Source organism: Corynebacterium sp. HMSC055A01 (assembly GCF_001809405.1).
Taxonomy (GTDB): Bacteria; Actinomycetota; Actinomycetes; order Mycobacteriales; family Mycobacteriaceae; genus Corynebacterium; species Corynebacterium hesseae.
Genome location: NZ_KV797536.1, coordinates 1 through 57,671, shown reverse-complemented (window position 1 = coordinate 57,671; position 57,671 = coordinate 1). Strand labels below are relative to the sequence as shown.

Annotated in this window: 49 protein-coding genes and 1 tRNA gene (1 of these 50 running past the window's edge); 21 read left to right on the top strand and 29 right to left on the bottom strand. The window is 60.6% G+C overall.

Translation table 11 applies throughout. The annotated features are described in order from the left end of the window. On the top strand, positions 1-2,325 hold the 3' portion of the coding sequence (locus tag HMPREF2604_RS02365) for a multifunctional oxoglutarate decarboxylase/oxoglutarate dehydrogenase thiamine pyrophosphate-binding subunit/dihydrolipoyllysine-residue succinyltransferase subunit (protein WP_070562915.1). The gene continues 1,398 nt to the left of window position 1, outside the view; only the last 2,325 of its 3,723 coding nucleotides appear in the window; its start codon lies off the left edge, out of view; it ends in the stop codon at positions 2,323-2,325. A gap of 491 nt (positions 2,326-2,816) precedes the next feature. Here HMPREF2604_RS02365 and HMPREF2604_RS02360 read toward each other — a convergent pair whose 3' ends face one another. Beyond that, the gene (locus tag HMPREF2604_RS02360; RefSeq protein WP_083299154.1) at positions 2,817-8,147 is read right to left on the bottom strand and encodes a G5 domain-containing protein; all 5,331 of its coding nucleotides are present in this window, start codon (positions 8,145-8,147) and stop codon (positions 2,817-2,819) included. Between the two features lie 348 nt (positions 8,148-8,495). Further along, positions 8,496-9,272, bottom strand: a complete 777-nt coding sequence (locus HMPREF2604_RS02355) for a hypothetical protein (protein ID WP_070562912.1) — start codon at positions 9,270-9,272, stop codon at positions 8,496-8,498. A 162-nt stretch (positions 9,273-9,434) separates the two neighbouring features. Between HMPREF2604_RS02355 and HMPREF2604_RS02350 the strand changes: the two genes are divergently transcribed. Continuing rightward, positions 9,435-10,574: an Mrp/NBP35 family ATP-binding protein gene (locus tag HMPREF2604_RS02350; protein WP_210384655.1), complete on the top strand. Its 1,140-nt coding sequence runs from the start codon at positions 9,435-9,437 to the stop codon at positions 10,572-10,574. A 7-nt stretch (positions 10,575-10,581) separates the two neighbouring features. Here HMPREF2604_RS02350 and HMPREF2604_RS02345 read toward each other — a convergent pair whose 3' ends face one another. The 3 genes from HMPREF2604_RS02345 to sigE form a co-directional block, all read right to left on the bottom strand. Then, complete coding sequence (locus HMPREF2604_RS02345; RefSeq protein ID WP_070562909.1) at positions 10,582-11,154, bottom strand: twin-arginine translocase TatA/TatE family subunit; 573 nt, start codon at positions 11,152-11,154, stop codon at positions 10,582-10,584. A gap of 70 nt (positions 11,155-11,224) precedes the next feature. Further along, positions 11,225-11,692: an anti-sigma factor family protein gene (locus HMPREF2604_RS02340; RefSeq protein WP_070562905.1), complete on the bottom strand. Its 468-nt coding sequence runs from the start codon at positions 11,690-11,692 to the stop codon at positions 11,225-11,227. 84 nt (positions 11,693-11,776) lie between these two features. Next, positions 11,777-12,442 carry an RNA polymerase sigma factor SigE gene (gene sigE, locus HMPREF2604_RS02335; RefSeq protein WP_070563082.1) on the bottom strand — a complete coding sequence of 222 codons (666 nt, stop codon included), beginning with the start codon at positions 12,440-12,442 and terminating at the stop codon, positions 11,777-11,779. A gap of 164 nt (positions 12,443-12,606) precedes the next feature. On the opposite strand from sigE, the gene HMPREF2604_RS02330 reads away from it, so the two are divergent. Beyond that, the gene (locus tag HMPREF2604_RS02330; protein WP_070562902.1) at positions 12,607-13,254 is read left to right on the top strand and encodes an O-methyltransferase; all 648 of its coding nucleotides are present in this window, start codon (positions 12,607-12,609) and stop codon (positions 13,252-13,254) included. 85 nt (positions 13,255-13,339) lie between these two features. Here HMPREF2604_RS02330 and glgC read toward each other — a convergent pair whose 3' ends face one another. Then, the gene (glgC, locus tag HMPREF2604_RS02325; protein WP_070562089.1) at positions 13,340-14,557 is read right to left on the bottom strand and encodes a glucose-1-phosphate adenylyltransferase; all 1,218 of its coding nucleotides are present in this window, start codon (positions 14,555-14,557) and stop codon (positions 13,340-13,342) included. A 154-nt stretch (positions 14,558-14,711) separates the two neighbouring features. Here glgC and glgA point away from each other — a divergent pair, with 154 nt between their 5' ends. Together glgA and HMPREF2604_RS02315 are read left to right on the top strand one after the other, a co-directional pair. Beyond that, the gene (gene glgA / locus HMPREF2604_RS02320) at positions 14,712-15,866 is read left to right on the top strand and encodes a glycogen synthase (protein ID WP_070562091.1); all 1,155 of its coding nucleotides are present in this window, start codon (positions 14,712-14,714) and stop codon (positions 15,864-15,866) included. A gap of 11 nt (positions 15,867-15,877) precedes the next feature. Next, positions 15,878-17,335, top strand: coding sequence for a GH32 C-terminal domain-containing protein (locus HMPREF2604_RS02315; RefSeq protein ID WP_070524938.1), 1,458 nt, complete (start codon positions 15,878-15,880; stop codon positions 17,333-17,335). A 510-nt stretch (positions 17,336-17,845) separates the two neighbouring features. Here the strand turns inward: HMPREF2604_RS02315 and HMPREF2604_RS02310 are convergent. The 7 genes from HMPREF2604_RS02310 to dapE all read right to left on the bottom strand — a co-directional run bounded on the left by HMPREF2604_RS02310 (position 17,846) and on the right by dapE (position 22,747). Then, positions 17,846-18,730, bottom strand: a complete 885-nt coding sequence (locus HMPREF2604_RS02310; RefSeq protein WP_070562898.1) for a methyltransferase domain-containing protein — start codon at positions 18,728-18,730, stop codon at positions 17,846-17,848. Positions 18,731-18,740: 10 nt separating this feature from the next. After that, positions 18,741-18,908: a DUF3117 domain-containing protein gene (locus HMPREF2604_RS02305; RefSeq protein ID WP_010187237.1), complete on the bottom strand. Its 168-nt coding sequence runs from the start codon at positions 18,906-18,908 to the stop codon at positions 18,741-18,743. A gap of 89 nt (positions 18,909-18,997) precedes the next feature. Further along, complete coding sequence (locus tag HMPREF2604_RS02300; RefSeq protein WP_070562895.1) at positions 18,998-19,297, bottom strand: DivIVA domain-containing protein; 300 nt, start codon at positions 19,295-19,297, stop codon at positions 18,998-19,000. Between the two features lie 3 nt (positions 19,298-19,300). Then, positions 19,301-20,038, bottom strand: coding sequence for a glucosyl-3-phosphoglycerate synthase (locus HMPREF2604_RS02295; RefSeq protein ID WP_070562891.1), 738 nt, complete (start codon positions 20,036-20,038; stop codon positions 19,301-19,303). Positions 20,039-20,041: 3 nt separating this feature from the next. Further along, positions 20,042-20,854 (bottom strand): dihydropteroate synthase, encoded by an 813-nt coding sequence (gene folP / locus HMPREF2604_RS02290; RefSeq protein WP_209167975.1) that lies wholly within the window; start codon positions 20,852-20,854, stop codon positions 20,042-20,044. A 26-nt stretch (positions 20,855-20,880) separates the two neighbouring features. Then, a complete protein-coding gene (locus HMPREF2604_RS02285) occupies positions 20,881-21,651 on the bottom strand; it encodes an LOG family protein (RefSeq protein ID WP_070562885.1) in 771 nt (256 codons plus the stop codon). Positions 21,652-21,658: 7 nt separating this feature from the next. Next, complete coding sequence (dapE, locus tag HMPREF2604_RS02280; RefSeq protein ID WP_070562882.1) at positions 21,659-22,747, bottom strand: succinyl-diaminopimelate desuccinylase; 1,089 nt, start codon at positions 22,745-22,747, stop codon at positions 21,659-21,661. A 91-nt stretch (positions 22,748-22,838) separates the two neighbouring features. On the opposite strand from dapE, the gene HMPREF2604_RS02275 reads away from it, so the two are divergent. From HMPREF2604_RS02275 to HMPREF2604_RS02250, 6 genes are all read left to right on the top strand, one after another. Then, complete coding sequence (locus tag HMPREF2604_RS02275) at positions 22,839-24,197, top strand: amino acid permease (protein ID WP_070562879.1); 1,359 nt, start codon at positions 22,839-22,841, stop codon at positions 24,195-24,197. A gap of 18 nt (positions 24,198-24,215) precedes the next feature. After that, the gene (gene dapD / locus HMPREF2604_RS02270) at positions 24,216-25,187 is read left to right on the top strand and encodes a 2,3,4,5-tetrahydropyridine-2,6-dicarboxylate N-succinyltransferase (RefSeq protein ID WP_070562876.1); all 972 of its coding nucleotides are present in this window, start codon (positions 24,216-24,218) and stop codon (positions 25,185-25,187) included. Positions 25,188-25,313: 126 nt separating this feature from the next. Beyond that, positions 25,314-26,744, top strand: a complete 1,431-nt coding sequence (locus HMPREF2604_RS02265) for an amino acid permease (RefSeq protein ID WP_070562873.1) — start codon at positions 25,314-25,316, stop codon at positions 26,742-26,744. Between the two features lie 581 nt (positions 26,745-27,325). Then, positions 27,326-28,171: a type IV toxin-antitoxin system AbiEi family antitoxin domain-containing protein gene (locus HMPREF2604_RS02260; protein ID WP_070562871.1), complete on the top strand. Its 846-nt coding sequence runs from the start codon at positions 27,326-27,328 to the stop codon at positions 28,169-28,171. Between the two features lie 69 nt (positions 28,172-28,240). After that, positions 28,241-28,450: a helix-turn-helix transcriptional regulator gene (locus HMPREF2604_RS14185; protein WP_070562868.1), complete on the top strand. Its 210-nt coding sequence runs from the start codon at positions 28,241-28,243 to the stop codon at positions 28,448-28,450. Continuing rightward, a complete protein-coding gene (locus HMPREF2604_RS02250) occupies positions 28,443-28,925 on the top strand; it encodes a hypothetical protein (RefSeq protein WP_070562865.1) in 483 nt (160 codons plus the stop codon). Before HMPREF2604_RS14185 ends, HMPREF2604_RS02250 begins: the two co-directional genes overlap by 8 nt. Before the next feature lie 417 nt (positions 28,926-29,342). On the opposite strand, the gene HMPREF2604_RS02245 is transcribed toward HMPREF2604_RS02250, so the two are convergent. The 8 genes from HMPREF2604_RS02245 to typA form a co-directional block, all read right to left on the bottom strand. Beyond that, entirely contained in the window at positions 29,343-29,906 is a 564-nt protein-coding gene (locus HMPREF2604_RS02245; RefSeq protein ID WP_070562861.1) for a GtrA family protein, read from the bottom strand. Between the two features lie 107 nt (positions 29,907-30,013). Beyond that, positions 30,014-30,820 (bottom strand): pseudouridine synthase, encoded by an 807-nt coding sequence (locus HMPREF2604_RS02240; protein WP_070562857.1) that lies wholly within the window; start codon positions 30,818-30,820, stop codon positions 30,014-30,016. After that, the gene (gene dapC / locus HMPREF2604_RS02235; protein ID WP_070562854.1) at positions 30,821-31,906 is read right to left on the bottom strand and encodes a succinyldiaminopimelate transaminase; all 1,086 of its coding nucleotides are present in this window, start codon (positions 31,904-31,906) and stop codon (positions 30,821-30,823) included. A 3-nt stretch (positions 31,907-31,909) separates the two neighbouring features. Then, complete coding sequence (fdxA, locus tag HMPREF2604_RS02230; RefSeq protein WP_070524905.1) at positions 31,910-32,233, bottom strand: ferredoxin; 324 nt, start codon at positions 32,231-32,233, stop codon at positions 31,910-31,912. Between the two features lie 50 nt (positions 32,234-32,283). Next, positions 32,284-32,676: a hypothetical protein gene (locus HMPREF2604_RS02225; RefSeq protein WP_070562118.1), complete on the bottom strand. Its 393-nt coding sequence runs from the start codon at positions 32,674-32,676 to the stop codon at positions 32,284-32,286. Then, positions 32,673-33,539, bottom strand: coding sequence for a PIG-L family deacetylase (locus tag HMPREF2604_RS02220; protein WP_070562850.1), 867 nt, complete (start codon positions 33,537-33,539; stop codon positions 32,673-32,675). The genes HMPREF2604_RS02225 and HMPREF2604_RS02220 overlap by 4 nt, the downstream gene beginning before the upstream one ends. Continuing rightward, complete coding sequence (locus HMPREF2604_RS02215; protein WP_070562847.1) at positions 33,532-35,133, bottom strand: ABC transporter family substrate-binding protein; 1,602 nt, start codon at positions 35,131-35,133, stop codon at positions 33,532-33,534. Before HMPREF2604_RS02215 ends, HMPREF2604_RS02220 begins: the two co-directional genes overlap by 8 nt. 102 nt (positions 35,134-35,235) lie before the next feature. Next, the gene (typA, locus tag HMPREF2604_RS02210; protein ID WP_070524897.1) at positions 35,236-37,146 is read right to left on the bottom strand and encodes a translational GTPase TypA; all 1,911 of its coding nucleotides are present in this window, start codon (positions 37,144-37,146) and stop codon (positions 35,236-35,238) included. Between the two features lie 272 nt (positions 37,147-37,418). Between typA and HMPREF2604_RS02205 the strand changes: the two genes are divergently transcribed. The 3 genes from HMPREF2604_RS02205 to HMPREF2604_RS02195 are packed head-to-tail and all read left to right on the top strand — an operon-like array spanning position 37,419 to position 39,637. Beyond that, positions 37,419-38,138: an Rv1157c family protein gene (locus HMPREF2604_RS02205; protein WP_070562844.1), complete on the top strand. Its 720-nt coding sequence runs from the start codon at positions 37,419-37,421 to the stop codon at positions 38,136-38,138. Beyond that, positions 38,138-38,674 carry a ribonuclease FAU-1 family protein gene (locus HMPREF2604_RS02200; RefSeq protein WP_070562841.1) on the top strand — a complete coding sequence of 179 codons (537 nt, stop codon included), beginning with the start codon at positions 38,138-38,140 and terminating at the stop codon, positions 38,672-38,674. Before HMPREF2604_RS02205 ends, HMPREF2604_RS02200 begins: the two co-directional genes overlap by 1 nt. Positions 38,675-38,716: 42 nt before the next feature. Continuing rightward, the gene (locus HMPREF2604_RS02195; RefSeq protein WP_070562837.1) at positions 38,717-39,637 is read left to right on the top strand and encodes a DUF808 domain-containing protein; all 921 of its coding nucleotides are present in this window, start codon (positions 38,717-38,719) and stop codon (positions 39,635-39,637) included. Here the strand turns inward: HMPREF2604_RS02195 and zupT are convergent. After that, positions 39,630-40,427 carry a zinc transporter ZupT gene (gene zupT / locus HMPREF2604_RS02190; RefSeq protein ID WP_070524888.1) on the bottom strand — a complete coding sequence of 266 codons (798 nt, stop codon included), beginning with the start codon at positions 40,425-40,427 and terminating at the stop codon, positions 39,630-39,632. The two genes, HMPREF2604_RS02195 and zupT, sit on opposite strands and share 8 nt — an antisense overlap. 9 nt (positions 40,428-40,436) lie before the next feature. Further along, positions 40,437-40,625, bottom strand: a complete 189-nt coding sequence (locus tag HMPREF2604_RS13845; protein ID WP_141746412.1) for a hypothetical protein — start codon at positions 40,623-40,625, stop codon at positions 40,437-40,439. A gap of 49 nt (positions 40,626-40,674) precedes the next feature. Between HMPREF2604_RS13845 and HMPREF2604_RS02185 the strand changes: the two genes are divergently transcribed. The 4 genes from HMPREF2604_RS02185 (at position 40,675) to HMPREF2604_RS02175 (ending at position 45,092) form a co-directional block, all read left to right on the top strand. Continuing rightward, on the top strand, positions 40,675-41,712 hold the full coding sequence (locus HMPREF2604_RS02185; RefSeq protein ID WP_070562834.1) for a substrate-binding periplasmic protein: 1,038 nt from the start codon (positions 40,675-40,677) through the stop codon (positions 41,710-41,712). 10 nt (positions 41,713-41,722) lie between these two features. Beyond that, positions 41,723-43,018, top strand: coding sequence for a hypothetical protein (locus HMPREF2604_RS02180; RefSeq protein ID WP_141746411.1), 1,296 nt, complete (start codon positions 41,723-41,725; stop codon positions 43,016-43,018). A gap of 397 nt (positions 43,019-43,415) precedes the next feature. Then, on the top strand, positions 43,416-44,195 hold the full coding sequence (locus HMPREF2604_RS13840) for an MFS transporter (RefSeq protein WP_141746410.1): 780 nt from the start codon (positions 43,416-43,418) through the stop codon (positions 44,193-44,195). Positions 44,196-44,249: 54 nt separating this feature from the next. After that, entirely contained in the window at positions 44,250-45,092 is an 843-nt protein-coding gene (locus HMPREF2604_RS02175; RefSeq protein WP_070562828.1) for a hypothetical protein, read from the top strand. A 71-nt stretch (positions 45,093-45,163) separates the two neighbouring features. Here HMPREF2604_RS02175 and selB read toward each other — a convergent pair whose 3' ends face one another. From selB to HMPREF2604_RS02160, 3 genes are all read right to left on the bottom strand, one after another. Then, the gene (gene selB / locus HMPREF2604_RS02170) at positions 45,164-46,954 is read right to left on the bottom strand and encodes a selenocysteine-specific translation elongation factor (RefSeq protein ID WP_070562825.1); all 1,791 of its coding nucleotides are present in this window, start codon (positions 46,952-46,954) and stop codon (positions 45,164-45,166) included. Beyond that, a complete protein-coding gene (gene selA, locus HMPREF2604_RS02165) occupies positions 46,955-48,238 on the bottom strand; it encodes an L-seryl-tRNA(Sec) selenium transferase (RefSeq protein ID WP_210384654.1) in 1,284 nt (427 codons plus the stop codon). It abuts the gene before it with no gap. Positions 48,239-48,262: 24 nt separating this feature from the next. Further along, positions 48,263-48,357, bottom strand: a tRNA-Sec gene (locus HMPREF2604_RS02160). Between the two features lie 35 nt (positions 48,358-48,392). On the opposite strand from HMPREF2604_RS02160, the gene selD reads away from it, so the two are divergent. After that, positions 48,393-49,370, top strand: coding sequence for a selenide, water dikinase SelD (gene selD, locus HMPREF2604_RS02155; RefSeq protein ID WP_070524877.1), 978 nt, complete (start codon positions 48,393-48,395; stop codon positions 49,368-49,370). Here the strand turns inward: selD and nrfD are convergent. Genes nrfD through fdnG form a run of 3 tightly spaced genes read right to left on the bottom strand, consistent with a single transcriptional unit; the run spans position 49,360 to position 54,776 of the window. After that, a complete protein-coding gene (nrfD, locus tag HMPREF2604_RS02150; RefSeq protein ID WP_070524875.1) occupies positions 49,360-50,454 on the bottom strand; it encodes an NrfD/PsrC family molybdoenzyme membrane anchor subunit in 1,095 nt (364 codons plus the stop codon). The genes selD and nrfD overlap by 11 nt on opposite strands. After that, positions 50,451-51,494, bottom strand: coding sequence for a 4Fe-4S dicluster domain-containing protein (locus HMPREF2604_RS02145; RefSeq protein WP_070524873.1), 1,044 nt, complete (start codon positions 51,492-51,494; stop codon positions 50,451-50,453). The genes nrfD and HMPREF2604_RS02145 overlap by 4 nt, the downstream gene beginning before the upstream one ends. A 9-nt stretch (positions 51,495-51,503) precedes the next feature. Then, positions 51,504-54,776 carry a formate dehydrogenase-N subunit alpha gene (fdnG, locus tag HMPREF2604_RS02140; RefSeq protein ID WP_246818360.1) on the bottom strand — a complete coding sequence of 1,091 codons (3,273 nt, stop codon included), beginning with the start codon at positions 54,774-54,776 and terminating at the stop codon, positions 51,504-51,506. An 86-nt stretch (positions 54,777-54,862) separates the two neighbouring features. Here fdnG and HMPREF2604_RS02130 point away from each other — a divergent pair, with 86 nt between their 5' ends. Together HMPREF2604_RS02130 and HMPREF2604_RS02125 are read left to right on the top strand one after the other, a co-directional pair. Continuing rightward, complete coding sequence (locus HMPREF2604_RS02130; protein WP_070562812.1) at positions 54,863-55,933, top strand: lipoate--protein ligase family protein; 1,071 nt, start codon at positions 54,863-54,865, stop codon at positions 55,931-55,933. Between the two features lie 117 nt (positions 55,934-56,050). After that, the gene (locus tag HMPREF2604_RS02125; protein ID WP_070562809.1) at positions 56,051-57,421 is read left to right on the top strand and encodes a dicarboxylate/amino acid:cation symporter; all 1,371 of its coding nucleotides are present in this window, start codon (positions 56,051-56,053) and stop codon (positions 57,419-57,421) included. The last annotated feature ends 250 nt before the right edge of the window (positions 57,422-57,671 follow it).

Here is a 57,671-nt window from a genome sequence, read left to right as displayed (position 1 = left end):
GCCCACATCCTCGACCGCGATGAGCGCGGCTGGCTGCAGGAGCAGATTGAGGCCGGCATGCCGAAGCCGACCAACTCTGAGCAGAAGTACATCCTGCAGAAGGTCAACGCGGCTGAAGCCTTCGAGAACTTCCTGCAGACCAAGTACGTGGGCCAGAAGCGCTTCTCCTTGGAGGGCGCTGAGTCCCTCATCGCCCTGCTGGACTCCATCGTGGACACCGCCGCTGGCCAGGACCTCGACGAGGTCGTCATCGGTATGCCGCACCGCGGCCGCCTCAACGTGCTCTTCAACATCGTGGGCAAGCCGCTGGCAGATATCTTCGGTGAGTTCGACGGCAACTACAAGGGCGGCCAGCTCGGCGGATCGGGTGACGTGAAGTACCACTTGGGTGCTGAGGGCGAGCACCTGCAGATGTTTGGTGACGGCGAAATCAAGGTCACCCTGGCCGCTAACCCGTCTCACCTCGAGGCCGTTGACCCGGTCATGGAAGGTATCGCACGCGCCAAGCAGGACATCCTGGACAAGGGCGCGGAGGGCCACACCGTCGTGCCGATCATGCTCCACGGCGACGCCTCCTTCACCGGCCTGGGCGTGGTCCAGGAGACCATCAACCTGTCCAAGCTGCGCGGCTACACCACCGGCGGTACCGTCCACGTAGTTGTCAACAACCAGGTTGGCTTCACCACCACCCCGGACTCCGGACGTTCCACGCACTACGCCACCGACCTGGCCAAGGGCTTCGACTGCCCGGTCTTCCACGTCAACGGCGACAACCCCGAGGCAGTTGTCTGGGTGGGCAAGCTGGCCACCGAGTACCGTCGTCGCTTCGGCAAGGACGTCTTCATTGACCTCGTCTGCTACCGTCTGCGCGGCCACAACGAGGCCGATGACCCGTCGATGACCCAGCCGCTGCTCTACGACATCATCGATGACCACAAGTCCGTCCGTGAGCGCTACACCGAGGAGCTCATCGGCCGCGGCGACCTCTCCGATGAAGAGGCAGAGGCAGCTGCACGCGACTTCCACGACCAGATGGAATCCGTCTTCACCGAGCACAAGAAGGCGCAAGAGGCTGGCCCGAAGGAGCAGACCGGTATTACCTCCTCCCAGGAGCTGACCCGCGGTCTGGATACCTCCATCACTGCCGAGGAACTCGCCGAGATCGGCGATGCCTACGGCACCCCGCCGGAGGACTTCGAGTACCACAAGCGTGTTCGCAAGGTTGCCAAGGACCGCCAGAAGACCTCCCGCGAAGGCGGCATCGACTGGGGTTGGGGCGAGCTCATCGCCTTTGGCTCCCTGGCCAACTCCGGCAAGGTCGTGCGCCTGGCCGGTGAGGATTCCCGCCGCGGTACCTTCACCCAACGCCACGCGGTGGCCTTCGACCCGCACACGGGTAAGGAATACAACCCCGTTGCGCACCTGGCTGAGTCCAAGGGCAATGGCGGCAAGTTCATGGTCTACAACTCCGCGCTGACCGAGTACGCCGGCATGGGCTTCGAGTACGGCTACACCGTGGGTAACCCGGATGCTGTCGTGGCCTGGGAGGCACAGTTCGGTGACTTCGCCAACGGTGCTCAGACCATCATCGATGAGTACATCTCCTCCGGTGAGGCCAAGTGGGGGCAGCTGTCCAGCCTGATCCTGCTACTGCCCCACGGCTACGAGGGCCAGGGCCCGGACCACTCCTCCGCCCGCATCGAGCGCTACCTCCAGCTGTGTGCTGAGGGCTCCATGACCGTGGCACAGCCGTCCACCCCGGCTAACCACTTCCACCTGCTGCGCCGTCAGGCTCTCGGCGAGATGAAGCGCCCGCTCGTGGTCTTCACCCCGAAGTCCATGCTGCGCAACAAGGCCGCGACCTCCTCCGTCGAGGACTTCACTGAGATCAAGAAGTTCCAGTCCGTCATCAATGACCCGAACTTCGTTGACATCAACGGCAAGAAGGTCGGCGATACCGACAAGGTCAAGACCATCATGTTGGTCTCCGGCAAGCTCTACTGGGAGCTGGCCAAGAAGAAGGAGGCCGACGGCCGCGACGATATCGCTATCGTCCGCGTGGAGATGCTCCACCCGATTCCGTTCAACCGTCTGCGTGAGGCTTTCGAGGCTTACCCGAATGCAACGCAGATTCGCTTCGTGCAGGACGAGCCGGCCAATCAGGGTCCGTGGCCGTTCTACAACGAGCACCTGCGTGAGCTCATCCCGGATATGCCGGAGATGGTCCGCGTGTCCCGCCGCTCGCAGTCCTCGACTGCTACCGGTAACGCGAAGGTTCACCAGATTGAGCAGAAGAACCTGCTGGAGGAAGCCTTCGACATCTAAAGGTGCTTATGACCTGAAGCGCTGACACACAGCACAGCGCCGAGCAAGGCCCCGGCCACCACGAGCTCACAACGAGCGTGGTGGCCGGGGCTTTTTCTTGACCGCAGGGAACCCAACAGCTGTGCCGCACACGCCTACGTCTCCCCCGCCCACCCTTCGCGCTCACAGGGGGACATCAATCAGCGACCACTAGCGCTCCCGGTGAGCGCGAAGGGTGACGCACACAAGAGTCCTAAGGCCCCGGCGGTTCTCAGCGTTTCGGCCGACAGGACAGCGGGCCCTCAATCTTGCTCAGTTCCGGTCGAGGGGCGCAACACCACGAAAGCTGACAAACCTTGCTCAATGCCAGCATCGAACTTCGAAGGCGTATCTGGACCTCGCAGTGCGATTGCGCAAGAAGAAACGCCCGAGCTTTTGCTCGGGCGTTTGCTCGTGGTTCACTCAACCACTGCCTTGGGGGCTGGCCAAGCCCCCCTAAGGAAACCTAGGTCTTAGGAATCCTTGCGGCGGCTAGGACGCAGAATCAACGCTGCACCAGCGATGAGCGCCAAAGCCACACCAACGAGGCCTAGGACGTTGGCACCGGTGTTGGCGAGCTTGCCAGACGAGGTACTCTTAGCAGAGGCCGGAGTGCTCGAGGTCGTGCCAGGCTGGCTGGCCTGGCTCGGCTGAGCATTCTGGTTCTGCGTTGGCGTCGGCTGTGCTTCCGTGTTCGGTGCCTTCGGCGCTTCCGAAGCTTCCGGTGCCTTCGGCTGCTGCGGCTTCAGCGGCTCGACCGGCTTGACCGGCTTCGTCGGCAGCTCCGGAATGTGCGGAGGCTTGAAGAAGTGGGCCAGTACCGGCGGGATAATCACCAGCGGGATAAGCGGCCACAGGCTGCTGAGGTCCGGAATGCTCGAAGTAGAAGAACCAGGGTTGTCAGGTTCTTCACTCGGGGTTTCCGTTGGGTCCTCGGTCGGGTCTTCCGTTGGCTCAACTGTTGGGTCGTCCGTCGGGTCCTCGGTTGGCTCAACCGTCGGATCGTCCGTCGGTGCTTCGCACTTGCACTTGGAACCCACGCGAATCTTGCGCGGGGTCGGCTCCTTGATGACTTCCTCAGAAGTCTCCGGATCGCCTTCCGGCACGCCGTCCTTGAGCTGCCAGGTGTTGGTTACTTCCTTCTCACCGAATTCGCCGGCTTGTTCCTCAACAATCTCGCCAACTTCCAAGTTCGGGTCGTACTCGATGATGGTGTCGAACGGAGTACTCTCCTTGTGCTTATACGTCAGCTCAGTCTCGTGGTGGTCCGCTGGTCCAACCTCGATGATGTGGGTCGTCGGATCGCTGATCTTCTCGGTGGATTCGTCCTTGGTGGTTTCACCGTCCTTAGCGGTGACAGTGACCGTGTGCTTAATCTCACCCTGCTTGCCTTGCTGGACAACTTGGGTTTCGCCCGGCTGCAGTTCAGGATTAACACGCATCTCGACCTCGAACGGAGTGTATTCAGTCCAATCGAAGTCCGTTGACGCAATCTTGCCCTTAGTACCAACCTTGACGATCTTCTTGACCGGCTCCTCGATGCGCTCAGTTCTGGTCTGAGTGTCTACGACCTTCGAGTTCTCAATGATCTTCGTCGTGATGACCTTGTCCTTGCCCAGCTTGCCCTCTTGAACGGTCTCCTGGGTACCGGCTTCCATCGTGTCATCGAAGATGAACTCGGTCTCGAACGGCACATCGACCTCGTACTCGGAGGTCTCAGAGCCCTCGGTCTTGGTGCCAACACGGATCACCGCATTGCTCGGCTCCTTAGTGCGCTCAGTGGTCACAGTCGGCTCACCATCCGGCTTACCGTCCTTGATCTTCTGAGTGAAGGTTACGGTCTCGCTACCGAGCTCGCCTTGCTTGTCGACGACCTGCTCGCCCTCCTTCAGCGTGTTGTCAAAGACAATCTTGGTCTCAAACGGAACCGGCTTTTCAACCTTGGTCACCACAGAGGTGTCTTTGGGCGCTGGGCCATATTCGATGATCTCATTGACAGGAGCCTTGGTCTGCTTCTCCTCCGGGGTCACCGTTGCCTGGTCGCCCTTCGCGGTGAAGTCCGCGGTGTAGGTCTTCTCACCCGGAACACCCTTCTGGACAACCTTGATCTCACCCGGCTTCAACTCCGGGTTCGGCCGGGTCTCAACATCGAACGGAACCTGAGCGGTCCACGTAACCTTCTCAGAGGCCTCAGACGGCTTGGTGCCAACGGTGATGACTTCGTCGACAGGCTGCTTGGTGATCTCTTCGGTGATCTTGGGATCGCCCGGCTTGGAGTTGACGATGTCACGCTTGATCGTCACCGTCTTCTCACCCGGCTCACCCTTGGTGGTCACTTTTGACTCGCCAGCAGGCATGTTCGGGTCATACTTCACTACAACCTTGTACGGGGCCTCAGCCTTGTAGGTCTCGGTGTTCTCACCGGTGGTCTTGGTACCGACGCGGATGATCTGCTCGGTCGGCTCCTTGGTGCGCTCCGTGGTGACGGTTGGGTCGCCGGAGGGCTTGCCGTCGACAAGCTTCTGCGTGGAGGTCTCAACCTCGGTGCCGAGCTCGCCCTTCTGATCGACGACCTGCTTGCCCTCTTCCAGGGTGTCATCGAAGACGACCTTGGTCTCAAACGGAATCGGCTTCTCGGTCTTGGTCACCAGCTCGCTCGGGGCCAGACCCGGGCCATACTCAATGATGCGCTTGACCGGTTCCTTGGTGGTCTTTTCCTCAGCTACCTCGGCCTTGTCGCCCTTAGCGGTGAACTTAGCGGTGTAGGTCTTCTCGCCGTCCGCGCCTTCCTGGACAACACGGGTTTCACCAGGCTTCAGGTCCGGGTTCTCGCGAACCTCAGTCGGGAAAGGAATCGGGACCGTCCAGGTCACGTCCTTGGCGCTCTCGGCAGGCTTGGTGCCGACGACAACGACCTCATTAACCGGCGCCTTGGTGCGCTCCCAGCTACCGTCCTTGTTCTGCTTCTCCGAGCCCGCCTTGCCTTCGGTTTCAACCGTGTAGGTACCGGCCGGGACGGTGTCGTCGTATTTGTAGACGACGTCAAACGGAACTTCGCGCGTCGGAACGTCAACAACGTTCACAACACCGTAAGCGGTGTCCGTGGAGCCATCCTCGTAAGTCACAGTAACCGGGATCTTGACCTGGTCACCCGGCTTGGCATCCTTAGGTGCGGTTGCGGTGATCTGGCCATTGTCATCAATGCTGACGGTCCAACCTGCCGGAACCTTACCCAACTTGTAGGGGTTTTCCTTCGCAACGTTGACGTTGTCCGGCTTCTCAATCGTCACCGGCAGTTTCGCAGTGTCACCCGGGTAGACCGTTTCCTCGGGGTAGGTTGGATCGGCCTCCCATTTGTTGGTCAGCTTCACCACGGTGGTCACGGGCACCTTCGGGGTGGATCCGTCTGGGGTTTCAACCGTGACGCTGATGGTCTTCTGCTCACCCGGCTTGGAATCCGCCGGCGGAGTGGAGGTCACCACGCCAGTTTTCGGGTCGATCGTGTACTTCCAACCGTCAACATCCTGTTCGGTGATCGGCGATCCATCGTCGTTCTTACCAAAGGAGAACTTCGATCCCTTCGGGGCGTCCTCAACATGGTGCTCCACAGACTGGTTCGGGCCTGTGACCTGTACGTCGTAGGTAGGGGCGATGTCGCTCTTGAGCACGACAACGGTGCCCTTGACCTGCTGCGGTTTAGCGGTGTTGTCGTAGTAGGCAAGAACCGGAACGTCCAGGATGTATCCTTCGGGCGCTGTCCGTGGGATGGTGGTGGTGATTTCACCAGTGTTCTCATCGATCTTGACGGTCCACGTACCGCTGTCATCCGTGACGGTGTACTCGGTCTTGCCGCCTTCAAACGTGTAGCGCTTCGGGGCTTCATCGTTCGTGTTACCGCTCAGGCCGCGCTCCGGGAGCTTCGGCTTGAGGCTCACCTTTGCGGTCGGCTTGTTGGTCACCGTGTCATAGTCGGGGATCTTGATGTCCACGATGGCTTGGAACTGCGTCTCAATCTCATCGGTGGTCTGATCCGGGTAGGTGGCCTTGATCTTGGGGGTGATGATGCTGCCCGGCGGGACGGTTTCGTCCGCCTTCGCGGTAACCCTACCGGTCTCATCGACGGTAACGGTCCAGCCATCCGGAACGGTATCCGGGTCAACCTCAAACTTCGCGGGGTGAACCGGGCCATGGCCCTTCATGATGGACTTGGTGCCAACCTGAGCCGTAATGCTCTGGCCCACCTTGCCCTTCGAAATACCTGGGCGCACTAGGTCGGTGACCTGGGTGTGGTTCGGTTCAACGACTACGAGCAACTCAAGCTCATCGGTGGAGCCGTTCGAGTACTCCACAATAACCTTCGGACGAGCGAAGGTGCCTGGCTTTGGCTCCTCTGGAGCGGTGACGGTGACGTTGTAGTCCTCGTCCGTCTCAACAGTCCAGCCCTCGTAGACGTACTTCTCATCCAGCTTGACCTTGGCTTCGAAGCCCTTTTCGCCCTTCTTCTTCGCTAGGTCCCTGATCAGGTCCGGGGTCTGGGTGAAGGTAACCTTCTGTGGCTCGGTAGCCAGCGGCCCGGTGGCGCTATCGACGCCGGAGATGATCGAGGCGTCGGTCTTGTCGTACTTCGGGGTGTGGTACTCGGTGTCGTCCAGGGAGAACGCCTTCGAGTCGATGACGTTCGCCTTGTTGTAGCGCGTCAGCGAGTTGGAGCTTTCGAAGGCCTGACCACCTCCGAAATTGTTATTCTCGACAGCAGCTTGAAGCTGATCGACGGTACGCGGCTTCGCCAGAACGGAGAAGTTCACGTTCTTGTCAGTTGCCAGGTCGGTACCGCGGTACTCAGGCCACGTGAAGTAAATGTCACCGTTGTCGTCGATGCGTAGATTCTGCTCGCCGCCAGACGCTGCAGGGTCCGTAGTTCCAATGAACTTACCGTTGCCGTCGTAAGCTTCCACAAGCATGCGCGACATTGAATCGTCCGTGCCGCCGTTAACAACTTCCGGAACGTTGATGTGACCGACCTTGGTCTCTTCCCCTGGGACGATGACGTGCTTTTCGAAGCTCTCCCACGAGACCGTAATCGGGTTACATTCGATGTTCTCGCTCGGCCAAGGGTTCACGACAGCCGTGTACAGGGCATTGGGGCCCTGAGTCGCTTTCAGGCCGTTGGGATTCTCCTTCGTGTACTTGCTCTGCCAGACGTAGCGCACCGGGTTATCTTTACCGGCCTCAGCGAACTGTGTGACCTCTTCCTCGGTCAGGTCGGCGTAAAGATTCAGGTTTCTCTGAGTACGTGATGCCGTAATACTGATGCTTTCATCGGCCTTCGCAGTGGCAGGCCCCAAATCACCAAGAGGGGTCTCTCCGGGGTCCTTCGAGGAAACTGAGCCAGCATTCAGTACGGCTCCCAAGTTTCCAGCATTAGTAAAACCCCAATCCGCGAACGTACGGTCCTGCGAGTTGTCAAAAGATAGGCTCAGACCCCAATCCTTTTGCTTTTCAACAGGCGTACCCGAGCTCGGTTCCACGGTATACCAGGTAAAACCCGCCTGGCTGCCGCTTGGGGAATTCTCATTGATCACACACGAACCAGCCGGCAGGTCCGAGGCCTTCTGCGCGTCCTTCTCCACCGCGCCGGACTTATCGCGGATGCCGCCAGTCAGCGTTGCGGCTGCGGCCTCGGGGGACACAGTATTAAAAGACGTGACGCTTAGCCCACTGAGCGCGAGAGTAATGGCGGAGAGAGCGGCCACTCCCCTGCGAGAGGCGCGACGGTGGGGCGAACTACTGCTTTGTGCATTCATTTCAATAGACCTTTCCAATGCAAAACTCTGCCTCGCCCCCCGCGGGAAAGCGTTGGTCTTAGGGCTTGCCAAGCGCTCTCCCCACAAATACCCGAGAGAACAGACAGGGAATAGACAGGTTATCGTTCAAAATAATACCTACCAAAGAGGAGAAAAGCAAGGAAAAATACCTACTCACCAGCCATTTATTGACGACAGTTCACAGCATTTTAAAAGCTGAAAATTCGCTGAATCGTCCACCCTATGAGACAGGACTAGGTTTCTGCATGTAGGGCACGGGGAGACGTCGCCAAGCACAGCGTGCCCACCGTCATGCGAAGCACACGATCAAGCGGTAGGCGCAACCGTTTAGGATTCCTCGTGAACCAAATCCGAGCCACCGGAGGAATTGGAGTCGCCCTCCTCGTTGAGGTTCTGCGAGAGGTTGGCCTCCATCCAGGCGCGCACGGCGCCCTCGAAATCCTCAGACTCCTCCACCTCCTCAACGACTTCATCGAGGTCCTGCGTCGTCAGGAATTTGGTAAAGGACGCGATCTCTAGTTTCTCATCGCGGTTAAAAAGCCCGTCTTGGTAGACCACGACGTAGTTTTGCGGCAGTTCCGGCTTGGAGTTAGGGCAGCCCTCAGCGCCGGCGGGCTCGACCACGGACATCTCCGGAGGCATCGACGCCATGAGCGCAACGTGGGTGCGCTCCAGGAAATCCACGTCCTTCGTCCCCTCATCCTTGGCGGCCACATAGTCCTTTGAAATCTCGCGGGCCTCCACCGGGTTGTAGACGTTTAAAAATTCGCCCGTACAGCCAACGAAGAAGTTTCCGTTCGTGCTTACCCCACTGACGTGTTCACCGCCGCGCCGGACCATCATTGGCTCCTGGGAAACGGTGGCCGCACGCCCCTCATCGCGGAGGGTCTGGCGGTAGATTTCCGCCAAAACACGCTGTTTATGGGATGTCGGGTCAATCATGATGGTGATTGGCGCCGATGCAACAGGCTTGGGATCTGGCTTGGGCTCATATCCCGAGCAAGCGCTGAGCGACGCCCCCACAACCCCCACCAAGGCCACCCCAGCAACGCGGGAGAAGGTTCGGGAACGTGAGGTTTCGCGGGGCATCAAAATAGGGCGCATTCTTTCTCTTAAACCAGACATGGGGCAGGACATAAACCACAACATGTCACTACTGTGCAGCTGCAGCGCTTCAGGCGCAGCATCTGGCTGAATTTTACACATCCCATTGCCCTGACGCGGTGTGGCTCTCCTCAGCAACGGGTGACTAGACTGGTGCGGGTTATGACTAGCGCTATTACTGAATCTTCCGTTCGCGACGCGCTCACCCGCGTCGATGACCCAGAAATCGGTCGCCCCATCACTGAGCTCGGCATGGTGAAGTCCGTGACCGTCACCGGCTCGGACGTGGATATCGAGCTTTATCTCACCATCGCGGGCTGCCCGATGAAGAGCACCATCGAGTCCAATACCCGCGCGGCTGTTTCCGAACTAGACGGTGTCGGCGAGATCACCATCTCCATGACACCGATGAGCGACGAGCAGCGCAAGGAGCTCAAACAGAAGCTGCGCGGCGGGCAAGCCGAGCCGGAGATCCCCTTTGCCAAGCCTGAGTCCACCACCCGCGTCTTCGCGGTGGCCTCCGGCAAGGGCGGCGTGGGTAAGTCCTCCGTCACGGTGAACTTGGCGGCTGCCTTGGTGAACAAGGGCCTCAAGGTGGGCATCGTGGACGCCGATATCTACGGCCACTCCGTGCCCAGCCTGCTGGGTTCCACGGCGGGCCCCACAGTGCTTGACGACGAAATGCTGCTTCCCCCCGTCTCCCACGGCATCAAGCACATCTCGATTGGCCAGTTCGTGGAGGGTAACGCGCCCGTCGTCTGGCGCGGACCCATGCTGCACCGAGCCCTTCAGCAGTTCCTCGCGGACGTCTTCTGGGGTGACTTGGATGTGCTCCTGCTGGACCTGCCACCGGGTACTGGTGACGTGGCCCTGTCGGTGGCCCAGCTCATCCCCAACGCCGAGCTGCTCATCGTCACCACCCCGCAGGCGGCCGCGGCCGAGGTGGCCGAGCGCGCCGGTTCCATCTCGCAGCAAACGCGCCAGCGCGTGGCCGGCGTGATTGAGAACATGGGCGCGATGGTCATGCCGGACGGCTCCACGATGGATATCTTCGGCTCCGGTGGCGGCAGCGTGGTGGCCGAGCGCCTCAGTGTGCTGCTGGGCCACGAGGTTCCCCTGCTGGCCAGCATCCCGCTCGATCCAAGCCTGCGCGCGGCTGGCGATGCCGGAACCCCCATCGTCATCTCCGCGCCCGACTCCCCCGCTACGCAAGCCATCACCAAGGTGGCGGATTCCATTGCGGTGCGCTCCGATTCCCTCGTGGGCAAGAAGCTCGGCTTGGGCGTGACCCGCAAGAACTAATCGGGCCTTAGGTGACATCCTCCCAGGAGGAGCTGCCCTCGCCGGCGGATGCATTCCCGCCGCGCGGGGGCTGTGTCGTTTTCTTGTTAGTCGCTCGCTCTTCCACGGACTGCTGCGCACCCAGGTCCGGGTAGACCTGCGAATAATCAAACGTCGGCCGCGCGGGGTTCTCCTGTGGCGCGGGCTGCGCTGGTCTCTGCGGCGCGGGTTGGTTGTTTACTTCTGCGTCGTGCTCGTACGGGCTGGTGCTCTTCTTGATGTCCTCAGCCATCTTTTTCGGGTTGAAATCGTCCCAGGCGGAATCGTCGCCGTCGAAAAGCGCCTTGGTGATAACCCCGCGCGGCCCCATGCGCGTCCACTCCGCCGCCTGGCTCAGAGGTACGCGAAGATCATCGAACTCCGCGCCGAGACCGCTCATCTCACCGTTGAGCTCCGCCTTAGCGTTGGCAATTGCTTTGCGCGCCGCATAAATCGCCGCACGCACGTCCATAATCACACCGGGCAAGCGCTCAGGTCCGATGATCACCAGACCCAGCAGCACGATGACGAGGATCTCTACCCAACCAATTGAGGAAAACACGAAACTATCTTAACTACTTCGCTAATGGTGACAGGGCGACGGGCGCGCGGAAGGCTTCGGGGCTTATAAGTCAGCCCCGCTGGTTATGCCGGATGGCGCGCACAACCATCTCCACCTTGTCAAGGAAGTCTTGGCGAGGCCGATGGGCGGGCATCTCCGCGTCCGGCCCAGGCCCAGCGCCCTGATTAGCAATACCCGCAAGTTTAGCCATGAGGGAATCCGGCGCCTTGACGTGGGAATCCACGCTGCATTCCCGAATCCATTCGGCGGCATTGCGCTGGTGGTGAATGTCCGCTCGGCACTCCGCGCAGTGCACGAGATGAACGCGCACGCGGTGGGCATACTTGGCCGGCATTTCACCATCGACAAAGGCGACGACCGCCTCGGGCCCCAAGTGGCCGATCGTATCCGCGCGCTGCGCGCGTGACTTGGCTTTATCGCGGACTTTGGCTTGGGCCTCAGTAAAGAATCCGGACGAGCCTAGGTAGTGGCCATGTTCCTGATCCCCCGAGGACTTCTTATGCCCTGATTCCTTCACCTCAACGTCACCTCAACTCAGCGCGTGCTTTAGGCCTTCACTTAGCTGCGAGTTTCGCAGTCCTAAGGCTAAACGCTGCCCAGTCTAGCGCGTGCGCAGCAGGCTGCGGGTGTCCGCGTTGGTCTGCGCTTCCTTTTCCAATGCGGCGCGCAACTGGGAGCGGCCGCGGTGGATTCGAGAGCGCACGGTACCCATCTTCACACCGAGAGTTTCGGCGATTTCGTCGTAGCTCATGCCAACGACATCACAGAGCACCACCGCAACACGAAAATCAGGCGCAAGGTTATCCAGTGCCGATTGCAACGCCGGGTCGAGGTTAGCCACCGAGTAGGCCTGCTCCGGGGTCATGTCAGTGCCGGGGACACGCTCATAATCCTCCGGCAAGGCCTCCATGCGAATCTTGGAGCGGTGGCGGACCATGTCCAAGAAGAGATTCGTGGTAATGCGGTGCAGCCATCCCTCAAAGGTTCCGGCCTGGTATTTATTCAAGGAGCGGAAGACGCGCATGAAGGTCTCCTGCGTAAGATCCTCGGCGTCATGCTGGTTACCGGAGAGGCGGTAGGCCAAACGGTAGACACCATCAGCATGTTCGGCAACGAGTTCCCCCCAAGAGGGCATGTCGCCCTGGCCGGCGTCGAACGCTGCGGTTCCGGTCAGCTCTTGGGCTTCTGCGTTCTCGGAAGAGCTGACGGTGGAAGAAGAATCACGAGTGCTTTGAGCGGTCTCAACACTGCGCTGCTGTGTGGTCATGAGGATCATCATTCTATAGTGCGGGCCGAAACTCCAGCCAGCGCACTGTGAGCAGCCTGTGAATCCGTCACTCCTCTTACATGCGCTTCTTGTGCCACACGGAGAGGACAATCGCGGGCGATTCTCGGCGCGCAGCTGCAGCGAGTTCACTATGGTTTTCTATTGTGACTACTACGGCTTATGACGCAATGCGAACCTATATCGAATCCACCAGCGAGAGCTCTGAGGTGCTCGCCGCCGCCCGCGCCCACGCGGAGGAGTACGGACTGCCTTCGCCGGATGAGGCCACCGGCCAGCTGCTCAGCACGCTCGCCGCGGTTTCTTCCGGTACCGCCTCCCGCCCCCAAGCGGTGGCGATTACCCCCGCTGCCTCTGTCGTGGGCCTTTACCTGTTGGCGGGGATGCCGGACAACGGTATCTTGACCTGCATTGACCCAGAGGCCGAGCACCAGGCCAGCGCTAAGCAGGCGTTCCGCGATGCTGGCTACTCCCCTAGCCGCGGGCGCTTCCTTCCTTCCCGCCCGCTCGACATCATGGGCCGCTTGGCTAATGACACATACCAGGTGATTTACGCCGAGGTCCCCGCCCTCGACATGCCTGCACTACTCAAGGCCGCCTGGCCTCTGCTCCATCAGCACGGCACCTTGGTGTTGGCCAATGCGCTTCTCGACGGCACCGTGGCCGACCCCTCCCGCACCGACCGCGACACCGCCGCCGCCCGCGAGGCCGACGAGTTTGCTCGCTCCCTCGACGGTGCGGCCGTCACACGCCTGCCCTACGGTGCGGGCTTGACGCTCATCACCAAGATGTAGTCTCCACCAAGCACTACAAAAGCGGGCGTGGGGTGGACTTCAATCCACCCGCACGCCCGCTTAGTGTCCTTCGCTGTCTTGCGGCTTAGACCCTGACGTTCTTGCCCACGACAACCACGCCGCCTTCGGAGACCTTGAAGCGCTCCTCATCGCGTTCGCGGTCCACACCGATGATGGCGCCGTCACTAACAACCACGTTCTTATCCAGGATGGCGTGGCGGACCACCGCGCCACGACCGATGCGCACGCCGGGAAGGATGACGGAGCCTTCCACCGTCGCCCCATCCGCCACGTGCACGTCCGAAGCTAAGACGGAGTTGCGCACCGTACCACCGGAAATGATGCAACCCGGAGCCACCATCGAGGACTGCGCAATACCGTTCTGCACAAACTTCGCCGGCGGGAAGTTGGAGTCATCCGTGGAATGAATAGGCCACGAACGGTTGTACAGGTTGAAGATTGGGTGCACCGAAATCATGTCCATGTGCGCCTCATAGAAGGAGTCGATGGTACCGACGTCACGCCAGTAGCCATGGTCACGCTCCGTGGAACCGGGTACTTCGTTAGCCATGAAGTCATAGACGTGCGCCTGATCGCGCTTCACGAAGTAAGGGATAATGTTGCCGCCCATGTCGTGGGCGGAATCCTCATCCTTTTCGTCTTCCAGCAACGCGTCGATAAGCGCCTGCGTGGTGAAGACGTAGTTGCCCATAGAGGCATAGGTCATGTTCGGGTCATCCGGGGTCGCCGGAGGATTGGCAGGCTTCTCGACGAACTCCGTGATCGTGCCCATCCCATCCGCCTGAATGCAGCCAAAGGCGGAAGCCTCCGAGCGCGGGACGCGGATACCCGCCACCGAGCAATCCAGACCGGTGGCGATGTGCTCTTCCACCATCTGGGCCGGGTCCATGCGGTAGACGTGGTCGGCGCCGAAGACGATGACATAGTCCGGCTTTTCGTCATAAATCAGGTTCAGCGACTGCAGGATGGCATCGGCCGAACCGTTGTACCAGCGCTTACCACGACGCTGCTGAGCCGGCACGGAAGCGATGTACTGCGGGGTGGGTCCAGACAGGTTCCATGCTTGGGAAATGTGGCGGTCCAGAGAATGGGACTTGTACTGGGTCAGCACCGCAATCTTGAGGAAACCGGCGTTGACAAGATTGGACAGCACGAAATCGATCAGGCGATAGGAACCGCCGAACGGAACGGCGGGCTTAGCGCGGTCTTCCGTCAGAGGAAAAAGGCGCTTTCCCTCACCGCCGGCAAGGACAATGGCAAGGACATTTGGAAGGCTTCTCACATCACCCAATCTATAGACGTTTTCTGGATCGCGCAGTCGAAGAGTGCTTGTTTTTACCCCCTTTTGATTGCCTCTCGCCTCCCCCGCAGGCCTACGCGCCACATGGCCTCTCAAGGTTTAGCGCGAGCTGTGGATAATCCGTATTCTGGCGGTTATGAGAGCCGGAATTTTTTCTAAGGAGTATCCGCCGGAGATTTATGGCGGAGCGGGCGTCCACGTTGCAGAGCTCACGCGCTTCATGCGCGAGATCATCGATGTTTCAGTTCACTGCATGGGTTCTGAGCGCGACGAGAAGGATGTGTTTGTGCATGGCGTTGATCCCTCGTTGAAGGAGGCTAACGCCGCACTGCAGACACTCTCCACAGGGCTGCGCATGGCCAACGCCGCCTCCGATATTGATGTGGCTCACTCCCACACCTGGTACACGGGACTGGGTGGGCACCTTGCCAGCCGCCTGTACGGCATCCCCCACGTGGTCACCGCACACTCGCTCGAACCCCACCGCCCGTGGAAGCGCGAACAGCTTGGTGGTGGCTATGAGATCTCCTCGTGGTCGGAAAAGAACGCCATGGAGTACGCTGACGCCGTCATCGCGGTGTCGGCCGGAATGAAGGACTCAATCTTGGATGCATACCCCCGCATCGACGCCGACAAGGTCCACGTGGTCCTCAACGGCATCGATACTCAGGTATGGCAACCGGGTGAGTCGGCGGTGCTGGATAAGTTGGGCGTCGACAAGCAGCGTCCCATCGTCGCCTTCGTGGGTCGGATCACCCGACAGAAGGGCGTGAAGCACCTGCTGAAAGCCGCCCAGAACTTTGACCAAGACATTCAGCTTGTGCTGTGTGCCGGCGCACCCGATACGCCGGAGATTGCGGCGGAGACCGAGGCCCTCGTGGAGGAGCTACGCGCCCAGCGTGACGGCGTGTTCTGGGTCAAGGACATGCTCTCGCGCGAGGAAATTAAGCAGGTCTACTCCGGCGCCGACGTGTTCGTCTGCCCCTCAATTTATGAGCCTTTGGGAATCGTCAACCTTGAGGCAATGGCTTGTGGCACCGCCGTGGTGGCGTCCAATGTGGGCGGCATCCCCGAGGTCGTTGTGGACGGCGAAACTGGTGTTTTGGTCAACTATGACGCAGATGACGACGCCACCTTTGAAGCCGATCTTGCCGCCGCTGTGAACCGCGTTGCTGCCGATAAAGAGCTGGCACAACGCTTCGGTGCTGCGGGCCGCCAGCGCGCCATCGAGGACTTCTCGTGGGCCACCATCGCGCAGCAGACCGTGGACATTTACCGCTCGTTAATGTAGGAAGGACTGCCGTGACGCATAAAGAAACGCACCATCGCCCAGAACTTCACTTCGTTCCCGATAGCGGGATCCTCGACGCCCCCGCGGGAATCGTCCGGGACGGTCATACCTGGCACTTGTTCCACCAGTACCGCCCTGACGCTGGCCAGCCTGCGCGCTGGGGCCATTCCACCTCCGAGGAAACAGCCTTCGCGTGGCTGGACTGCGACGACGTCCTCGCCCCCGTCGGTGGCGAGCTGTCACTACGCGCAGGCTCAGTGGCGGAGGGCAAGGACGCCCTCAACCTTTATTTCACCTCGGTGACCTCGGTGGGCACCAGCGTGCGCTTGGCGCGGTATACCGACTACGCCGATGAATGCATCGTGTCTGATGACCCTTCTGCGCTCGATCCGGATGTCGTCCGCTTTGGGGAGGCCGTGGGCGCCCACACCAACTATGACCGCTTCCGCTCGCCTTCCGTGGTCCCGGATTGGGCCAAGGAAGACCGCGAAGAGGGACACGATGGCTGGCTGATGCTGGCGCTGACCGGTCATTCCGATGCCCCGATGCCGGTAATTCTGGACAGCCCCAATGGCGAATCTTGGACTCTTCTTGGGCCCTTGAGCTTCGACGGCGACCCTGGCTTTGAAGACGGCGAGGTCCCGGCTACCTCCCCCATCCCGCCGGTGGTGTCACCGCGCTTGGTGCGCCTTCGTGACGAAGTAGATAGGGAAATCTACGATGTCCTCTTTGTCACCTTAGAGCGCGAGGGCCGCGACGTTTCTGGCTACATCGTGGGCCGCCTCGACGGCACCGTGTTCACCGTGGCACGAGGTTTCCAGCGTGTGGACTATGGCCATGACTTCTCCCGGCCACGCAACACCAACACCACGACCGGAACGATTCCGCAGGAGCGCCGCTACGACCGCGCAGTCATCCTCGGCCTGCTCAATGGCAATGGCCGCGGTGATGACGCTACCAAGCACCCCACGTGGGAGGCTGAGGACTGGGCTAATAGCTTGTCACTGCCACGTGCAGTCACGCTGCAGGGCGGTGTGCTCTACCAGACTCCGGCGGAGGGGCTGCCGGATGCTGTGAAGCTCTCGAACTACGCACGGTCTTGGACAGGTGTATTGGAGGTACCGGCGGGCTCGAGCGTGACTGTCACGCTGAAGGACGGCTCCGGTGACGCCGCTGCGGTCATCCGCCACACGGGCGAGGAAATCAGCTTGGATCGCTCCATGTCGAAGTCCTTCGACAACTACTTCAAGGATTCCGCACCAGCAGTGGCCAAGCTGGCCGAGGGCGATTCGGATACCCTCACCGTCATTCAGGATGGTGCCAGCGTTGAGGTGTTCGTAGACGGCGGATTGGTCGCCATGAGCTCCCGCGTCTACTTCGAGGGTGGTTGCTCTGCTATCGAAATCAGCACCGAGGGCGAGGCTATTATTGAGCAGTCCTGGAACAGGAAGGGCACCAAGCTCTCTTAAGAGCATCGAACGACGATCATAGAAGGAGGCCCGGGGTAACCGGGCCTCCTTTTGTGTGCGGGCCCACTGTGTTGTGTGGCCACGTTGCGCCGCTGCGCTCGCGGTCATCATTTCTCGCGCATGCCTCATCAGTTCCACTCGCTCCCCTTCCGCCCTTCGCGCTCACCGGGAGCGGTCTTGGCGGCTGATCGAGGCTCTTGGTGAGCGCGAAGGGAGGATTCGAGGGGAGGATTCGACGAGAGGGGACAGCGAAATAGCCAGCGCGTCAACGCAAGCTCCAGATCACAGTGCGCAAAAAGACCCGGGGTGGTTGCTTCACAGGCCACCCCGCCCTTCGCGCTCACCGAAGAGCTAAAACCTTCCGACGAACCCACTGCCGGTGAGCGCGAAGGCTCGTTCCGGAGAGAGAAGGGTCGTTCCGGAGAGAAGAGGGCCGTTCCGAAGAAAGAAGGGCCGTTCCCCGGGGCTGAAAAGCAAGGGCTGGCAATGAAGCCGAGCGCAAGCGATGAATTAGGCCGAGCGCAAGCGATCCAGACGGGCGTGGGCCGTCACGGTCAACGTCTGCGGCAACGAGGCCATACGCTCAGCCAGCTCTTCCGGACTAATGTGGCGCGCCGAGGGGCTCATCCCCACCTGCGCGGCGATAGACGCCTTATCCAAGACAATGGGGAAGGAAATATCGACCGGATCCGCTGCCTGTTTGAGGAACCCTTCCGCCTGCGCGTAGAGACGCTCCACCTTGCCTTCTTCCACGCCGAGAATTCCCAGCGGCTCTCGCAGCTCATCCAGGTGACCGGACTGCGGGGTCAAGACGATGACCTCCCCGCCGGGTGCGAGAACGCGCTGAAACTCCGCCGGATTGCGCGGCGCGAAGACCACCGAGATGGCATGGATTGAATCATCTTTCAAGGGCAGGCGCTCCCACACATCCGCAACCACAGCGCCGACGCGCTCGTGCGATTTGGCCAGGTGTTTAGCCGCATGCGTAGAGATATCGAGGCCCACGCCGCGAGCACCCTCGATCGAATCGAGCGTGTGCGCCAGGTAGTAACCCGTGCCAGCGCCTACCTCCAGGAGCGAGGGGGCGGTGTCCTCATTGAGGCCTGCTTGCTGAGCCGCGTCCTGACTCTCCAAAGAATCTTGCACCGCTCCAGTGACTGCCTCCACGAAGGGCGCGAAATGCCCCATAGCCAGGTAGGTTTCACGGGCGGTGACCATCGCGGCATCGTCACCTTGATGCTTCAGACCCGCACCAGCTGCCAACGTGACGTAGCCCTGCTTGGCCACGTCATAGGAATGGCCGGTCTCCGACACGAGGCGGGAAAAATCATCCGCGCCTTCAAGGGCGCTGCCATCGGCGGGATCGGCCAGAATATCGACGATATGTGAAAGCATGCTCCCTAGACTAGCTAGAAACTGCTACGAGGAGTGAACCCAACTCCGCTGCTTCTTCTTTGCTGAGCTCAATAACAATGCGCCCACCCCCGTCAGAAGGAATGCGCATGACGATCTTGCGGGACTCCTCTACCGCTTCCATCTCTCCACCAGTGGTACGGGGCTTCATCGCTGCCATATTGAGTCTCCTTCGACTGTATTTTGTACGTCCTTCTAGTCTAGCTCTTTTTCGGCCGCCGGCGGCAGACTCGTCGCTGTAGGCTCGGCCTAGGCCTGAACCGAAGGTTCTGAAGGTTCGCCCGATGACGCCGCCTTGGCACCCCAATGGCGCTCCACTGCCGCCAACAGGGCATCCACTTGCTCCTGGCGGTAGCCGCGCGCAACCACGTCAAAGCGCAGGTCATCGAAGCGCCCCTCCTCGAGGGCCCGCAGATTCTCTCGATCGGTATCCACGGCCTTGTCGGGAGCGCCCATGACAGGTCCCCGGCCTACGAAGCTTCCCCACGCCCACGTGCCGATGATGATGAGGGCAATGAGCACAACGATAAGAAGAATCCAGGACATCATGCGCTAAATCCTACCCAGCAATGGTGGCCTTTGGGCAACAGGCCCAACCACGCCAGCACGGGACAGGATGGTGCGCGCAACCACATCGGCCATCGGGGCCAGCTCCTCCAATGGTCGGTTACGGTGGGTGCGGGTGCCCAGGTCAACCTCGGCGAGGGCATAGGGGCCATAGCGCTTGGCGACGTCTATCAGCAGGCCCGCTTCCACCCCGTACCCTTCCACGAACGGCAGCTCCATGGCGGCCGCGCGTCTTAAGGCGTATTCGCCGCCGAGTGGTTGGTCAATGTATGCGAGCTCTGGGAAGAACTGTCGCAAAAGCGGCTTGGCGGTCAGCTCGGTCACGCGCCCACCACCGGTAGGCTTTCCTTGAAGGCTGCGCGCATAGCGGGCCTTGACCAGCTGGACGTGCGGATCTACGAAGGGCTCGCTGAGCGCTGTGACCATTCCGGACGCGGCGGATTCTAGGTCCGCATCGATGAAGACGACGATGTCGCCCTCAACTGCCGCCACGCCGCGCCAGAGGGATTCGCCCTTGCCGGGGCGGGGCTCCTCAGGCAGGATCTCCCGCCAATTGAGCACCTGAGCCCCTGCCGCCTGCGCCTCAGCCACAGTTTCATCGCTCGAGTCCGCATCAATGACGATGACCTCTTGAGGTTCATCCGCCAGGCAAGCACGCACCACGTGCGCGACTGTGCGCTCCTCGTTGAGCGCAGGGATAACCACAGAAACGCTGTCGGTCATGGCTTAGGCTAGCCCCCGCGTCGTGGCCAAGGGAGCTATCTGGCCCTGGATGGCGGCGGTCATGCGGATGACGTCGAGAGTCGGGGCCACCTCATGGACCCGAAAGGCCGCCACGCCCCGTGCCGCCGACCATGCCGTCGCTGCCAGCGTGCCCGCGACGCGCTGGTCCACGGCGCGGTCGAGGGTCTCACCCACAAAATCCTTGTTCGACAAGGCCATGAGCACCGGCCAGCCGGTCGCCACGATCTCATCGATGCGCCGCAGCAACTCCAAGCCGTGGAAGGTGTTTTTGCCGAAATCGTGCGTGGGGTCGATAAACGTCAGCTCCTCCGGGCAACCGAGGTCGGCGGCGCGCTCGGCCAGCCGCGTGGTCTCGCTGATGACATCGGCAACCACATCATCGAAGTGCACACGATGCGGGCGGGTGCGCGGGGTCACGCCACCGGTGTGCGAGCACACGTAGCCTACCTTGTGGTGGCCAGCCACCTCGATGAGCTCGGGGTCCCAGCCGGCCCACGTGTCATTGACTAGACCGGCACCAGCAGCGATCGCGGCCTCTGCTACCTCAGCGCGCCACGTGTCCACCGAAATCAGCGCTTCCGGGCGGCGGCGGTGCAGCTCCGCGATGGTGGGCACGACGCGCTCGATTTCCTCGGCTGCGTCGACATGCTGACCCGGGCCGGCCTTGACGCCTCCGATGTCGATGATGGAGGCGCCGTCGTCAAGCGCCTGCTCCGCGCGCTGGATTGCTGGGTCGAGCTCGAAGGTGGCGCCCTTGTCATAGAAGGAGTCTGGGGTGCGGTTCACAATCGCCATGACCCGCGCGAGGTTGTGCGCTTGGGTCACTTGCTCTCCTGCTCCCGCAGGCGCTTGTCCGACATGACCTTGTGCGCGGCCAGGATGTGGGCGACGGCTTCATCGATATCGTCCGTGACCAAGAAAAGATCGAGGTCCTCGGCGCTGATGAATCCACCCTCGGCCAGGGTCTTCTTCATCCACTCCACCAAGCCGGACCAGTATTCAGTACCCATGAGCACGATGGGATAGTTGGTCACCTTGCCGGTTTGGACCATGCACATGACCTCGAAGAATTCATCCATGGTGCCCATGCCGCCGGGCAGGCAGATGAAGGCCTGGGAGTACTTGAGGAACATGGTCTTGCGGGCAAAGAAATAGCGGAAGTTCAGGCCCAAGTCCACGTAGGGGTTCAGGCCCTGCTCGTGCGGAAGCTCGATGCCTAGGCCCACAGACAACCCTCCGGCCTCGTGCGCGCCGCGGTTGGCCGCCTCCATGATGCCGGGGCCACCGCCGGTAATGACGGCATACTTAGCCTCCACGAGGCGGCGCCCCAAGGCCACGGCCAGCTGATAATTCGGATCCTCCTCCGGGGTGCGAGCGGAACCGAAGACGGTCACGGCCTTCGGCAGCTTGGCCAGGGCGTCGAAACCATCCACGAACTCGCCTTGGATGCGCAGGACGCGCCAGGGATCGGCGTGCTGCCATTCGTGATCCGCGCCGGACTGCAGCAGCCGTTGGTCAAAGGTGGAGGACTGCTCTCCAGCAGTACGCACGAGAAGTGGTCCGCGCAGGGTGCGCAGTTGCTCAGGCGTCATGGTGGTCTTATCCCTTCAGGTAGTTCAAGAGTGCGGTCGAGACTTCGGTGATCTGGGTGACGGGCACTTGTTCGTCCTTCTTGTGGGCAAAGCCTGGGTCTCCAGCGCCGAAATTGACGGCTGGGGTCCCCATCTCGGAGAAGCGGGCCACGTCGGTCCAACCATACTTGGCGCGGACGTTGCCGCCGACGGCGTCGACAAGCGCGCGTGCCGCCGGCTGGCCCAAGCCGGGCAGGGCGGCGCCGGCGATGTCATCGACCTCCACGGTGATGTTCTCGTGTTCGCCGAGGACCTCCATCAGGTGCACCAGCGCCTCCTCGGAGCTGCGGTCCGGGGCGAAGCGGAAGTTGACGAACATCCAGGCCTCATCCGGGATGGTGTTGGTGGCCACGCCGGATTCGAGGTGGACGATGTTGAGGCCCTCCTTGTAGGTGCAGCCGTCAATCTCCACGTCGCGTGACTGGTAGTTGGCCACGTTGAGCATCACCGGTGCCAAGGTGTGGGCGGCGTTGGAGCCGAGCCAAGCACGGGCCGAGTGCGCGCGGGTGCCGTGGGCGGTAACGCGCACGCGAATGGTGCCCTGGCAGCCGGCCTCGATCATGGCGCCGGAAGGCTCCCCCAGCAGTGCCAGGTCCCCCTTCAGCCATTCCGGGTGATCCTTTTGCAGGTGGCCCAAGCCGTTGAACTCGGTGGCAACCTCCTCGCCCTCGTAGGCGATGACGGTGAGGTCGTGTTTGAGATCATCGGAGTTGTACAGCTGCGCAAAGGCGTTGAGGTAGACCGCCATGCCCGACTTCATGTCGACGGTGCCGCAGCCGTACATGATCTCCCCGTCCTCCGACATGGTGTGGGGCACGTTATCGGCCAGAGGAACGGTATCGATGTGGCCGGCTAGGACCACGCGGCTTTCAAAACCCCGGTTTGTCCGGGCACACACGGTGTTGCCATAGCGTTGCACCTCCACCGTGTCTTGGTCCAGACCGCGCAGGGCCTCCTCGACGGCGTCGGCGATCGCCTCTTCGTGATGGGAAGGGCTCGGGATATCCACCAAGGCCTTGGTCAGCTCGATGGGATCGGAGAAGAGATTTAAAGTCACAACCCGCCATGCTAGCGCCCCCGGATGCTCAGCGCATTGCGTAAAGTACTTCCCATTACAAACAATCAATAGCGTTGAAGGTGATCACCCTATGGCAGCGGCCACACAACTCAAAACCCGCCACCTCACCATGATGGGGCTCGGATCCGCAGTGGGTGCGGGACTCTTCCTGGGCGTGGGCCTAGGCATTCAGGTGTCCGGCACCTCCGTTCTCATCTCCTATGCGGTAGCTGGCGCGCTCATCGCCTTGGTGATGTGGATGCTCGGAGAGATGGCCGCCGCACGCCCTTCGCTGGGCGCTTTCTCCACTTATGCAGGACAGGCTTTTGGGCCGTGGGCCAGGTTTACGTTGGGCTGGATTTACTGGTTCATGCTGGTCATGGTGATGGGCGCGGAGATTACCGGTGCTGCGGCCATCATCTCGAATTGGTTCGGGGTCGATCCGTGGATACCGGCTTTGGTGGCTGTGGTGTTCTTCGCCGTGGTCAACTTTGCCGCCGTGGGTGGTTTCGGCGAATTCGAGTTCTGGTTCGCCATCATCAAGGTGGCCACCATCGTGGCTTTCCTGGGCGTCGGCGTGCTCATGGCTTTGGGCATCCTGCCTGGAATGGACCTCTCCTTGGCAGGTCATAACTTCACAGAGAACTTCCTGCCCAACGGCGGCCCCGGTTTTGCTGCCGGCCTGCTCGCCGTGGCTTTCGCCTTCGGTGGCATCGAGCTGGTCACCATTGCCGCAGCCGAGTCCGAGGATCCAGCGCACAACGTCGCCACTGCGGTGCGCGCCATTATCGTGCGCATCATGGTCTTCTACATCGGTTCCATCCTGGTTATCACGCTGGCATTGCCTTTCAGCTCCATCCAGGACGCCGACGTCGCCGCGGACTCGCCCTTCACGCTGGTCCTCGCCGCCGCGAAAATCCCCTTCGCTGCAGGATTCATGGAAGCCATCATCGCCCTAGCGCTGCTCTCTGCCTTCAACGCACAGATCTACGCCACGTCCCGCTTGGTCTATGACATGGCGAAGGACCATAGCGCGCACCACATCTTCCTTCGGACGAACGCCTCCGGTTCCCCCATTTTTGCGGTGGTGCTCTCCATCATCTTCGCCTTTGCATCGGTGGTGCTGCAGTACTGGAACCCGCCGGGATTGTTGGCCTTCCTCTTCAACGCGGTGGGCGGCTGCCTCCTGGTCATCTGGTGTTTCATCGTGGCCTCCTATATCAAGCTGCACCCACAGATGCAGGCCAACGGCGAGCTCACCACGCTGCGCGTCCCGGGCTTCCCGTGGCTGCCGTGGCTCACCGCCCTAGCGCTGGTCGGCCTCACCATTCTCATGCTTTTCGACGCCTCCGCCCGCAACCAAGTCCTCGCCGTCCTCATCCTCACCGTGGCCCTGGTTGTGATCTTCCACCTACTACCGGGTAACTCACGGCGCACGGCCGAGGCGTAGCTGCTAGGGTGTGAGCCTATGACTTCAGCATCCGCACGCGGCCTGGCAACCATTACCCACGACGGCACCGTCCTGGACGTTTGGTTCCCGGCAGTTCACACCGATATTTCTGTAGACGCCAGCGGCACCGAGCGCTTGGAGGAGGTTCCGCAGCAGTTCGCTGACCTGGTTGGCCCCGATGAGGAGCGCGGCGTCGCCCGCATCGCCGTGGAGACTAAGATTGCGTCCCTTGACGAGGCGCCCGCCGATACCTACGACGCTTACCTGCGTCTGCACCTACTCTCTCACCGCGCAGTCAAGCCTCACGGCCTGAACGTGGACGGGATCTTCGGCAAGCTGGCCAACGTGGTGTGGACCAACTACGGCCCCTGCGCGGTTGCCGATTTCCAGATGGTCCGCGGCCGCCTCGCTTCCCGCGGCCCGGTCGTGGTCTACTCCGTCGATAAGTTCCCGCGCATGGTGGACTACGTCGTCCCGTCCGGCGTTCGCATTGGTGACGCCGACCGCGTTCGCCTGGGCGCCCACCTCGCCGAGGGCACGACCGTGATGCACGAGGGCTTCGTCAACTTCAACGCCGGCACCCTGGGCGCCTCCATGGTCGAGGGCCGCATCTCCGCAGGTGTTGTCGTGGGCGATGGCTCCGATATCGGCGGCGGCGCCTCCATCATGGGCACCCTCTCCGGCGGCGGCAAGGAGGTCATCTCCATCGGCGAGCGCTGCCTGCTCGGCGCGAACTCAGGTGTGGGCATTTCGCTTGGCGACGACTCAGTCGTCGAAGCCGGCCTCTACGTCACCGCCGGCACCAAGATCGCGGTCTTTGGCAAGATTGCTCAGGCCCTAGGCCTGTCCGAGGGCGAGACCGTCAAGGGCTCTAAGCTCTCCGGCGTCTCCGGTGTTCTGCTGCGCCGCAACTCCGTCTCCGGTGCCGTCGAGGCCGTGGACTGGAAGTCTGAGGCTGTGGCCCTCAACGAAGACCTGCACAAGAACTAAGCGCTGCTGCTTAAGGCCCCCGTTTCTGCGGGGGCCTTTCGCGATCGTGGACTTAGGCCCTCCGCTTTGTGCACAAGCGCTATAAAATCGCCCCTTTATGCCCAAACGCCTTGGCAGCTGCCTACAATGCTAAAGGTGACTGCTCAAAACGATTCCTCTCCTAGCTCACTCGGCAGCGGCTTGAAAGTCCGCCACCTGACCATGATGGGGCTGGGCTCCACTATCGGTGCCGGTCTTTTCCTAGGCACCGGCGTAGGTATTTCCGCCGCCGGTCCCGCGGTTCTCTTGGCCTACCTCATCGCTGGCTTCCTTGCCATCTTGGTCATGCAAATGCTCGGTGAGATGGGCACGGTCATCCCCGCTTCCGGTTCCTTCTCCGAATACGCCGAGCACGGTATCGGACGCTGGGCAGGCTTCACGCAAGGCTGGATTTATTGGCTTGCCACCGTCGCCGTCCTCGGCGCGGAAATTACGGGCGCTGCTGGTTTCATCGGCGCATGGTTCGACTGCCCGCCGTGGATCCCCGCGGCCATCTGCGTGGCACTCTTTGGCACCATCAACCTCTTGCGCGTGCGTCTGTTCGGCGAGTTCGAGTACTGGTTCGCCTTCATCAAGGTCGCGGTCATCATTGCCTTCCTCATCATCGGTGTATTGCTGATCTTCGGGCTGCTTCCTGGCCACACCTTCATCGGCACGTCTGTCTTCCTTGCCGACGGCTTCATGCCCAACGGCCTCGGCGGCGTGGCCGCCGGCCTGCTCGCCGTGGCCTTTGCTTTCGGCGGCATCGAGGTCGTCGCCATTGCCGCGGCGGAATCCGAGGACCCCGAGAAGTCCCTTGTCAACGCGGTGCGCACCACCATTACTCGCATTTCGGTCTTCTACTTGGGCTCCGTCCTCGTCATCACCTTCCTCCTGCCCTACTCTTCGCTCGGCTCCGCGCAGTCTGCCGCCGAGTCTCCGTTCACGATGGTCTTGGACCGGGCTGGAATCCCTGGTGCTGCGGCCATCATGGAAGTGGTCATCGTGCTCGCGCTACTCTCCGCGTTCAACGCGCAGATCTACGCCTCCTCCCGCATGATGCACTCGCTGGCTAGCCGCGGCGAAGCCCCCAAACTCTTCGCGTCGACAGACCGCCGCGGCGTGCCGACTGCCGCCATTGCGCTGTCGGTCATCCTCTCCGCAGTCATGGTTGTTCTCAACTATGCGGATACCGGATGGCTGCTGTCCTTCATGCTGAACGCCGCTGGTGCTTCGCTGCTCATCGTGTGGGTCTTCATTGCAGTGAGCCAGCTGCGCCTGCGCCCCCGGCTCGAGGCCATCCACCCACTGCCGGTGCGCATGTGGGCCTACCCCTACCTCACGTGGTTCGCATTGGCGCTCTTTGCAGCTATCGCAGTGCTCATGCTTAGCGACGCCTCCGCCCGCATCCAACTCTTCTCCGCCGCCGCCATGTTCGCGGTACTCGCCATCGCCGGCGTCATCAATGCCAAGGCGCGCGGCATCTCCCCTACAGCCCGGCTGCCCTTACCTACCGCAGAGGAACTCGAAACCCGCTAGCCGCTCCTCGCCGCCCTGCTCGCCTCTGCGCCCCATCTCGCAACCGCGCCCCTTCCTCGCTGTCGCTCCACCCCCTTCGCGCTCACCAGCGCACGATGTAGCACCGGTTCTCCGCTCTCGGTGGCCGGCAAGGGCGCGGGACATGAGTTCCCCCTCAGCCACCGCCCTTCGCGATCACCGCCGAACGCTCTAGCAGCTAATCAGCGATCCCGGTGAGCGCCAGGGGTAGGGTCTAGGCAGCGGTCCTCTCCGCCCCGCAACTCCGCCCCACCACATCGCCACCCGCCCTTCGCGCTCACCAGCGAATGCTTTAAGCGCACAGAATCGATTCCGATGGCCGCGAAGGGTGGGGGCCAGTATCCACACGACAGGCGTGGGCCGGGCTGAGCAGCCAAGTTGTGCTATTTGCTACTTGGCGGAGTCCCCAATGGGGCTAGCCAAGAGATAATGAAGATGAATACCGCAGGAAAATTAGCGACGCGTCAACATAACCCCCGGAAAACTGGGCTTCAAACCCGAGTTATCCACAGGTAGGGAGTTGACTATCGACTCGTCGATAAGCACTGCATACCTTGAGCTTTATGAAGGCATGGACAACCGCGGAGCTCCGTGAGATGGGACTGAGCAAGGAGGCAATCAGGCGGAAGCTCCGCGCGGGAAAACTCTTTCGTGTGCACCGGGGAATTTACAGCGATGAGTGGTCGCCGCTGGCCGTGGCACGCGCCCTGGCTCACGGGCTGAGTCGAATACATTTCACGGGTAAGACCGCGCGGGAAATTCACTTGGGGCGGAAGTTGACGTTTCCGCTGGAAGCCGAGGGGCCGCGCACGCTCAAAGGGAAAAACTTTGAGGTGACACATTCGCGGCTTTCGGCTACAACCAAGGTGAATGACCTGCCTGTGGTCCAGGTGCTGTGGGCTGCACGTCGTTTAGCACCCGCTTGCGGGCAGCTGCTGGAAGAACACTATCGAGGCAAGACTGGGCCTGAGCGCTTGAACAAAGACCAGCGGAGAATGCGTCAGATTCCCCGGCGTTTGAAGGAGGCTATTCGTTACACGCCCATCGGCGCGGACAGCGTGCCGGAGCGCCAGCTGAGCCGAAGGCTACGAGCGGACGGGATCTTTCCCGAGCACAACGCGCTCATTGCGAACTACCGCTTTGACCTGAAGATGGGCAAGCTCATCGTCGAGGTCGACGGCTGGGAGCACCACAAAAATAGTCGTGCCTTTCAAGCAGACCGCTCGAAGCAGAACGCCGCGGTGGCTCATGGATATACGGTTTTGCGCTTTACTGCCGACGATATCCGCTACCACCTCGACGATGCCGTACTTCTCATCAAAACCACACTTGAACAGCTTAAAGGGCGTAAACCGAAACTGCCGGCTGTGGTGATGCAGCCCTTCTGGGAATGGCATGTTTGCATGTAACCCTTGCCTTCATGACAAGTTTTCTTTACACTAAGACATGTAAGCACGACACGCCGTAAAGGAGACCACATGGCCGAGCACCAGAATATGGTCCGTAAATGGCGTAGGTGGCTCGAGATGTCTCAAGCTGACCTCGCTGAACGGGCGGGCGTGTCCCGCCAAACAATTGCCAATATCGAGCGCGGCAACTACTCCCCATCTGTGTACCTAGCTCTCGATATTTGCCGTGAACTAGGAAAGACCGTCGAAGAAATCTTTGGAGATGAACAACATGATTAACGCCCTTGCCAACTACACGCTCCGCGAAATTGATCGCGCCTCCCACGACGAATTCGAACGCGAAACTTGCTACAAGGCCCTCGCCATCAGTGTTTCCCCGACGATGTTCCTCGAACTCGTTGCAGCAGCCATCCTCGCCTGGGTCCTCCCTGGTCAGATGAGCATGCTGTGCTTCCTCGCCATCGCGCCGTCTATCATCGGCAATCTCTTCGGCACGGCGTGGCTGCGCAAACGAGTCGCTACCCCGCTTGTGGGTCGTAATTGGTCCGCCATGGCCGTTTACTTAATACCGGCAATCGCGATGATCGCGGGAATCGCCTATAACGCCTATGCGCCTGCCGACGGCCACAATCCCACCGCTTATCTAGCCGGCACCGCAGTTGGCGCTATCGCCGTCCTCATCCTCGCCCCATTCATCCGCCGCCATCAGCACCGCCGCGACCAGGCACGCCTCGACGCCAAGCTCGACGACTAGGCAGCTCTTCCCCGCCCACCTTCTCCATCCCGCCCTTCGCGCTCACCGCGGACGGCGGGTTCCTCTATTTTGCAGGCGCCGGTGAGCGCCAAGGGAGAATAGGGCCACGTCGAACCAAGCGCCGAAGTGCATCTCACCCCGCCATCTCACCGGTCAAACCGCTAACACGCGCCTTCACGCTCACCGGCAGCAGTAGCTACCGAATCTATTGGACGCGTGTGAGTGCGAAGGAGGCATTTCCGCCTTTTACCCCTAAGCGTTCACCAAAGAGTTGGAGCGCTTCCTCGCCGTGGTTCTGGTGAGCACGAAGGGAACATGTGCTTGCCGACGCCCCCCTTCCCGCTCACCGCAGCATCGAAAAGACCCCACCGGCCGTCGCTGGTGAGCGCGAAGGGCAGGCGGGGCGAAGGGTCGATATTAAGCCGGTTCCGTCTCGTGGACCACGACCGGCGCCTTGGGCTTCGAGCGGAAGGTCCACAGCTTGTTGAAGATGAAGTTAATCGGCATGGCTACCACGATTGAAATGGCATTGGCCCAGTAGTACATCGTGCGGAAGCCGGTAGAGTCGTCGAAAATATGCGGCGGCAGCTGCAACGGCGAGGTCGGATTCATCAGCAAGTACTGCACAGCAAGAGTTACCAAATACGCGCCAATGCCCGTAATGAGGAACGGGAAGAAACCCCGCAACCACGAGACTTTGCTAACGGATTTAAAAGTCCACATGCGGTTGAGCTGGTAATTCCACGTATTCGCAACGAGGAAGGCGATGGTGGAAAAGAGCATGAACCAGCGCACGTGAAACTGGGTGCCGAAGAGGTTGAACATCGCGTCATGCGGCGTAGCGCCGAACCAGGACAATCCACACTTTGCGGCCAGGATTGAAACTGCAATATTGACCAACGCGCCCGAACCGCCAACCAGACCGAACTTAATGAACTGGCCAAAATTCGAGGCAAAGCGAGCAAAGCTCAGATCCGCCATGGACACGCCCTTCGTACAAAATGCTCAAATATGATGAATAAAACTTCGTTTGAGTTTAGTCCCTCATTCAGCACAAACTAAAACGCACGCCGCATTAGCGCCCAATCTCACAGCTGAAACTCCCGGTTGCGGCCGGTAACTGGATCGCTAAAACTCAAAGCGACATGGGAAAGCAGCAGCGGCGTGGAGAAATCATAAAGATCCAAGCCTCGATCCACGGGATAAGTATCATCCCCCACAATCGGATGTCCCAGGTGGTTAAGTACCACGCGGATCTGGTGGGTATGGCCGGTGAGCGGCCATACATCGGCAGTCGTTCCACTAGCACGCACGCGGGTCACCGTAGGCGTACCGGTGGAATCCACGAGGACCTGACGTTCACCACGCACGCGCCGCATCCCCAGCCGTACAGTGCCGTCGAAGGAGAAGGGCGCGGCCACCTGAGCCCGGTAGTGCTTCACCACCGCACGCTCCTGAAAGAGTTGCTGATACGCAGCGCGCGTGCGGGGATTGCGCGAGCACAGCACCAACCCCGAAGTCAACCGGTCCAGCCGCTGCAGCGGCACGATGGAGTCCTCATTAAAGTCCACGCGCAAGCGTGTCTGGAGCGTCTCGCGGACGATGCGACCATTCGACGTCGTGGGTAAGAAGTGCGGCTTGTCCGCGACTATCAGGTCCCCGTCCTCATATACCACCCGGTAATCAAAGGGAATGGGCTCTTCGGAAGGTACCGAGGGGTGATACCACGCCAGCGTAGGGCCAGGAAGTAGAGTGCCGGGCTCCAAGCGAGTGCCAGGAGAAAACACGGAATCGCCCGCCTCACCTGCCCAATAGGTAGGTGTGGCGGGCACGATGCCAGTGAGCATCACCTTGCGCGGGCTAATCCCCTCCCGCGCCGGCGGGCGAAAAGCCACTTACTCAGCCAAGCGCGCCACCGCCGCCGCGATGCGCTCGTCCGTACCGTTGAGGCCAATGCGCACGAACTGCTCGCCCGCTGGGCCATAGAAATCACCCGGTGCAACGAGGATGCCGCGCTCGGCCAGCCAGTCGACGGTCTCGCGGCAGTTCTCACCGCGCGTTGCCCACAGGTAGAGCCCAGCCTCGGAGTGCTCGATCCTAAAACCAGCTCCAGTCAGCGCCCGCATGAGTTCCACACGGCGCGCGGCGTAGCGTTGGCGCTGGAGGGCTTCGGAGGGGTCGTCGTCAAGCGCGGCAACCATCGCCGCTTGGATGGGGCCTGGAACAATGAGTCCTGCGTGCTTACGCAGCTCCAGCAGCTCGGCGATGAGCTTGGCATCGCCCGCAAAGAAACCGGCGCGATAGGAGGCCATGTTCGCGCTCTTGGACAGCGAATGCATGGCGATAAGCCCGGTATTGTCGCCATCGGTCACGCGCGGGTCCAAGATGGACACCGGCGGGTTCTCATCGTCCCAACCCAAGCCCATGTAGCACTCGTCCGAGGCCACGATGGCATTGTTCGCGCGGGCCCATGCGACGATCTCGCGCAGCTTCTCGACGCCCAGCACCCTGCCCGTCGGATTCGACGGCGAATTGATGAACACGAGCGACGCATCCTGGAAATCCTCGTCAGCACGCAGGGGCTTAGCACCGGCCAAGAGCGCACCGACTTCATAGGTGGGATAAGCCACCGTCGGGAAAGCCACGGTCTCACCGCGCATGCCCAGCAAAGTGGGCAGCCAGGCGATGGCCTCCTTGGTGCCGATGACCGGCAGCACCGCGTCCACGTTCATGGTGTAGCGGCGCTCAAGTGCCTTCGCGATGGCCTCGCGCAGCTCCGGAGTGCCCTGAGTCTGCGGATAGCCGGGAGCCTCGGCCGCTGCGGACAGCGCTAACTGCACGCCAGGGGCAACTGGATCAACGGGATTGCCCACCGATAGGTCAACGATCCCGTCCGGATGCGCCTGGGCTTTCTTCTTGGCACCGGCAAGCGAGTTCCACGGAAAATCCGGAAGCGTGCGTCCAAGCGGCGTGCGGCTCATACTCTACTCCTGGTTCTGGGGTGGGAGCTTAGCGATCATCGGGACGTCAAAGTCCTGCGGTCCAAGTGCTGCTGCGCCACCCGGAGAGCCGAGATCATCAAAGAAGGCAGCGTTGGCGTCGTTGTAGTCCAACCACTCATCCGGGACGTCATCCTCGTAGAAGATGGCCTCCACCGGGCAAGCCGGCTCGCAGGCGCCGCAGTCCACGCACTCGTCTGGGTGGATGTAGAGCATGCGCTTGCCCTCGTAGATGCAGTCGACCGGGCACTCTTCAACGCAGCCGCGGTCCATCACGTCGACGCAGGGCTGCGCGATGGTGTAAGTCATAAGGTGTTTAAACTCCTGTGTGTCACGGGTTTTCTACGAATAACAGTATGCTACTCCGAGGCGAAAAATGGCCAAACGCTGCCCGCGATTCCCGCGGCGAACAGCAGCAGGCTGAGAATATTATTGGCCAGCAGGCTGCCCTCCCCGAAGGCGGCTCCCAGCATGAACGCGAGAAAACCTGCGACCCAGGCCAGTCCTGGCACGCCTGCGATGTAGGGATTCTCACTCCACAGACGCGCTGTGCGAGTCAACACCCCGTTGAACCAGAAGGCGATGAGGATGGTGATGGGAAAGGCCACGCTGGCCCCGTCAAACCACGGCACCCGGGCGGTAAGGTAGACCACCTCGAGCGTCAGCGAGCAGAGCGCTCCCACGACCAGCCACACCAGGCCACCTATTTGCTCGCCGCGAGAGAAGTCTGTGCGAATGGCGCGCTCGGTCACTTCTCCCCCAGCAATGAGTCCTGCGGCTCTCCCTGACCAAGCTGGTAGAACTCCTGGCGCAGCAGCGGCATCGTGAGCAGATTGGACAAGGCATAAGCGGCGGGGACTTGGGCGGGGTCCTGAAGTCCCGCCTGGGCGGAGTAGGGGTTGACGGTGGTGAGGGAGCCGTCGGCAAGCCAGATCTGCGTGGCGTGCGCCAGCATGGCTGCGCGCTTGGCAGCACGTGCCGCGTCGCGAAGTTCATAGGTCACGTCACAGCCGGCGTTGGTGAAGTTGTCCAGGTACGCCTTGTCCGGCAGGCTCCAGCCTTCGGGCGGCGTGATGACCTCCAGACCCCGATAGTGCGCCGCGCGCTCGAAGACCGCCCACCAAATGCGCTGCTCTGGTGCGGCGGCCGCATGCACAGCCTTGTGCACCGCGATGTGGTCTGGGTGACCGTAGCCGCCGTCCGGGCCATAAGTCAGCACCGCGTGCGGACGCAGTTGTTCAAGGTGGCCGCGCAACAGGTCTGCTGCTTCCTCCACACGGTTGACCAGGGCCCGCGGGTGATCATGGGCGGCGGAACCTTCCATCCCGGAGTCGCGAAAATGCCCGAAGCCGCCTAGCTGGATGCCATCAACGCCTAATGCGTCGAGCGCGTGCTTAAGCTCCCAAGCGCGGAACCCTCCCAGCTGATCTGTTTCCGCGAGGCCTTGGTAGGGCTCGCCGATGATTTCGCCCTCCTCCCCCAGCGTCGCGGTAATCACGGTGACCTCCGCACCGCGCGCGGACAAGTCCGCCAACGTGCCGCCTGTAAAGAGCACCTCATCATCCGGGTGCGCGTGAACGGCCACGACACGGTAGCCGGTGAGATCCTTATTCATCGTCTTTCCTCCACTGCGGTGCACTAATCAGACCGGAGTCCCAGTCCTTGATGCTTTGTCCGGGGCCAACAATACCCTTGCCCAAAGCGTGGATTCGCACCTCATTAAGCAACGGGACGAAGAGAACTTCTTCTTTGTTGAGGTGCTCCACCTGCTCTTGAGCCGCTGCGGAGTCGAGCTTTCCCGACAAAATATCGGTAGCAGTCTTCGCGGACTCTTCAGGGCAGAACCCCGACTGCGTTGCCGCAGGCCGTGTGGGCGTTGCACACACGAAGTAGTTAGCCAGACTCAGCGCATCGATGCCGTTTTCGTCCCACGCCACCACGGCATCTACCTTGCCAGCCGGGAGCAAGTCAGAGGTTATGGTAGTCGGGCGTTCGGTGACGACCTCCGCGTCGATGGCCTTGGCTTGCAGCACGTCCACGATGGTGGTGGCCGCAGCCAGGGCAGTTGGATTGAGGGGATCCGCGGCGATGCGCACGGGTTTGCGGCCCGCACGCTCACGCAGCGGGGCAAGTTCTGCGTTGCTATCGAAGGGATTCTCCCCCGGTTCGAGCTCCGAAGCGCGGCCGGTGGCAAGCCGGGCCAGCTGGTCGGTGTTGAGCAGCGAAGCCAAGGCGCGGCGTTGCGGCTGTTCCTCGAGTGCGCCCTCGGCGGCCGACATCTCCAGGCGGAGCTGACGCTGCCGGGTCACCACACCGGTATTGACGTTGCTGAGCAGGCTCAGATTCTCCAGGGTGGTCTGCTGCGGGGTGAAGTCAGCAAACCCAATCTGGTGCGAGCGCAGCATGTTCACCGCCTGTGCGGTATCGCGCACAGCGCGCAATTGGATCACGTCGATATGTGCGGGATCCTCTCCCCAGAACCGGTCATTGCGGTTAAGCGTGATAATCCCTCGCCCGCGGTCCATCCCCTCGACGAGGTAACGTCCAGCAGAGGCTGGGATACCCTCAGCTAAGGCCGAGGTGAAGTCCTTGTCCTCCAGCACATGGGAGGGCAATAGGTGGGCAAAGAGCTTGTGCCAGTCCTCCACGCGGTGGTCGAAGTCCACGGTGACCACTCGCCCATTACCGGAAGTCCGCACGGCCGAAATTGCCCGGTAACCGGACACGTTTTTAGCGCCCGGAGTGCGCGTGATCTGGGACCACAAATAATTGAAGTCAGAGCCTGTGATCGGCGTCCCATCGGACCATTGCGCTGGCGCGGCGATGGTGTAGCGCACTCGCATGGCAATGCTGCCCGGAGCGTCGATTTCCTCGGCGGATTCGAGGACATCCGTGTCCATCTGGTCCCCGTGGAAGGCCGAGGGCAGCACTAGCTCCGCGATTTGGTTGACCAGTTCCGAATTATTCGCCACGAGGTGCGGGTTAAGCCCGCCGCGCAGCGGGTCCACCCCAATGGCCACGGTGCTGCGCTTCGGCAGTGCGTCTTCCTCGGGTGCTTTCTCCGGCGGCGGACTGGTGGTGCTTGAGTTCGTGGGCGTGGCGCTGCGATCTTCCTCGTCCACAACCGGCGGCGGCCCGGGGTTGGCTTGGCATGCAGTCAGCACGGCGGCTGCGAGAATGACTCCGAGCCGGGGCAGGAAACGGTCCACTCCACACAACCTTTACGTCCGGAAAACTCTTCCGCGCTATTTTAATACCCCGGGGCAGGTGGTCCTAGCGGTGGGGCGCCGCTTGGCGACGCCCACAGCGGCCTACTTGTTGAGCTGCTTAGCGCGTGCGGCCGCGCGCTTGCGGTCGGTGGCAGACAGTTCAACCTTGCGCACGCGCAGGACCTTCGGGCCCACCTCGACGCACTCATCGGTGCCACAGAACTCCAGCGCCTCATCGAGGGACAGGGTCTTGGCCTTAGCCAGCGTGACGGTGGCGTCGGCGGTGGCGGAGCGCATGTTGGTCAGCTTCTTTTCCTTGGTGATGTTGATGTCCATATCCTCATCACGGTTGTTGGCGCCGACGACCATGCCCTCATAGGCCTCCATGCCCGGCTCCACGAAGAAGTCACCGCGGTCCGCCAGCTGCTGCAGAGCATAAGCGGTGATCTGGCCGGAACGGTCGGCCACGAGCGAGCCGGTCGGGCGAGCCTTGATGTCTCCGGCCCACACGTCGAGACCATCGGAGATGGAGTTGGCGATGCCAGAGCCGCGGGTCTCCGTCAGGAACTGGGTGCGGAAGCCGATCAGGCCGCGCGCTGGGACGCGGAAGACCATGCGGACCCAGTCGCCCTCGCGGACGTCCATGGACTGCATCTGGCCCTTGCGGGAGGCCAGCAGCTGGGTGATGGCACCCTGGAATTCCGATGGGGAGTCGATGGTGAGCATCTCGTAGGGCTCCATGGTCTTTCCATCGATGACCTGGGTGACCACCTGCGGCTTGCCGACGGTCAGCTCGAAGCCCTCGCGACGCATGTTCTCGATAAGCACGGACAGTGCCATCTCGCCGCGGCCCTGTACCTCCCATGCATCGGGACGCTCGGTCGGCAGCACCTTGATGGAGACGTTACCGATGAGCTCCTGGTCCAAGCGGGCCTTGACCATGCGGGCGGTCAGCTTGTCGCCGCCGCCCTGGCCTGCCATCGGGGAGGTGTTCACGCCGATGGTCATGGAGATAGCCGGCTCGTCGACCTTAATGCGCGGCAGCGGCTTCGGGTCCTCGACGTCGGCGATGGTGTCACCGATCATGATGTCGGAGATACCGGAGATAGCCACGATGTCGCCGGCGATGGCCTCGGTGTCCGGCTGGCGCTCGAAGCCGACGGTGCGCAGCAGCTCGGCCACCTTGACCTGCTTGACGTGCATCTCGCCCTCGTCGTCGTAGTGCATCCAGGCCACCTGCTGGCCCTTCTTGATGGTGCCGGAGTAGATGCGCAGCAGTGCGATACGACCCAGGAAGTCGTCGGAGTCCAGGTTGGTCACGTGGGCCTGCAGCGGGGCGTCGACCTTGGCGGAGGGCTCAGGGAGGACCTCGTAGATAACGTCGAAAAGCGCCTGCAGGTCGTCGGCGTTAGGAACGTTGCCGTCACCCGGGTTTTCGGTCGAGGCCTTGCCCTCGCGGCCGGAAGCGTAGAGAACCGGCAGGTCCAAGAGTTCCTCGGCGGCAGCGGCTGCTTCCTCATCTTCGAGGCCGGCAGCGATTTCCAGCAGAAGATCCTGCGCTTCGGTGACGACCTCGTCGATACGGGCGTCGGGGCGGTCGGTCTTATTCACGCAGATGATAACCGGCAGCTTGGCTTCCAGTGCCTTGGTGAGCACGAAGCGGGTCTGCGGGAGGGGGCCTTCGGAGGCGTCGACAAGCAGCACGACGCCGTCCACCATGGAGATACCGCGCTCGACCTCGCCGCCGAAGTCGGCGTGGCCCGGGGTGTCGATAACGTTGATGATGAGGTCCCCGCCGTCCTTGCCCAGGCCCTTGCGGTGAATGGCGGTATTCTTCGCCAGAATGGTGATGCCGCGCTCGCGCTCCTGATCATTGGAGTCCATGACGCGGTCCGAGTGTTCGCCATGGTCGCCGAAAGCGCCGGACTGCTCCAGCATTCCGTTGACGAGGGTGGTTTTACCGTGGTCAACGTGTGCGACGATGGCTACGTTACGGAACTCAGTATTACTCACGTGTGGGGTGCTCCTTTAAAGCATGATGCGTTAGCGGTATGAACGGCCCTTAAATATACTCTCTAGCCCTTTCATGTGCAGCATCGCGCGCATCGCACGCATTAGCGCGCGATGTAACGAAACGATATCAACAGCCGACATACCGCACAGTAGGTCTCTATTTAGAGTTGACTACGCCAAAAAAGTGAATATTGTGGCAGCAGATACTATTGTGACGCATGTGATTTAGTTTCCTGCCGCCACGTTCCCATACCCAAACACAAGGATTTTCCATGGCCCTTTCCGAACAGCGCTCTTCCCGCTCCGCCCGCCGTGGCGTCGCCGGACTAACTGCTGCCGTGATGATGGGCTTCCTCAGCATCACGCCAGCACATGCCGGCGCCCCCGATCTCTCCTCGCTGGTGAACATTCCACAGAGCAGTAGCCCGCTGGACAGCCTCGGCCGCCCCACCCCGGAGACGCAGGAGCGTGTTCGCGCTTTCGCGGCACAGCCATGGATCCCGCAGGAGGCCCGCAGCGCCATCCTCACCGCCCTTAACTTCTCCGCCGGTGACGGCGGCGAAGGCGGTGTGGCCCTGCCGGAGGGAAACAACCCCGGCTTCCGCCAGTTCTACTGGCCTACGGTCTCCGCGCAGTGCATCGGCGGGCAGGGCGATTCGGTGGGCTCCGCCATCGCCGTGCCTGGCCCGACCGATATGCCGGCCCCAGGCGCAGGCGAAGGAGAAACCGTCTTCCTCTTCACCGCGCTAGGCACCCCCACCGCCGCTGAGCAGCAGGGTGCCATGAGCGTCCAGTGGTTCAACCTGGATACCTTCCAGTTCGGCACCACTCCCCTGTTCAACAACGGCATCAACGCCGATGGGCCGACCACGGTCTCGGGCCGCGCAGCAACGGGCAAGGGCACCGTCGTGGCGGTCCTCTCTGGCGCGGTCAACACTACTGAATCCTCGTGTTCTTTCCCACCTACCGCGGCTTACCTCGAGGTGAACTAATGAGCACTGACCTGCACCCAGTCAAGCAAGAAACCTTTAACACCACCGACAACATCAATGTCGACCCGAAAGGTTTTCAGCGGGAGGTAGACACCTACCGGGTCACCGACTTTGGCCTTTACATGGCCCGCGGCGCCAACCACCCGCGCTTCGGCTACCTTGAATCCTGGTTGCTGCCGGAGCTGGGCCTGCGCGCCAATATCTTCCACTTCCGCGAGGGCGTGGATGTCCACCAAGATTTCTACATTGACGTCGCTGATATCGACGTCGACGGTGATGTGTGGACTACCCGCGATCTTTATGTCGACTTGGTCTCCACCTCCGGCGAGCCGGTTGATGTGCTCGACATCGACGAGCTAGCCGCCGCAACCTCCAACGGCCTCATCAGCGCCGAGGAGGCCGAGCGCGCCATGGAGCGCACGCTTACCGCCGTCGAGGGCATCACACGCTACGGCGATGACGCCATGAATTGGCTGCGCACGCTGGGCATGGAACTTACCTGGGCAGAAAATGTGGAGCTCGTTCCTGCCGAGTAACCTAGGGTAAACACTTACCCCTACACCACAAGGAAGTGAGCCATGGCCGGTGGCCTTTTTGCCCTGCTTGATGACGTCGCCCTGATCGCCCGCTCCGCTGCCTCCAGCGTCGACGACGTAGCAGCATTGGCCGGAAAGACCTCGGTGAAAGCAGCGGGAGTCGTCGTCGATGACGCCGCTGTTACGCCTCAATATGTCCAGGGCGTCAAGCCGCAGCGTGAACTGCCCATGATTTGGCGTATCACCAAGGGCTCGCTGATCAACAAGCTCGTCATCATCCTGCCTATCGCGCTCATCCTGTCGTGGATTGCCCCGTGGGCGCTCACCCCTATCCTCATGTGCGGCGGTACCTACCTGTGCTTCGAGGGCGCAGAGAAGATTTTCCACGCTGTCCTCCACCGCGGCGAGGAGGAACAGCAGACAGTGGAAGAAAAGGGCCCCGATGCCGAGGACTCCCTGGTCAAGGCCGCTATCACCACGGACCTCATCCTCTCCGCCGAGATCATGGTGATCTCCCTCAACGAGGTCATCGACCAGCCCTTCTGGCTGCGCCTCGGCGCCTTGGTTGCCGTCGGCATTCTCTTGACCTTAGGTGTTTATGGCGCCGTCGGGCTCTTGGTCAAGATGGACGATATCGGCCTCGCCCTGCTCAAGCGCCACGATGGCGATTCGGCCGTGGGTACCGCCTTGGTCAAGGGCATGCCCATCGTGCTCAACATCATCGGCATCATTGGCACCGCCGCCATGCTGTGGGTCGGCGGCCACATCGTGGTCAAGGGCTTGAGCGAGTTCGGCGCTGAGCAGCCTTATGGCTTCATCCACCACGTGACCGAGAGCATCAGCAATGGCGCGCTCGCCTGGTTGGCGGACACCGGCTTGTCCATGTTGTGCGGCTTTGTTCTCGGCTCCGTTATCGTCACCATCATCATGGCGGTCAAGGCCACCGCGGAGCGCGTTAAATAAACATCGCGAGGGACACTGCCATGACCGCCATACCGGCGATGAGGCCGTAGATGGCGCAGTGGTGTTCGCCGGTCTCCTCCGCCGTGGGCAAAAGCTCATCCAGGGAGATGAACACCATGATTCCTGCGATGACGGCAAAGCTTATGCCAAACGTCATCGGGCCAATGAACGGCATGAGCAGAGCGAATCCGATAATGGCGCCGACAGGCTCAGCGAGCCCAGAAATCGTGGCCCACCAAAATGCCTTCGTGCGCGATCCCATGGCACTGCGCAAGGGAACCGCAACCGCAATACCTTCCGGAATGTTGTGGATGGCGATGGCCACCGCAACGGGGATCGCAATCTCGGGGGCTTCGAGGCCCGAAAGAAATGTGGCAAATCCCTCGGGGAAGTTGTGGATGGCCAGTGCGAAGGCGGTGAACATGCCGGTCTTCATCAGCCTCTTGCGGCGTGCTTCTTCCTCTGTAGTGGCCGGCTCGTGCGGGTTAATCTCCTCGGGAACGAGGCGGTCGATAATGGCGATGACCGCAATGCCGGCGAAGAACGCCGCCATCATCGTCCACGTGGCAGTGGCCTCTGCCCCAAGGGTGCTTTCCAGCTTCTCTAGGGACTGCGGCAGGATCTCCATAAAGGAGACGTAGAGCATCACGCCCGCAGACAACCCCAGGGCTGCGGCCATAAACTTCGGCCCGGGCTCGCGCTTGCCGACGGCCAGGGCGGCACCGATGGACGTCGACAAGCCAGACAACAGCACGAGGCTGAAAGCAAAGGCGATGGTGGCTAGATCCATAGTGGGAAACTATAGCCTGTCTGTGCTGTCCTCTGGCGGTAGCGCAAGTGACTCGCCGTCCTTGACTGTCGGGTCGTCGTCGGTGTATTCGCCGGTTTCGTAGTCATAGCCCACGGCGTGTCCATCTTCATCCGTGCGCGCGTACCACGAGGTAGCTTCAGTTACGGTGAAATTGGATTGGTACTTTAGAGCTATCAACCAGCCAAAGCCAAACCAACATATTATTGTTAAATTTTAGAATTCTACTATGAAGCAACTCTTTAACAAGATTGTCCCACAGAGAAGAATGGGACTGATCCGATCATTAATTCTTGTAGCTCTGGTACTTGCGACCACGGTTATTGTTTTTAGCCAATTTCGTGCAACACCACCCAAGAAAATCACCAATGCAACGATCTCCGCTGCTGAATGGGACCCGTATATCGGCCCGAATCTACGTAATGACGGTCCAGTAGCGGAAATGATCCGAGACATTTTTCGTATGCAGGGGATACAAGTTAGCTTTAGCTACTCCGACTGGGCATCAGCGGAACGTGAGGTTTTGGACAACGTTTCGATAGGCGTAGCCCCTGTCGTCGATGCTCCCCACAGAAAAGAATACGGAAGCTACAGCGACCCAATCCTTTCCTTCTCATACGTCTTATTCGGTAAGCAAGGAAACAGCATTAAGGAGAAAACCAAAAACGACCTCAGCGATATACGCATTGGAAGAATTTCTGGTTACCAGTACTGGGACGAGCTCGACAACTCTGGAGCCTCATTCTCCACTTTCAACGACGGCTATGAGGCGTTTAACGCCTTAGCCAACGATCAAGTGGATCTCGTTGCAGAAGGAAGCATTGCGGGGAACACAATTCTAGAGAGCCCCACGTTCGAAGACAGCGCCGATCTGTATGAAATCGTCGAGCTGGACCCCAACTTAAGCTCCGATACCAGAGGCTTACACCTTTTCATGAATAGTTCTAACGAATCGAAACTCCTCATGTCCCAATTCAATGAAGGATTAAGAAAATATAAACAGACAACAACATATAAGACTCACCTAAAAGAAGTCGCAGACGCAGATACCCAAGTTAGTCTCTCCACCGGAGATAATCGAGCAGTTGAAGTCTATTCCGCGCAGAACGAAATGCTGATCGGCCGCACTCCACGCGGCACGGAAGGGATCCTACGACATTGGCCAAGTTCGGACGGCGAAATGGCCGAGGTTAAAATCACCTCAGGTCCTTTTTCCGGCCGCATTGCCAAGATTCATATTGATAACCTAGAGGTAATTAATGGCTAAGTTTAGGTGGATGGCACCGATTTACCTCGGCATCACGTCTTCGCCAGGAATTCGTGATAGGGCTAAGACTGATTACCTTGCATTCCTAAAAAACACGGTCCAGGAAACTGAACTGGATTCGCTCGTCTCACCACGCTCGGCCGCGGATCAACGATTAGCAGGCTGGGCAAAGGCCGCAGCCTCAGAACATCCTTGGTCACAAGAAGTGCTTGAAGGTACACAGCGCATCCAGCACCCCGAAGCCGCTGATGGAATTGAACTAGTCGGTGAAATCGCAGAATGGACTTTGTATGACCATGGCGTTCTGATCGCGACTGGCCAGGTCGATGTAGATGACTCATTGATTCGCAAATGCGTAGAAAGTGGCGACATAAACCCGGTCGAAGATCAGATTCGGGAATACTGCGAAGCAACGACCAAAACTCTAGCCGAGGACATCAGCAGAGCCCTCATTGATACCTGGTCTAAAAAGCTCAACAAGAATGCAGAGCAATTCGTAGCACTAGACTCCTATGTGGCTGCTGAACCACTCTGGGTGACACGTGCAATACAGCTCCCCCGTTCGAACGACTTACTTACTAGGTTTGCTCAGCTTTGGGTATCGGGCGTGGATGACGAGAACATAGCTGAATTTGATGAACTCAAAAAGGGCACACGCGCACAGGTTGCACGATGGATGAATCATATTCACGCTTTAGAGTATCCCGAGACAAACAATGCAAAATGGTCAGCACTAAAGCATGCTCAGTTCTTTTGGGCAGCCTTACAGAAGGTAGACCACCGCTTACGCAGTATATTAAATACTTCTATGGCTCCAAAGGGTGAAAATGCGCTACCTAAATTGCGCCATGAACTAAACGACTCCGTTAATTCAGCTATAGAGTTCATACTTATGTACGATGAGTACCGCCAATACTCATCCCGACAAAAAATGAATTATGTAAATCAATACTTGAAAGCTTGGAATTTCGAAGATGACCTTTACACACCGGTCAATCGAAAGATAGAGCTATGCAAGGCACAGTTGGATCACCTTGCAACTCAGCAGCAAGAGCAGTCGGCAGTTGTAACTGATGTTATACTTCTCGGAATTGGCCTTACCTCACTACTAGCCACTGCGGTCGGGCTAGTTCAATTTGGCCGCGACGCAGCTTCTGACCCTGAACAAACCATGTTCGACCTTGGCAGCGGCAGCATCACTTCTTGGCTCTCTTCCCAACCGATGGATGCTGTCGTGCTGCTATCGCTGGCGATATCCATGCTGCTAATGTTTCTATTCGCATGGCATCGTCGACAAGGTCTATAAGATGTCTACAGCTCTTTTGACTGCTGGTCTTCGGTTTTGTCTTGACGTGCAGTTCTGGTTCCCGACGTGGTTTTTTCTTCTAAAGCACCAAGGTTTTAGCACTTCTGAAGCCGTTCTCGCCGATGCGGTTTTTCACGGGGTCTTACTTATTTCAGAAATACCGGCGGGACGACTCGTCTCATCACTTCGAAGAACAACAAGCATTAAGCTCGTATGCGCCTTTACGACAATAGTGTTTCTCCTCCTCCCATTCACCCCGAATCTACCCGCCCTAGTCCTCACCTGGACGGCATGGGGATTCTTGTGGGCTATGGCGTCTGGCCTAGACACCGCTTATACCTGGGAACTCGCCGAATCTAATTACGTCGATTTTCCACCGCACAAATTTCTGTCTCTCATGAAGATTGTCAGCGGTACTTCGGTTGCACTCTCGATAATTTTTGCGGGGTTTCTCTTTGAAATCTCTCCACCGCTTCCCTTTTTGCTCACTGCTTTCTTATCAGCGATGGGTCTTACATTATCTTTTTGGTTACCTAACCCACCAAGCGTTAAGTCAAAGACTAATCATTCGCATTTTAACGAAATAGTTCGGGGAGAACCCCTACTCCAGTTTGGCATCTTAAGTTTATCTAGCATTATTACTGTAAGTATTTCGATTAGGATTTTGTTCCAACCTGTGGCTCATGACGAATCAATTCCACCATCAGTAATCAGCTTTTTCTACGTATCGATCGCTGCCGCCTTTTCAGCCGGCCAGGCCATAGGAGCTTGGTTTTCAAGCCATACGGTCAGACGTACAGTAATGTCTCACTCAGTTCTATTAATCGCTATCTCTTTCGTCTATGTATCATCTGGGTTGCTGTCAAATTATAGCATCCCGCTGGGATCCCTTTTTATTATTTTAGGTTCAGTAATTTGTGGATTTTCTACCACGTTTAGCGAGATAGTTATCGCCACCTACTCCTCTTCAGAGTTTCGAGTTACTGCCCTTTCAATTGCGTCCGCCATTAGCGGAGCAGCACTACTAGTTTTACGACCAATCCTGGTATGGCTTTATGATTCTTTCGGAGTTGTTTGTGCGTTTATGACTTCTGGTTTAATGTGCCTCGCCTTGTTAATCGGCACACGACTATTTTGGAAATGGAGAACAACTAGATTTGAACATCCTCCTGCGTAAGCTTGAGACAAGTCCGTCGATTCCCATCTGACCCACGAGGTGACTGTCGCAACCATGGCGCTATATCCGCTAGCTCCTTCTTATTTTGGTGTCGAGCACGTCGCGGTTCTTGAGCACGTGAACTTCTCCACCGCGTTGAGCATCCCTGGGTTGGCGCAGGAGCCTGCGCTCGTCGACGTTTCCTTGCTCCCCGACCCCACCACCGGGGGTTGGCGCGTGCATTCAGATTTCGGCTTCTTGGGCTCACTCGATGGCGAGGAGTCCGCAGAGTATCCCGCCCTGAATCGACTGCGCATGGCGGCAATGAACCCGGCGACGCATGCCACCGTCGACATTGTCGACGGCGAGGTGGAGATCGCCATCGCTTTGGGGCTCGACCCGTGGATGGTTCCCGCCAACAACCAACCGGCGGGTACCGCGCTGCTCAACGGCGGACAGGGCGCGCTTGTTCGCGTCGCGGAAGGCGAGCTCACCGCATATCAGCTCCGCACGATGGGCACGGAACAGTTCTTCGTGACGCTCGTGCTTCTCGACGACACCGTCCTCGCCACCCACGACAACCTCGTCCTCGGTCCGTGCGCGGGGCTCTCCGATGCCCCAGCGCTGGCCGCCGCGTTCGCGGCCGCCACCCAATCCGGTGCCTCCCTTGCCGCCCGTGCTTATGCTGCCGCGGGCCGCATCGCAGTGGACCTTCCCCTCGACCCCGAAGACCCTGCTCACCCTGCTGAACTCTTCATGCCCGCGGCCCCACCTCTGCCAATCGACCCAGACAAGCCTGCCATCCCGCCAGTGCTCAACCCCAATGCCGATTGGGAGTTCACTGCCCCGGCCGATCCCCTTGCCTCACCGCTGCCGACCGGTCCACGCGCCTTCACGTCCCCCAAAGACACCTTTTAACTAGCACCATATGCACAGCAGCTAATACGCTGGCCTGGGCTTTCTCCGAAAACCGGCCACAGATGGTGCCTTTACTTTGGTTCCTTTGCCCCTGCCGCGCGCACGAATCGCTTTCCGTCGACTAGGCGCGTCGCACCCGTGGCGTCGAGGTGCTCCAGCAAAGGGATGGCAACCCGGCGCGTCGTGCCAAGTGCCTTGCGTGCCTCCGAGAGGGTGAAGGGCTGTTCCAACTGTGAGACCACGGCGAGTGCCTCGCGCGGAGCTGAAGGCAGAAGCACCACACCGTTAGCCAGCCGGAGCAGGCGCCCAGCGCGTTCGGCAGCGGCCAGCTCTTTCGGGCCCAAGCCCAGCTCTTTGAGGTCTTCCGCTTCCGGGGCAGCAAAGGGGTCCTCGCGCAGTCGCCGCTCAAGCTCCGCCACTCCCCTCTCCGCGGGGCCAAGGTCGACGGTCTGCCCGGGCATGCGCAGCACGCCATCAACTGTCTCGAGCTTGGCAGCTGCTACCGCTAGGCCTAACAAGACCGGCTCGGTCAGTCCCAGTGCATCCATGGCCGCTGCCTTAGCTAGCCCCGGGGAGAGCGGATTCGCCTTGGCGTGGGCTTCCACAGCCTGAATCAAAGACCTTTTCCACGCAGTGACCTGGCTGGCGGCGATCCACCACTCGCGGAACTCAATGACTCCCGTCGGCTTCTCTGCCACAGAAAAGCCATCGCGCACAAGACCACGCAGCTCCGCGTAGCCACAGCGCTTGAGCCACTGGGTCGGGTTCGTTGCTTCTAAAGCTTCTAACTCAACAGCGCGCTTCTTGGCATCGCCGCGCCTATTCAATTCAGCTGGGTGTACATCGACCACTACTAAACCGGCCACGACGTGCCGCCCGCCCGGACTGCGCACCACAAACCTATCGAGCAAAGTAAGTGGTAGCGGGCTTTCCAGCGTCAAACGCGCGAACTCACCTCCTAAAGGCCGCAGCCGCGCGCCCACTCCCGCGGTGCCGATGTGCACAACGAGGTTCTGCGGAAGCTCGCTCATGTCAGTACCGAACGTTCGCCGCACATCCACGGTGCCGAGCACACGCCAGCACCCAGGGCTAAGCAAAGCATCTCCGCGATGAACCTGGTCCGCAGCCACCCCGCGCAGGTTGAGCGCTACGCGCGTGACGGGTGCAGCGCTGTCCACTGCCCTGTTCTCACTGTGCACCCCACGCACCGTGGCGCGTTGCCCACTGAGCTCAAGGTCATCGCCTACCGATACCGTCCCGGCCGCCAGCGTTCCCGTCACCACGGTTCCAGCGCCCTTCACGCTGAAGGCGCGATCCACCCACAATCGCACGCGCGCCTGCGGATCCGGCGCGGGCATAGCAGCAAGCACGCTATCCAATTCGGCACGCAGCTTCTCCACGCCTTCGCTGGTCTTTGCGGAGACGTAGACAATGGGGGCGTCGGCAAGCGCTGTTCCAGCCAGTTCTGCTTTGACCTGTACGGCGACCTCTGCCCGGCGGGCAGTATCAGCCCTATCAGCACGAGTCAGCGCCACCACGCCGTGCTCGATTCCCAGGGCACGCAACGCGTCACGATGATCGGTGGACTGCGCCTGCCAGCCTTCATCGGCCGCCACCACAAAGAGAACCACCGATGCCGGCCCCACCCCGGCCAGCATGTTGCCCAAGAACTTCTCGTGCCCCGGCACATCGACAAATGCGACGTCCGCGCCCGAGCCCAGCCTCGTCCACACAAATCCTAAATCGATGGTCAATCCGCGCCGCTTTTCTTCCTCCCAGCGGTCCGGTTCCATCCCCGTCAGCGCCTTGACCAGGCTCGACTTGCCGTGATCCACGTGCCCCGCAGTGGCCACTACATACACCTAGATCACCGCCCGCAATGCCGCGATGAGCTCGGCATCCTGTGCCTCCGGCACACACCGCACATCCACCAGGCAGCGCCCCTGATTCACGCGCGCCACCACAGGAGGCTCACCCAACCGCAACGGCCGTGCCAACTCCTCTGGCAACGCCACGGCCCACCCCGGTAGCGGCACCTCGGGTGCCCCGCCACCGCCGACGCGTCCGGCGTGTTCGACGACCTCACCGCCAACTGCCGCTGCCACCTTCTCCGTGCGCTCGCGGTGGCGCTGCGGATCAATGTGGAGCGCGTCCTGCACGGCGTTGGAGGGCGTGGACAGAGAGGCCTCGAGCGCGTTGAGCCGTAGCTTATCGATGCGCACCGCCCGCGCCAACGGATCTTTCTTGCACGCAGTAATCGCTTCCTTTGCACCGACGAGCACCCCGGCCTGCGGGCCGCCGAGCAGCTTATCCCCTGAAAAGAGGACAACGTCGGCGCCATCGCGAAGAGCCTCGCTGGCGGAGGGTTCTGCCGGCAGCGCGTCATCTGGTCTAAGCAACCCCGAACCGATATCCACGATGAGCGGCAAGTCGGTGAGCGCACGAAGCTCAGCAACCGATACCGAAGAAGTGAACCCACTGATCAGGAAGTTGGAGGGATGCACCTTCAAGATGGCTCCCGTGTCCTCCCCCATCGCCCGCTCATAGTCCGCCAGGTGAGTGCGGTTCGTAGCGCCGACCTCGCGCAAGCGGGTGGCCGTGGACTCGATGAGCTCGGGCAAGCGGAATCCCGCGCCAATCTCGATGAGCTCACCGCGGGAGATGATGACTTCCTTGCCAGGGGCCAAGGCCGCCGTAGCCAACAGCAGCGCGGAGGCACCGTTGTTCACTATCAGCGCATCCTCCGCGCCGGGGCATGCAGCCAATACCGCATCAACGGCCGCGCGGCCCCTATCGCGTGAGCGCAGGCCGCTGTCCAGATCCATCTCAACGTCCGTATACGATGCCGCGGACACTAGCGCATCTACCGCAGCCGGCGGTAAAGGAGCCCTGCCCAAGTTCGTGTGAATGATGACGCCCGTGGCGTTGATGACGTGGCGCAAGGAATATGGCTGCACAGCATCGAGCCTGGCGGCCAGCTCCTCCTCAATCTGGGAGGGGGCGAGGGAGCCGGAGCGGGCGTCGGCAAGCACGGCGTCGATGATCGCGCGCACCGAGTGCGGTGCCAGGCGGTGGTGGGCATCCTGCACCGCCGGGTACTGGAGGATCTCATCCATCTTCGGGATAAAGCGGCGGGGGTCAGTCATCAAAGTTCCTCCTAGCTGCGCACATGGCGGAGACGGACAGGAATCGAACCTGCCAGACCGAGATGCTCGGCCTCACCGGTTTTGAAGACCGGGGCGCCCACCAGGACACGTACGCCTCCGTCTGCTCACCTTACACGGGGCTAAAGTAGGACTTATGACTGACATTAAACTTACGTCCTTTGCCGCCGGTGGCGGTTGCGCCTGCAAGATTCCCCCGGGAGAACTCGAGTCTGCTGTGGAAGGCCTCGTGGGCACCGCAGACCCCAACGTGCTGGTCGGGCTTGACGACGGCGACGATGCCTCCGCCGTGCGCATCCCCAACGGCCTGGCGGTCATCTCTACCGCGGATTTCTTCACGCCGATGCTCAATGATCCCTACGACTGGGGCCGCGTGGCTGCTGCCAATGCGCTTTCCGACGTCTACGCCATGGGGGGCACCCCCATTACCGCCATCAACCTGGTTGGCTGGCCGCGCGAGGTGCTTGGTCTCGACATTTTGCGCGAGGTCCTGCGCGGCGGCATGGACGTGGCATCTCAGGCCGGCATCTCCATTACCGGCGGTCACTCCATCACTGCACCGGAACCCACCTATGGTTTGGCAGCCACGGGTATCGTCCACCCGGATAAAATCCTGCGCAACGACGCCGCCGAAGCTGGACTTCCCATCACGCTGACCAAGCCGATTGGCGTGGGCATCCTCAATAACAAGCACAAAACCACCGGTGAGGTCTCCCAGGCCGCGGTGGACTCCATGACCGCGCTTAATCGGGATGCCTCTGCGGCAGCCGTGGCGGCCGGGGTGCGCGCGGCAACCGATGTCACCGGCTTTGGTCTTCTGGGCCATCTCTACAAGATGTGCCGCGCCTCCGGTATAGGCGCAGAGCTGGACTTCTCAGCTGTTCCTGCGATTGAAGGTGCCAAGGATGCCTTGGCGGATGGCTTCATCCCGGGTGGCTCGCGCCGCAATCTGGATTGGGTGCGCCCCCACCTCGACACAGATTTGAGCGAGGAAGACTTGATTTTCCTCGCCGATGCCCAAACATCCGGTGGACTCCTCGTCATCGGCGAGGTTCCCGGCTACCCAGTCATTGGCCGGACTGTGCCGGGCGATGCACGGATTTCTATCCGCTAGTCACCGTCGAATGGCTGAGGCCCTCTGCCCTGCGGCGGGCTTCAGCGCGCCGCTTTTGGGGGCCAATGCTTGTCGACGGATCCTTCACCGCCTCCAGCCCAGCGTTGAGCACGCCAAAGCGCGTGCACGCGGATCCCGCCATGAGCGCCACGCCGGATACCACCGACACCGCGCGCGACTTTGTCGCCGACGCGATTACGGTTCCCACCCCACCCGCGGCGATGAGCGCCTCAGAGGCCTTCATGAGTTTCCCGGGCGTGCCTTCGTGCAGCGGGCGAAGAGGCTCAGGCTCCATGTTCGCTTCCATGACACGGGTCGCGGCCAGATCGGCCGCTGCGGCAGTAATACCGAGCGCTCGTGCCGCGCCCGCATTCTCCACCGGGGTAAAGACCATGACAGCACCCGACGCCGCTGCCGAGGCCGAGGACACGAACACATAGGGCAGGTGCTTCTTCGCGTCATTCCACGTCGGGTTTGATGTGTTGGCCAACAGCACCGCGGTGTAACCCGCCAGCGGTCCGCCAAGCACGCCGGCGACAGCGCCTGCTGGGCCCGCGGCCTTATTGAGGAGGCGGCGAAGCGGCTCCGGCAGCACACCACCGACCAGCTCGTCCGCTTCCACGACCGCGGGCAGGGCCGCGGCGGAAGCGAAGCTGCCCAGGATCCACGAGCCGATGGACATCGGCGAGGTCACCTTGAAGACGCGGAACATGTTGAGCAGGCGCTCTGGGCGGCCGAGGTCCAGCACCAAAAAGACCGAACCTACCGACGCCGCGGAGAAAGCCGTCAACCGCGTCGAGCGTTTCAGCGGTGCGTTCCCAGTGGCCTGGGCACCGGCGGCCAACATCGCAGAACCGCCGGCCACGCCGCCGAGGAAGAAATAGCCGCCGATGGGCCACTCCCACGGCGGGGCCTTGACTACTGGCTTGCCGTAATACGAGGAGAACTCGAAGTCCTCGGCCATGCGCTCTTCTTTGGAACCATCCTGTGCGCCGGCTCCGACTCGTCCACGCCGGCGCTTCTTGCCGCCGCCACGCCTGCGCCTAGGCTCCTGCGGCGGGCGGTACTCATCAAACTCGCTCACTTGCGGCCTCCCAACATGAATGCCCCGGCCACAGCCAGCGCCATTCCTCCGATAGCTTTCGCTGCGGTCTTGTACATCTGCGGCAAATCCGCCGTGGGCACGCGCGGATCCGGCGGCAGCCCATAAACCTCAGGAGAGTCGAGCAACAAGAAGATTGATCCCGTTCCCCCAACACCATCTTGCGAGTTTGCTCCGTAGAGACGAGCCTCCGTCAGCCCTTGCTCGTGGAGGACGCGCACGCGCTCCCGCGCTGCGGCAAGCATCTCCTCGTAGGGGCCGAATTGGATGGAGTCCGTCGGGCAGGTCTTGGCGCAGGCAGGCTGCTCACCAATTTTCAGGCGGTCATAGCACATGGTGCATTTCTGGGCCACGCCCAGATTCTTAATGGGCATGGCCTGTCCCGGTGTATGGTCGGGGCCCTGCGGCTTGAGTTGCTTCAGCTTTGCCAACACGTTTACGCCCGCGTGGTCCGGAACCTGGTAGTCCACGGTGGCCGTTTTATCCGCCTTCAGCGTCACGCCGCCGTCATCGCGGCGCTCAATCACGCCGAACGGACAACCGGCCACGCATGTCCCGCAACCATTGCACACATCATCTTGGACCACGACGGTGCCGAATTCGGAACGGAACAGCGCGCCTGTCGGGCACACGTCCAAGCATCCAGCGTTGGTGCAATGCTTGCACACGTCGGAGGACATCAACCACCGGAAATCATCGGTATCCGGGGTCATGCTTGGGGCGGAAGCTTTGGGCATGCCTAGCGAAACAAGTTTCCGTCCCTCCTCGCGAGCCTGTTGAATACGCTCGTTGCTTTGCTCAATGAAGGCCACGTGGCGCCAAGTATTGGCGCCCAGCGAACCAGTGTTGTCATAAGAGTCACCGGTGACCGCGTACCCCTCAACCGGGTTTCGGTTCCACTCTTTACACGCCACCTCGCAGGCCTTGCAGCCAATGCAAATCGAGGTATCCGTAAAGAAAGCCATGCGCTGATAGGACTCATAGCCGTGCTTATCAGCCTTTTCGGTCAAAAGATTAGCCATTGGTCCTCCTTAGCTTTCTTTGCCTTCATAGTCGGCGACGTTTCCAGCAGTCGCATCATCACCCGTGTTGTCCTCGGTAGCTGCTTTCTCAGTGCTGAAGGCATCGTCAACATCCAGGATCCGGTTGCCGGAGTCCACGGTGAGGTGTGCTCGTTCTTGGTACTCGTGCAAGAGCTGAAGACGTGCCTCGCCACGCGGGCGGCGGCCCGGCTGGATATCGCACGCGCCCACCTTGGAATTCTGGATGAATACGTTTGGTTCCAGGGTCAGGCCCAACAGGTCGTTGGCGCCATCGCCGGCTACCTCGGTGGTCTCCGATTCTCCGTAGTGATACGGCAGACCGATCTGGTGGAAGTCCTCACCATTGATAGTAAGCATCTCCATGCGGTCCGTTACCAGAACCTGTGCCTCGATGACACCGCGTGGGGACACGATGGTGGCCCACTCACCGTTGACCAATCCACGCTTGGCGGCCAGCTCCTTGTCCACCTCGCAGAAGAGTCCCGGCTGCAGCTCCGCCAAATAAGGCAGGCGGCGTGACATCGCACCCGAGGTATACATCTCCGTCAGGCGATAGGTGGAGAAGACGAACGGGAAAACATCAGCACCGCGCTCCCCCGGCTCCGGGCGGGAGAGGTTGTCTTCGCGCTTAATTGTCAGACGCGTCGGCGACTGCTGCTGCTTGTACAGCGCATTGTGTACCGGTGATTCTTGCGGCTCGTAGTGAGTCGGCAGCGGGCCGTCAGACAATCCCTTCGGCGCGAACAGCCAGCCTAGGCCGTCGGCCTGCATGATAAACGGATCGTCGCCATCGAGGGCATCAGGGCCAATGGCGTCGACAGGTGCCACGTAGTCCGGGCGCTTCGTCAACGGGAAGTCGGGCACGTCATCGCCAACCCACTTTCCTTGCTCTTCATCCCACCAGATGTACTTCTTGCGCTCCGACCACGGAGTTCCATCCGGCTTTGCGGAAGCACGGTTGTACAGGATGCGGCGATTGGCCGGCCAGACCCAACCCCAGTCGAGAGCAACCTCGTTTTGCTCCGAACCCGGAACCTTCTTCGCAGCATGGTTGATGCCGTCCTTGTACACACCGGTGTAAATCCAGCAACCGCCGGAGGTGGAGCCATCGGTACGCATTTCTGTAAAGGCAGGCAAGAGCTGCCCCTTCTTCGGGCCGTCGAGATAGTAACCGTTGATCTCCCGCAAAATCTCATCCGAGCTCGGATCGCCGTGTTCATCTTCGGTGTAGTCCCAAGTTACGGACTTGATTGGCAGGTCGCGCGGATCAGTTGAATCCGCGAGGCGCTCCCTAATCTTCTTGCCCAGCTGGTAGAAGAACCACGCCTCGCTGCGCGCTTGCCCAGGTGGCGGAACCGCTTGGAAACGCCACTGGACCATGCGCTGAGTCTGGGTAAAGGTTCCGGACTTCTCCACGTGGGTAGCTGCCGGCATGAGGAAGACCTCAGTGGCGATGTCCTCAGTCTTCAGCTCGCCGTTCTTAATCTCCGGCGAATCCTTCCAGAAGCTTGCAGTCTCAATCTCTTGGAAGTCGCGTACCACCAGCCATTTCAGGGAAGCGAGACCGCGGCGCTGCATACCACCGTTGGACTGCGCCACCGCCGGATTCTGACCGAAGACAAAGTAGCCCTCTACCTCATGGCGCAGCATGGCCAGCAAGGTCTCATAGGTCGAGTGCGCACCAGAGAGGCGCGGCATGAGGTTAAAGCCCCAGTCGTTCTCCTTGGTAGCGGCATCGCCCCAGTAGGACTTCATGAGCGAGACCGCGTAGTTCTCGCCCAATTGCCAGAAGCCCTTCTGGTCCGCCGCGCGGAAAGAATCCAGGTAATCCGACCAGGTTTCCTGGTCCACATGCGGCATGGGCAGGTAGCCCGGAAGCGAGTTGAACAGGGTCGGGATATCCGTCGAACCCTGAATCGAGGCGTGCCCGCGTAGCGCCATGATGCCGGAACCGGGGCGGCCCACGTTACCCATGAGCAGCTGCAGGATTGCCGCGGTGCGGATGAACTGTGCACCCAGAGTGTGCTGGGTAAAGCCCAAAGCGTAGGCAAAGCACGTTGTGCGCTCCGGGTTAGAGTTCTGCGCAATGGAATCCGCCAAGTAGTAGAAGTCCTCCGGCGAAATGCCGCACGTCTCCTCCACCATCTCCGGGGTGTAGCGCGAGTAGTGGCGCTTGAGAATCTGGAAGACCGTGTTCGGGTCCTCCAGCGTCATGTCCTTCTCCACGTTCCACGAAGAGCCCTCGGGCTTTTGGACATATTGCCACGAGTCCGTGACATATTTGCCCTTCTCTGCGTCGTATCCAGAGAACAGGCCCTCCAAATCCTCGGTGTCCTTAAAGTCCGGCGAAATTATCGACGCCGCGTTGGTGTAATTCACCACATAATCGTGGAAATACAGGTCATTATCCAGCACGTACTTGATAATCGCGCCGAGCAGTACCACGTCCGTGCCACCGCGAATGCCGATGTGGCGGTTCGCAAAGGCAGACGTACGCGTATAACGCGGATCAACGTGAATAATCCGCGCGCCGCGCTTCTTGGCTTCAACGACCCATTGGAAACCCACTGGGTGGCATTCCGCCATGTTAGAACCCTCGATGACGATGCAGTCCGCATTCGCCATATCCTGCAGCGGTTGGGTTGCGCCGCCGCGGCCAAACGAAGTTCCTAGACTAGGAACGGTGGCGGAGTGTCATATGCGCGCCTGGTTTTCCACCTGAATGGCGCCGGTGGCAGTAAACAGCTTCTTGATGAGGTAGTTCTCCTCATTATCCAGCGTCGCACCGCCCAATCCAGCGATACCCATCGTGCGGTTAAGGGGACGCCCCTGCTTATCGACGTCCTCCCAGTGCCTTGCGCGCGATTCCACGAAGCGGTCCGCGATCATGTTCATCGCGGTCTCTTCATCGAGCTCCTGCCATTCGGTGGCATAGGGTGCTCGGTACTTGATCGCGGTGATGCGAGTCGAGGAGTTAATGAGCTGCTCAGAGGCCGAGCCCTTAGGACACAGACGTCCGCGGGAAATTGGGGAGTCCGGATCGCCCTCGATTTGGATGACCTTGTCATCCTTGACATAGACGCGCTGGGAACAGCCCACCGCGCAATAGGGGCACACCGATTGCACCACGCGGTCCGCGTCTACGGTGCGTCCGCGCAGATCTTCGCTCTTAGCCGACTGCGTAGACACATCGCGACCGAAGGCATCCTTGTTCCGGATCTGGCGCACGACGGGCCAGTTCAGTGGGCTAAAACGTGACATACCTTAAACCTACTTGCTTGCCCCAGCGTTTTCCAGCTGCCACTACCCCGCCTCTCCGAACAGCACCGCTGAGTACGCTGACAACTATGAACCACACTAAGCACTTTGAGCTCAAGGTCCCCGGCGGCAAGTTGCTCGTCGTTGACCTCGATTTAGACACCGACAACACCGTCACTGCCGCGAAGGTTTCCGGCGACTTCTTCCTCGAGCCTGAGGAGGCCTATGAGGCACTAGCCCCCGCCTTGGTCGGCATCACCACCGCCACCTCGACAGAAGAGATCCAGTCCCGCCTCGATGCGGCCCTGGCTCGCGTTGACGCCCCGGTAGCTCTCCACGGCTTTGACACCCACCACCTTGCCGTCACCGTTAAGCGCGCGCTGTCTGGTGGCACCGATTTCACCGACCACCACTGGGAGATCCTGCGCCCAGGTGTTCTCCCCACGCCCGTAAATGTCGCACTTGACGAGGTTCTCCTCAACGAAGTTGCTGAAGGAAAGCGCGGGCCCACGCTCCGATTTTGGGAATGGGAAGATCGTGCCGTCGTATTCGGTTCCTACCAGTCCTATGCCAATGAGCTGGATCAGGAGGGCGTCGACAAGCACGGCATTGTTCCGGTGCGCCGAATCTCCGGCGGTGGCGCGATGTTCATGGAGGGTGGCAATTGCGTGACCTATTCCCTGTACGCCCCGGAGTCGCTCGTGGCCGGCTATTCCTACGAGGCCAGCTACGAATACCTGGACCAGTGGGTGCTCGCGGCGCTGAACAAGCTTGGCGTCAATGCATGGTACGTGCCGATTAATGACATCACCTCGGACGGCGGCAAGATTGGCGGCGCCGCCCAGAAGCGCCGTAAGGGCGCGGTACTGCATCACACCACGATGAGCTATGACATCGATGCGGACAAGATGATGGAGGTCTTGCGCATCGGCAAGGTCAAGGTCTCGTCCAAGGGTCTTGCCAGCGCAAAGAAGCGCGTCGACCCGCTCCGCCGCCAGACTGGCGTGCCCCGCGAGGAGATCATCGAGACCATGGCGCGCGAGTTCGCCACCCGCTATGGCGCCATCGACGCCGAGCTTTCCGACGACTCCCTCGCCGCCGCCCGCCACCTCGTCGACACCAAATTCCTCAACGATGAATGGACCAAGCGTATCCCATAATTTGCGGGGGAATTTCTGGGCAGCGTACGGTGTTATAAGTTCAAGTGAACCGATCGGTACGAGAGTACCGAACTAAATGGTCCATTTCTATACAACACTGTCTAGAAGGAAAATCTCGTGTCAGACACTTCCTCTCGTGCATCCTCCCGCACGCTGCCCTCTTGGGCCACCGGCTTTGGCGCCCAAGTTATCGCCGGTCTCATCATCGGCCTTATCCTCGGCTTCATCGCCTCCGGCATGGAGTCCGAGTGGCTCTCCGATACCCTGTCCGGCGTCGGCGGCGCCTACGTCCAATTGCTCAAGGTGATGGTCCCGCCGCTCATCTTCGCGGCCGTCGTTACCTCGGTTGCCAACCTGCGCAAGGTGGCTAATGCAGCCTCGCTGGCGATCTCCACTCTGGTCTGGTTTGCCATTACGGCGTTCTTCTCCGTGCTTGCCGGCATTCTGGTCGCCCTAGTAATGAAGCCGGGAGTAGGCACAACTGTCGATGCTTCCACCGCCGCCGACCCATCCCACATCGGCTCCTGGACCGCTTTCCTCCAGCAACTTGTCCCCGCCAACTTCTTCGGGCTCACCGCTTCGCTGAGCGACGGTGAAATCTCCCTCAGCTTCGGTGCCCTTCAGCTCCTTGTCATTTCCCTCGTGCTGGGAATCGCCGCCGTCAAGGCTGGCAAAGCCGCCGATCCCTTCCTGCGCTTCACCGAATCCTTCCTCAAGGTCATCCAGGTGGTCCTCTGGTGGATCATCCGCCTTGCCCCGATTGGCACCGCCGCTCTTATCGGCAAAGCCGTGGCCACCTATGGTTGGGATGCGCTCAGCTCCTTGGGCAAGTTCGTCCTCGCTATGTATGTGGGCCTTGCACTCGTCATCTTCGTGGTTTACCCCGCCGTGCTCGTCTTCAACCGGATCCCGGTTGTTGGCTTCTACAAGCGCGTGTGGCCCGTCTTCTCCCTCGGCTTCGTCACCCGCTCCTCCATGGGCGTCATGCCAGTTACCCAGCGCTTTACGGAAAAGGCCATGGGCGTGCCCCGAGAATACGCCTCCTTCGCCATCCCGCTGGGCGCTACCACCAAGATGGACGGCTGCGCCTCCGTCTACCCGGCCATCGCCGCCATCTTCATTGCACAGTTCTACGGCGTTGATCTCTCCTTCACCCAGTACCTGCTCATCATCTTCGTTTCCGTCATTGGTTCCGCAGCAACCGCCGGCACGACCGGCGCTACCGTCATGCTGACGCTGACGCTCTCCACGTTGGGTCTTCCGCTCGCCGGCGTGGGTCTCTTGCTGGCCATCGAACCCATCATTGACATGGGCCGCACCGCCGTTAATGTCACCGGTCAGTCGCTGTGTGCCACCATCGTGGCCAAGCGCGCCGGCATTCAAGACGAAGCCGTCTGGGATGCTGCTGGTAACGGAGTCTCACACATAATGAACGAGGACCAAGACGCAGACGAGCCCGAGACACAGCCGGTCAACACGACTGCATAACTCTTCCTGCCCCTCCCCAAGCCTTCCTAACACGCAAGAGCCGTGTAGGAAGGCTTCGGTATTTCTGCCCAAGCGACGGGCTTTACCCGTCGTTCTTTTCGACGGTGTCAGTGTAGAGCTCGGCACTTGGAGCTATGGGGTCGTCGTTCTTTCCGACGGTGGGTGTGTTCTTGGGTTCTTTCCCTTCCGACTGTTTGGAGTGGTGTCGCCGTTTGATTCGACGAGGGCTAGGCCCCTGTTCTTCGTCATC

Bases quoted from the DNA above. Each gene is read 5' to 3' on its own strand.
- folP (WP_209167975.1), bottom strand. From the start codon at position 20,854: ATGGCGATTGTGAACCGCACCCCAGACTCCTTCTATGACAAGGGCGCC.
- HMPREF2604_RS02275 (WP_070562879.1), top strand. From the start codon at position 22,839: ATGGCAGCGGCCACACAACTCAAAACCCGCCACCTCACCATGATGGGG.
- HMPREF2604_RS14185 (WP_070562868.1), top strand. From the start codon at position 28,241: ATGGCCGAGCACCAGAATATGGTCCGTAAATGGCGTAGGTGGCTCGAG.
- HMPREF2604_RS02220 (WP_070562850.1), bottom strand. From the start codon at position 33,539: ATGAATAAGGATCTCACCGGCTACCGTGTCGTGGCCGTTCACGCGCAC.
- HMPREF2604_RS02350 (WP_210384655.1), top strand. From the start codon at position 9,435: ATGACTAGCGCTATTACTGAATCTTCCGTTCGCGACGCGCTCACCCGC.
- HMPREF2604_RS02360 (WP_083299154.1), bottom strand. From the start codon at position 8,147: ATGAATGCACAAAGCAGTAGTTCGCCCCACCGTCGCGCCTCTCGCAGG.
- HMPREF2604_RS02250 (WP_070562865.1), top strand. From the start codon at position 28,443: ATGATTAACGCCCTTGCCAACTACACGCTCCGCGAAATTGATCGCGCC.
- HMPREF2604_RS02300 (WP_070562895.1), bottom strand. From the start codon at position 19,297: ATGATGTCCTGGATTCTTCTTATCGTTGTGCTCATTGCCCTCATCATC.
- HMPREF2604_RS02355 (WP_070562912.1), bottom strand. From the start codon at position 9,272: ATGCGCCCTATTTTGATGCCCCGCGAAACCTCACGTTCCCGAACCTTC.
- HMPREF2604_RS02310 (WP_070562898.1), bottom strand. From the start codon at position 18,730: ATGCTTTCACATATCGTCGATATTCTGGCCGATCCCGCCGATGGCAGC.
- HMPREF2604_RS02265 (WP_070562873.1), top strand. From the start codon at position 25,314: ATGCTAAAGGTGACTGCTCAAAACGATTCCTCTCCTAGCTCACTCGGC.
- dapD (WP_070562876.1), top strand. From the start codon at position 24,216: ATGACTTCAGCATCCGCACGCGGCCTGGCAACCATTACCCACGACGGC.
- HMPREF2604_RS02260 (WP_070562871.1), top strand. From the start codon at position 27,326: ATGAAGGCATGGACAACCGCGGAGCTCCGTGAGATGGGACTGAGCAAG.
- sigE (WP_070563082.1), bottom strand. From the start codon at position 12,442: ATGACCACACAGCAGCGCAGTGTTGAGACCGCTCAAAGCACTCGTGAT.
- selD (WP_070524877.1), top strand. From the start codon at position 48,393: ATGACTGACATTAAACTTACGTCCTTTGCCGCCGGTGGCGGTTGCGCC.
- HMPREF2604_RS02180 (WP_141746411.1), top strand. From the start codon at position 41,723: ATGGCACCGATTTACCTCGGCATCACGTCTTCGCCAGGAATTCGTGAT.
- HMPREF2604_RS02295 (WP_070562891.1), bottom strand. From the start codon at position 20,038: ATGACCGACAGCGTTTCTGTGGTTATCCCTGCGCTCAACGAGGAGCGC.
- fdxA (WP_070524905.1), bottom strand. From the start codon at position 32,233: ATGACTTACACCATCGCGCAGCCCTGCGTCGACGTGATGGACCGCGGC.
- HMPREF2604_RS02205 (WP_070562844.1), top strand. From the start codon at position 37,419: ATGGCCCTTTCCGAACAGCGCTCTTCCCGCTCCGCCCGCCGTGGCGTC.
- zupT (WP_070524888.1), bottom strand. From the start codon at position 40,427: ATGGATCTAGCCACCATCGCCTTTGCTTTCAGCCTCGTGCTGTTGTCT.
- HMPREF2604_RS02145 (WP_070524873.1), bottom strand. From the start codon at position 51,494: ATGGCTAATCTTTTGACCGAAAAGGCTGATAAGCACGGCTATGAGTCC.
- HMPREF2604_RS02185 (WP_070562834.1), top strand. From the start codon at position 40,675: ATGAAGCAACTCTTTAACAAGATTGTCCCACAGAGAAGAATGGGACTG.
- HMPREF2604_RS02130 (WP_070562812.1), top strand. From the start codon at position 54,863: ATGAACCACACTAAGCACTTTGAGCTCAAGGTCCCCGGCGGCAAGTTG.
- HMPREF2604_RS02175 (WP_070562828.1), top strand. From the start codon at position 44,250: ATGGCGCTATATCCGCTAGCTCCTTCTTATTTTGGTGTCGAGCACGTC.
- selA (WP_210384654.1), bottom strand. From the start codon at position 48,238: ATGACTGACCCCCGCCGCTTTATCCCGAAGATGGATGAGATCCTCCAG.
- HMPREF2604_RS02305 (WP_010187237.1), bottom strand. From the start codon at position 18,908: ATGGCAGCGATGAAGCCCCGTACCACTGGTGGAGAGATGGAAGCGGTA.
- HMPREF2604_RS02200 (WP_070562841.1), top strand. From the start codon at position 38,138: ATGAGCACTGACCTGCACCCAGTCAAGCAAGAAACCTTTAACACCACC.
- glgA (WP_070562091.1), top strand. From the start codon at position 14,712: ATGAGAGCCGGAATTTTTTCTAAGGAGTATCCGCCGGAGATTTATGGC.
- dapC (WP_070562854.1), bottom strand. From the start codon at position 31,906: ATGAGCCGCACGCCGCTTGGACGCACGCTTCCGGATTTTCCGTGGAAC.
- HMPREF2604_RS02285 (WP_070562885.1), bottom strand. From the start codon at position 21,651: ATGACGCCTGAGCAACTGCGCACCCTGCGCGGACCACTTCTCGTGCGT.
- HMPREF2604_RS02245 (WP_070562861.1), bottom strand. From the start codon at position 29,906: ATGGCGGATCTGAGCTTTGCTCGCTTTGCCTCGAATTTTGGCCAGTTC.
- HMPREF2604_RS13840 (WP_141746410.1), top strand. From the start codon at position 43,416: ATGAAGATTGTCAGCGGTACTTCGGTTGCACTCTCGATAATTTTTGCG.
- HMPREF2604_RS02195 (WP_070562837.1), top strand. From the start codon at position 38,717: ATGGCCGGTGGCCTTTTTGCCCTGCTTGATGACGTCGCCCTGATCGCC.